A 55,792-nucleotide genomic window follows, 5' to 3' on the forward strand; every position below is an offset into this window, starting at 1 on the left:
CAACGACCTGTTCATTCAGGGCGACGCCGCACGGGTGCTCAACGCGCTTGCGGACCGTCTGCAAGGGCGTCTCTCAGTCGATCCGGCGTTCCACGCCGATCTCGCGGCGGCGCGCGACGCGGCAGTCAAGCAGGTCTCGGAAGGCCTCGGCCCGTACCGTCAACTCGTCGCGGCGCTGCAAGGCGCGCTGGGTCGCGACTTCAACTGGGTGCGCGACGTCACGATCTCGAACAGCACATGGGGTAACCGGCTGCTGAAGGTCTTCTCGCCGCGCGCGGGCGTGCATGCGTTGGGCGGCGGTATCGGTCAGGGAATGCAAATGGGGATTGGCGCGGCGCTCGCGGGCAACGCCAGGAAGACCGTGGCCCTGTGCGGCGACGGCGGCCTGATGGTCAACGTGGGCGAGCTCGCCACCGCCGTGCAGGAGAAGGCGCCCGTCATCATCCTGTTGATGAACGATCAGTGCTACGGCGTGATCCGCAATATCCAGGATGCACAGTACGGCGGCCGACGTCACTACGTGCAGCTCCACCAGCCGGATTTCGCCGCGTTCTGCGCGAGTCTGCAGCTCAGGCACGAGCGCATCACGGCCATCGATCAGGCGGAAGGGGCGATCGCCCGCGCCGTCGCGCACGACGGTCCGGTGCTGCTCGAAGTCGACATGCTGTCGGTCGGCAATTTTGCGTCGCATTTTGCCGGTCCGCCGGTACGGGAGCCTGCGAATGCATGAGTTGAACCACCGTCCCGTGGATGTCGCGCTGATCGGCTTTGGCGCGATCGGCTCGAAGGTCTACGACGCGTGCGCTGGCGACCCGTATCTGCGCGTGGGCCATGTGATCGTGCCGGAAGACGCTGCCGCCCGCGTTCGGGAGAGCGTGCGTGCAGACACCGAAGTGGTGTCGTCGGCGCAGGCGCTCTCCAGCCGTCCCGACTTCGTGCTCGAGTGCGCGGGTCACAGCGCGCTATCGGGCCACGTCGTGCCGTTGCTCAAGTCGGGCGTGGATTGTGCGGTCGCGTCGATTGGTGCGCTGTCCGACACCGATCTGCTCGCCGCACTGGAACAAGCCGCCAAGGACGGCGCATCGACCGTCACGCTGCTCTCCGGCGCCATTGGCGGGATCGATGCGATCGCGGCAGCGCGCGAGGGCGGTCTGGACGAAGTGGTGTACACCGGCCGCAAGCCGCCGATGGGCTGGCAGGGCACACCCGCCGAGCAGGTCTGCGATCTGGCGTCGCTCACCGTGGCGACCGTGATATTCGAAGGCAGCGCCCGCGATGCGGCGCGGCTGTATCCGAAGAACGCGAACGTGGCGGCGACGGTTGCCATCGCGGGTCTCGGGCTCGATGCGACGCGCGTGCGTCTGATTGCCGACCCCGCGACCACGCGCAACGTGCATTACGTCGTGGTGCGCGGGGCGTTCGGTGAGATGTCGCTGGAGATGTGCGGCAAGCCACTGCCGGACAACCCGAAGACATCGGCGCTGACCGCGTATTCGGCCATTCGCGCGCTACGCAATCGCGTTGCGAACTGTGTGATCTAGCAGGAAGAGCATCATGAGCCATCAAGATTTGCTGCAAGGGTTTTCGAGCGACATTCTGGTCGGCGGCGAATGGCGCGCCGGCACCGGCAAGCGCTATCAGAGCCTGTATCCGGCCGACGAGAGCGTGAACGCCGAGATCGCGGCGGCGGGGGCCGAAGACGCCGTCGAAGCCGTCGAGGCGGCCGACGCGGCCTGGCGCCGTGCCGACTGGGCGGGGCTGAAGCCGCATCAACGGGCAGCCGTGCTGCATCGTGTGGCCGACGGCATCACGCAGCGCGCCGAGGCGCTCGCACATTTGCAGCGGCGCGACAACGGCAAACCGATCAGCGAGACGCGCGCGCTCGTGGCGAGTGCCGCGAGCACGTTTCGATACTTCGCTTCGTGCCTCGAGACGCTCGAAGACACGCTCACGCCTTCGCGTGGCGATTATTTGACGATGAGCGTGCACGAGCCGCTCGGTGTCGTGGCGGCCATCACGCCGTGGAATTCGCCGATTGCATCGGACGCGCAGAAGCTCGCCCCGGCGCTCGCTGCGGGGAACGCTGTCGTGCTCAAGCCGGCGGAGGTCACGCCGCTCGCCTCGCTCGAACTTGGCCGCATCTGCGAAGCCGCCGGGGTGCCGCGCGGCGTGCTGTCGGTCTTGCCGGGCAAGGGGTCGGTCATTGGCGACATCCTTGTGCGCCACCCCAAGGTCAAGAAGGTTGCCTTCACCGGCGGCACCGAAGTCGGACGGGGCATTGCGCGGCTGGCGGCAGAAAAACTCATGCCGGTCTCGCTGGAGCTGGGCGGCAAGTCGCCGACCATCGTATTCGAAGACGCCGATATCGATCACGCTGTGGCGGGGGTGCTGTACGGCATCTTCAGTTCATCGGGTGAATCGTGCATCGCGGGATCGCGTCTTTTCGTGCACAAGGCGATTTTCGACACGTTCGTCGAGCGGCTTGTGGCCGGCGCCAAGCAACTGCACGTGGGCGATCCGCTGCGGGAAGACACGCAGATGGGACCGCTCGTGACGGCGTCGCACCGCGAGTCCATCGAGCGCTATGTCGCCATCGGGCTGGAAGAGGGCGGCCGCCTGTTGTGTGGCGGCGAGCGTCCGGCGGGCGACGGCCGCGAGAAGGGTTATTTTTACCTGCCGACCATCATCGCAGGCCTGACCAACCAGGCGCGCATGGTGCAGGAGGAGATCTTCGGGCCGGTGCTGGCGGTATTGCCGTTCGAGAACGAGGCCGATCTGCTGGCCGAGGCCAACGACAGCGTCTATGGCCTGGCCGCCGGTATCTGGACGCGCGACTACAAGCGCGCGTGGCGCGTCGCACGCGCACTCGAGACGGGCACCGTCTGGATCAACACCTATAAGCAGTTCTCGATCTCGACGCCGTTCGGCGGATGGAAGGAGAGCGGCACGGGACGTGAGAAAGGACGTCTTGGCCTGCTGGAGTACACAAACCAGAAGAGTCTCTACTGGGGCATGAACGATAACCCGCTCGGATGGGCGGGCAAGGTTTGAGCGACACGAAGTGGCAGCACAAGCCGCGATGCACAGGGCATTGCGGTAACCCGATACTTGAGCGAGGCAGAGATATGTTGTCGATTTTCCGTGGATCGTTGGTGCGCCGCGCGCGTCGCGTGGCTGGCCTGTGCGCCGTGGCTGGACTGACGAGCCTGGCGGCGCCGGTGATGGCGCAGCCTGCACTCCAGCAGATGACCTATCTGCTCCCGGCCCCGGCCAACCTGCCGGCCTTCGCGCCGCTGATGCTGGCCGAGAAGAAGGGGTACTACGCGGCCGAGGGGTTGTCGGTGCGCTGGCTGACGGTACAAGGCGGCGCCGACGTCGGCAAGCAACTTGCCTCGGGGAATGGCGATCTGGGCGGCGGTCTGGGCGACACGCCGATCGTGCTGCGCCCGAACGGCATCCCCATCAAGGGCGTGGCGCTGCTGGGCGGGCGCACGCTGCATCAACTGGTCGTGCGCGACGACGCGAACATCAAATCGCCCGCCGACCTGAAGGGCAAGACGATCACCGTGTTGGCGTATCAGGACACCGGTTTCTACGCTACGCTGGGTGTGCTTGCTTCCGCCGGACTCACACGTAACGACGTGCGAATTCAGGGCGCAGGCCCGGCCGGCGTGTGGCAGCAGGTGGCCACGGGCAAGGCTGAAGCGATGGTGGGCACGCCCGAGTGGGCGCAGAACATCGAAGACGCCGGCGTGAAGGTCACCATGACTTCGACCGACAAGTATTTCCCGGGCATGGCACAGGCGATTCTCGCATCGGACAAGACCATTGCCGAGAAGCCGGAGATGATTCGCAAGTTCGTTCGCGCCACAATCAAGTCGGTGGCCGAGATCATGCGCGACCCGGCGGGTGCCGCCAAGGAATACTGCGCGACCGTGCCGGGGTACAAGGGCAAAGAGGCCGAGATCGAGAAGATCCTGACGTATTACGCCCGCAACGTGTATCCGGGCCAACAGCGTCTCGGTGCGTTCGATCCGGCGCGTGTGGCGAAGCTGCAGGACTTCTATGCGCAGGAAAAGGTCATTCGCGAGAAGTCGAACCCGGCCGACCTGTTCACCAACCAGTTCGTGCAATGACGCGAGACGACACATGAACGAACACGCCCCGGGTGCCGCACCCGCCGCCCAGCCCGAAACGATGTTGCTGACGGTGTTTCTGCGTCACGATCAGTCGAACTGTCTCGACGATTTCCAGGAACGCCTGAAGGCAGCCGAATGGTGGGAGCGTTTTCCGCCGGCCGGTGTGAGGGTGGTGTCCTGGACGGTGGCGATGGGCTTCGGCCAGATCGTCACGCTCGAACTGCCGCCGCATCTGCTGCCGGCGGTCAACGTCGAGCTGGAGCGCTCGGCCTGGGGGGTGTTTCGCACCGAATGCTATCCGACTTACGACTTCGTACCCGTGCACGCGCGCATTCGCGAGCGGGTTCGCAATGGAGGGAAATGATGGACCGTTATCTCGAACCGCATCAAGCGCGTCGTCATGAGCCGACGCAATACGAAAGCCTGCTGGGCGACGCCATCGAACGCGCCTACGCGGCGGGCACGCACGATCTGGCGGGGCTGGTGGCCTACCTGAATCGCACCGGCCCCGGCCCGCAGGACGGTGACGTGTGGACCGAAGCGATCTACATCGCGCAGATGGCCCGAATGGCCGAAGAGTAACAACATCACAGAGTGCGATCGTGGCCCGCTGGCAAGCGAGTGACGACCGCGATGGAGACGTCCCCCATGACTACGCAACAGCCTATCCTTACCGCCGACGCCATTCTCGAACGCGGCCTGAAGAATCTCTGGTATCCGATTTGCCCGTCGCACATGATCGGCCGCGAGCCGGTGTCGCTGCGCCGCCTGGGCAAGAAGCTGGTGTTCTGGCGCGATCAGGACAACCGGGTGCATGCCCTTGACGACCATTGCCCGCACCGTGGCGCACCGCTCTCCAAAGGCATCGTGATGGGCGATCGCATTGCCTGTGGATATCACGGCGTGCAGGTGCGATGCGACGGCACCGTGATGCGCGTGCCGGGCAGTCCGGGCTGCAAGCTCGAAGGCTCGCGTCCGACGCAGGCGTATCACATCGTTGAGCGTAACGACGCGATCTGGCTGTACAACGCCGCCGAGAACATCGACACGCCGCCGCCGCTGGTGTTGCCCGAAGAGCTCGATGCCGATGGCGAATTCTCGTCGTTCCTGTGCTACACGGAATGGAAGGGCGACTACCGGTACGTGCTCGACAACGTGATGGACCCGATGCACGGCACGTATCTGCACAAGCAGTCGCATTCGATGGCCGAAGGCGATAACACGGCTGCCTTTCGCATCCGCGACACCGACCGGGGCTTCGTCTTCGAGAAGGAAGGCCAGCGCGACGTGAATTTCGACTGGACCGAGTGGGCCGATACCGGCACCCATTGGATGCGTCTGGAAATTCCGTATCCGAAGACGGGGGGGCCCGGCGGCAACTTCGTCATCGTGGGCAGCTACACGCCGGTCTCGCCGACGCTCGCCGCCGTGTTCCACTGGCGTTGCCGCAAGCTCGACGGCTGGCAGCGCGATACGTGGCGCTTCCTGTATCGCAACCGACTCGAGGCACGTCATTGGGCGGTGCTGGAGCAGGATCGCGTGATGCTCGAGGACATGGAACCCGATGCCAACCAGAACGAGCATCTGTATCAACACGACATGGGGATCGTGCGACTGCGCCGTCATCTGAAGAATCTGGCGAAGGCCGAACTCGAACGCTTGCAGCAGGGCAAGGCGTAAGCCACGCGAGACACGTCATGCAGATCGAACCACGCTTCAAGGCCGAACGTATCCGCGCACCGGCTGTGCCCGATGTGGGCACGGCGACCTGGAGCAACGGCATTCGCGTCGGCAACGAGATCCTGCTCTCGGGCATGACCGCTCACCCGGTCACGCGCGACGCGCACGGGCCGCTCACGACCTACGAGCAGACGCGGGTGGTATTGGGCAAGATCCGCGCGCTGGTCGAAGCGGGGGGCGGTACCGTCGCGAACATCTACAAGCTGGTGGTGTACGTGACCGACATTGCCGACAAAGACGATGTCGGACGTGCGCGCGGCGAGTTCTTTGCGGATGTGGTTGCCAACGGCGGCGCCTATCCATGCTCGACGCTGGTGCAAGTGAGCGGTCTGGTATTTCCGGAACTGCGTGTGGAGATCGAGGCGTTCGCGCGACTCGACATCGATTTGTCCGCAGCGGGCCGCGCCGACGGACGTCAAGAGAATCAGCAACATCAGAGAGCAGCGTTATGAGCAAGTCAAACCTGTCGGCGATGGTGCGCACGCTTCGTTACGAAGCGGCAGGCATCATGAGCATCGAACTCGTGCCTGCGGCGGGCAGCGGCACCCGGTTCCCCGGTTTTACGCCGGGTGCGCACATCGATCTGCATCTGCCGAGCGGGCTGGTGCGCAGCTATTCGCTCGTGAATGCGCCGGGCGAGGAGAACCGCTACGTGCTCGGCATTCTGGCCGACCCGAAAAGTCGCGGCGGCTCGCGCTTCATTCACGACAATTTTCGTGTGGGGATGACGCTGGACATTTCCGCGCCGCGCAATCACTTCGAACTCGATGAAGCCGCCGAGCACACGGTACTCGTGGCGGGCGGCATCGGCGTGACGCCGATTCTCTGCATGTATCGACGCCTGCGCGCCCTTGGTCGGAGCGTCAGGCTGATGTACTGTGCACGCACCGCGCCGCAAGCCGCTTTCGTCGAAGAACTGAACGCGCTGGGCGGCGACATTACCTATCACTTCGACGACCAGCACGACGGCCGGCCCGCCTCGCTCGCGACGTTCCTGTCCGGGCAGCCGGCGGGCACGCATGCTTACTGCTGTGGCCCTGGCGTAATGCTCGACGCCTTCGAGGCAGCGTGTGCCGACGCGGGCATTGCCAACGTGCATATCGAGCGCTTTGCCGCCGCGCCGGATGCGCCGCCGCCTGCTACGTCCGAGGGCTATGTCGTGACGCTAGCGAAGTCCGGCAAGGAACTCGCCGTTCCGGCCGGCGCGACGCTGCTCGACACGTTGCTCGCCGCCGGTATCGACGCTGAGCATAGCTGCATGGAAGGTGTGTGCGGCGCCTGCGAGACGCGCGTGCTCGAAGGCTGCCCCGATCACCGCGACTCGGTGCTGAGCGCGTCGGAGCGTGCCGGAAACAAGGTCATGATGATTTGCGTGTCCGGTTGCAAGGGCGAGCGCCTGACGCTCGATCTGTGACTGCGCCGCCCCCGAAACTCCTACCTGAGACTGCCATGACGATTTTGGGCATCGAACAAATTACCTATGGGGTCGTCGACCTCGACACCTGCCGCCGCTTTCTCGGCGACTGGGGACTGACCGAGGTCGCCGCCGACGCGAACGGCGCGCGCTTCGAAACACTGAACGGTTGCCGTGTGCTGGCGGTGCGTCACGACGATGCATCGCTGCCGCCGGCGATGGAAGAGGGGCCGACATTGCGCGAGGTGACGTGGGGCGTGACGACGGCCGATGAAGTGCGTGCCATCGCCGAGCGCCTGGCGGACCAGCCCGGCTATTACTTCAGGGACGGCGCGACGGGCTGTGTCGATCCGAACGGCTTGGCGGTGCGGGTGGAAGTGACGGCCAAGCGTAGTGTGGACGTACAGGGCTCACCGACCAACCCGTGGGGTATCCCGGCGCAGCGTGTGAACACCCCGAGTCCGGTCTATGAGCGTGCGCAGCCGATCGAAGTGGGACACGTGGTGTTTTTCACCCATGCGCTCGCGGCCACGCAGAAGTTCTATGAAGACAAACTCGGCTTTGAGCTGTCGGATCGCTATCCCGAGCGTGGTGCGTTCATGCGTTGTGCGCCGCACGGGGGGCATCACGATCTGTTTCTGTTGGCGTTGCCCAATGGCAAGCGGGGCCTGAACCACGTTGCGTTCACCGTGCGCGATATCCATGAAGTGTTCGGCGGTGGCATGCACATCGACCGTTGCGGATGGGAAACGCAGTTGGGACCGGGCCGTCACCCGATTTCATCGGCATATTTCTGGTACTTCAAGAATCCATGCGGCGCACTCATCGAGTACTACGCCGACGAGGACATCCTCACGCCGGAGTGGCAGCCGCGCGACTTCGAGCCGGGGCCGACCGTCTTCGCGGAATGGGCCGTCGACGGGGGGCTCGACGGCAACACGCGTCGTCAAAAGAAGGGCAGTGAAGCGCCCACCGGCAAGTTCATGACCGACACGGCCAAACGCTGAGTCGGTGTGTCGCGGACGCGTCAAACCGGGGGGGGCGACGCGTCCGGATCGCGAGTTGTCGCGAGAAGCGGGAACCGGCGCGCGATGTTGCGTCATGAGGCTTGGAACTGACTTGCCCAGACGTGAGCAAGGTCCGAGGGCGCACATGGCGCGCCGGCAACCGTCTTGCGTAGACGCTTGCGGCACGAGGGGGCATGCACTGCGCAGCCCCCTTTTGCATTGGGCGGTTACTTCGCCAGCTTATGTCGCCCGCTTATGTCGCCCGCTTATGTCGCCCGATTACTTCGCCAGATTACTTCGCCAGATTACTTCGCCCGATTACTTCGCCAGTTCAGCGTCGATGGCGGCGAGCAGACGCGCATCGTCGGCCTTGACGTCCGGCGAGAAGCGGGCCACGACCTGCCCGTTGCGGCCGATCAGAAACTTCTCGAAATTCCACAGCACGTCGGCCGGGTTCTCGCGTACCACGCCGAAGCCTTTGAGACGCTCGCGGAACGGGCCTTCACCGGTTGCTTCCGGCGCGGCGTCGACCAACGCGGTGTAGAGCGGATGCCGGTCGTCGCCGAGCACGGAGATCTTGGAAAACAGCGGGAAGGTCACGTTGTATTGCGTGGTGCAGAACTCGCGAATCTCTTCGTCGGTGCCCGGCTCCTGAGCCTTGAAGTTGTTCGCGGGGAAGGCTAGCACTTCGAGACCGGCGTCGCGCTTTGCTTCGTACAGGCGCTCGAGGCCCTCGTATTGCGGAGTGAGGCCGCACTTCGACGCAACGTTGACGATCAGGCGCACTTTGCCCGCGTAATCGCCCAGGGTTGCGGCGCCGCCGTCGTTGCGCGTGACGGCGATGGTTTCGATGAGGGTGCTCATGCGTATTTCCTTTCTTTGTAAGGTCCGCCGAGTGTAGCGCAAGCCTGTGAGGCCTGCCGAGCGGCGAAGCAAATGCCGATTGACAGTCGGTTAATGGTATGGAAGGATTCGCGGAACAAAAAAATCGCGGGCGCGCTCAAGCGCTTCGTATGGGTGAACCATCACGGGGTAGTTCGAATGTTTCGTGCCGTTTCTCGCAGAATCGGTGATCCTGCCTCAGACGCAGGCCATGCCCTTGCCTTGAATCGGGTCGCGCTCATGCCATAGCCAGCGCATGTCGCCGCGCTCGTGCGTCCAAATTCCATCAGACCCTACCGCCGGAATTCCGTGCCTTTACGGAGGTCGTGCGCCTATGTGTCGGTCGTTGCGCGTGCGCCCGTTCCGAATTCACCAGTCAACGCGTCGCAATAAGAAAGCCGTATTCCGGGAAATCGAATGAATCGCATCTATCGTGTGGTGTGGAGCGCCAGTCTGGGCATGTATCAGGTCGCGTCCGAGGTGGCCTGCGGTCACGGCGGGACGTCGCGCTCGGCGGACCATCGCCGTGGACGCAGCGCGGCGGCGGCCGCCGCCGTTGCAGTGGCTTCGCTGACCTCGGGAGCGGTGTGGGCAACGCCGTTGCCCGCCGCCTACATGGGTGGCGCCACGGCGCTCTATGCCGGTCGTGCCAACACCGTCTCGTCGACGAATTGGGGCTACGACGGTACGACTCTGTCGATCACTGGTGCGACCTTCGCCCTAATCGCGAACACGTTCGGCACAATTTCGAACGCCGGCACGCTGGCCGGTATTTACGCGTTGTCCATTCAATCGCTCGGCAATGTTGCGCTTCTCGAGAACAACGGATTGATTTTTTCCTCGCGCGGCGCGGGCATCTACAACAGCGGCACACTGACGTCGGCATTCAATTCCGGTTCGATCGCTGCCACCATTACGAATGGTGTGCAGAACATGTCGTATCTCGGCGCGCTGACCAACACGGGGAATATCTCGGGCGTTTCGGGCGTGGCCTCGCTCAAGTCCATTGCGTTGATCCCGCGATTGGGCACGTTGACGAACAGTGGCACCATTACGGGCTCGCAAGTCGGGGTGATGAACCGTGGCGCTAGCCTCACGACGATCGACAACCAGGCCCATGGCTTGATTGATGGCACCAGTGCGCCCGGCACGGGCATCGACAATCGCGGTACTGTGCTCGGTGGCACGACCTATCACGGCATCATTGGCACGATCAACAACGCCGGAACGATTTCGGGCGGGAACTACGGGATTTACAACGAAGACGCGATCGGTACGATCGACAACCTCGCGGGCGGGCTCATCGCCAGCGCAGGCACGGCAATCGCGAATGCCTCTGCGGCTGCCACGATCGGACAGATCAACAACGCCGGCACGATTGCGGGCGACATTGCCCATTCCGGCACGCAGGCCCTGTCGATCGCGGGCGCGTCGGGCGCGGCGCTGGGCACCCTGACGGGCTTCGGCAGTGCCCTGCCGGGGACCCTTTCCAGCTCACTCGCCGATGTGCACTTCAACGGCGGCAATCTCCTGCTTAACGACAACCTGAACCTCGCTGGCACGCGAACGGCGTTCAACGACGCTTCGGTATTGCAAGTCAACAATGTCATTCAGGTCTCCGGCGATTACGCGCAGGCGGCGGGTGCCGCGCTCCAGATCGGTGTTGCAGGCAATGCCGTCACGACCGGCGACATGACGACCGACAGCGGCTACGGACGCCTGGTCGTGAGCGGCAATACGACACTTGCAGCGGGGTCGAGCATCGCCTTGCAGTCGCTCGGCTATTCGTTCGCGGCCGGTCAGCGTTATGTTGTAATCGACACGGCGGGCACGGCCACATACAACGAAGGTTCGCTGGTTTATCGCGTCAACGGTTCGTCGACGCTCGGCGCGACCGGCGCCACGGTCGCTAACGGCAGTCGGCAGGATCTGGTCGTGACCGTGGTCTCGGATACGAATGCCGGTTCGGGCAATGGTGGTGGCAGTACCGCTACGACACCGCCCTTCGACCCGCGTACCAATGCCCTGATTGCCTCGGCACCCAACGCGCAATCGTCGCTGCGGGGCTTGCTGGGCTACACCGGCGTGAGCGACGCCCAACTCCTCAACCTGTACAACGCGGCAATCGGGTCGCTGAGCGGCGGCTCGACGGACTCGGCCAATCGGGTCGGCAAGCAGCTTGCGCCGGCGCAAAATACGCGTGCCGCAGGTGCGGCCACATTCGACTCGCTGGGCGTGGTCAGTGCGCACGTCAACAGCCTGCGCGTGGCGCAGGCCGGGGGCACCGGGGTTGCGACGGGGGACAGCGTTGTCAACTGGGGCGTCTGGGGACAGGCCTTCGGCGGTCACGCCAGCCAGTCGGCGCGTGACGATGTCGACGGCTACAGCGCCAACTACGGCGGTCTGGTCGTCGGTGCAGATCGCGCGTTCGGCGATCGCTGGCGTGCGGGGGGCGCGTTCCAGTTCTCGCGCACGGCGATCGACAATGACGGCAGCACGTCGGGCAACTCGACAGGGGTGAACGGGTACGGTCTCATCGGGTACGCGGCTTACACTGGCGAGCCGTGGTACGTGAACCTGTCAGGCTCGGTGGTGATGCAACGCTACGATACGCAGCGGTCTGTATCGATGCCGGGCTTCAACGGCGTGGCCAATGGCAACTTCAACGGTCAACAATACGTGGTCGGTGCCGAATTCGGCTGGCCGCTGGCGCTGGGGCGCGCCGTCGTCACGCCGCTGGCGAGCGTCACGTACGGTTACCTGCGCCAGAACGGCTATACGGAAACCGGCGGCAATGGCTCGGCGCTCACGGTCGGCAGCGTCGGCGCAAGCTCGGTGCGCAGTGCGCTGGGGGCGAAGTTCGCCGTGCCGTTCGAAACGTCGACGGGGGTGTGGGTGCCCGAGGTGAGCGTGCAGTGGATGCATGAGTACAACCGCACGCGCCAGACGACGGGCGCCAGCTTCGCGGCGGACCCCACCGGTCAGACGGGCTTTACGACCGTGGGCGCCACGCCGGTGTCGAACCTGGCCGACGTCGGTGTGGGCGTCACGCTCATGCGGGCGAGTAACCTGAGCGCGTCGGTTCGCTACGATCTGCAAGCAGGGTCGGGCTTCGTGTCGCACACCGGCATTGTGCGCGTGCAACAGCGTTTCTGAACGCCTGACTCGCTCAGACAGGAACGGCGGTCGCTGACGTTGACACGGTAGCGACCGTCGTGGAAGTATCGCCCAATCCTTATCGCTTCCCGGCGCCACGCAGATGTCCTCCGCCTCCTCGACTTCCGGAACGCTGACGTTCGCGCAGGCGATTGCGCTTGCGCATTCCCACTGGCAAGCGGGGCAAGCGCCGCAGGCGGAAGTCCTTTGCCGGCGCGTGCTGGAAGCGGCCCCCGAGCATCCCGACGCTCACTATCTGCTTGGCCTGATGGCGCATGCCTATGGCAAACGCGACGTGGCGATCGAGCATCTGCGGGCGACGTGCCGGGCATCGAATGCACCGGCGTCCTGCTGGTCGGATCTGGCCGAAATGTGTCGTCAGGCGGGACATCTGGCCGATGCACTGGCCGCCGCCCGGCGTGCTGTCGAGGTCGATGCGGCGTTCGCTGCCGGATGGAACAATCTCGGGATCGTATTGCAGGAGACCGGGCAGCTTGAAGAGAGCCTGACGTGCCTCACACGCGTGAGCGAACTCATGCCCGCGTCGGCCGACGCTCAGAACAATCTCGGGAATACGGCGCGTCTGCTTGGGCACCTGGACGCCGCCGAAGCGCATTATCGCCGAGCACTCGAACTCGACCCGCAGCGCGCCGATGCGCATAGCAATCTGGCGTCATTGTTGAGTGTGCAACGGCGCTTTGCCGAGGCGCTGACGCTCGCGCGCCGCGCCATCGAACTGGCTCCGCAGTTTGTCGACGCTTACCGGAACCTCGCCGACGTGGAGCTCTCACGCGGCAACGTGGCGGCGGCATTGGAGATGGTCGAGGTGATGTCGGCGTTCGCTTCTCAGCATCCTTCGACGCTCGTGGCGCGCGCCGGCGTTCTGCGTGTCGTGGGGCGACTGGACGAAGCGCTGGCCTGTGCCCGCGAAGCGGTTGCGCGCCAGCCCGAGCGTGCCGATGCGCAGGCCGTGCTGCGGGAGGTCGAGGTGGATGTGGCGGCGCGCGTGGCGACCGACGCGAACGCGGTGTCGACGGACGTTGCGCAACAGCACGCTGGGCCGGCGCCGGTGTCGCCCATGCCGCACGATCTGGTGGCGAATCACGAAACGATTGTGGCACGTATGCTTGCCCACGACTATGAAGGCGCGGAGGCGATGCTGCGCGAGGTCGTGTCGGCCGGTGTGGCCCCGATGCCGATGTGGCGACTGCTCGCTGTGGCGTTGCGTGCACAGGGCAAGGCGCAGGAGGGACGAGACGTGCTCGACATGCTCGCGCGTCAGGTGCCGGGCGATCTATCGAACCGCTTCGATCTTGCCGAAACGCTGCTCTTGTTGGGCGACTTCGAGCGTGGCTGGCGCGAGTATCGCTACCGCTACAGCCTCGAACATACCCAGTCGATCGAGCGCAAAGTGCAGCGTCCGCGTTGGGAGGGTCAGCCGATTCCCGGGCAAACGCTCCTCATTCATGACGAGCAAGGCTACGGTGACACGTTCCAGTTCATGCGCATGGCGCGATGGGCGCGCGAGCGCAGTCAGGCGCGCGTGATTTTCGAGGTCAATCAGGAGACGTTGTCTATCGCAAAGCGCATGTGGGGCGATGACAATATCGTCGCACGCGGCACGTTGCCGGTGACGTTCGATCAGCATTGCGAACTGATGAGCCTCCCCATGGCGATGGGGCTGACGCTGTCCGATCTGCCCGGCGAGGTGTCATACCTGAGTGCGGATGCCGAGCGCGTCGCGCAATGGCGCGCAAGACTCGCAGACGTACCGAGGCCATGGGTGGCCGTGGTGTGGGCTGGACGTCCAGAGCACGTCAACGACCGCAATCGCTCCATGTCGCTCGATCAACTCGCGCCCTTGGGGCGCTGTGGCGCGACGTTCCTGTCGATTCAGAAGGGGCCTGCATCGTTGCAGGGGAAAACGCCGCCCGAGGGGATGTCGATGGTGTCGTTGAGCGACGAGATTCGCGATTTCGAGGACACTGCCGCGATTCTGCATCTCGCGGATCTGTTGATCTCGGTCGATTCGTCGCCCGTGCATCTGGCGGGGGCGATGGGGCGTCCGGTGTGGGTGCTGTTGCCGTTCGTTCCCGATTGGCGCTGGATGCTCGACCGTGATGACTCGCCATGGTATCCCGGCATGCGCTTGTTCCGCCAGCCGGCGCGTGGGCAATGGCAGCCTGTAGTCGAGCGCGTGTCGCAGGCGTTGCAGCAGTTCGTTGCGCGGGGGGAGTGATGGCGATGCTTGATCGAACGGGCAGCGTCTGCCGAGCGGGTGCTGACGCATGCGGATTGCTACGCGCGCTGCTTTGTGCGGCGGCGATTGGCCTCGTGTCGCTTGCCTCCGGTTGTGCCAGTCTGGATCGCGACGCGCATGCGGAATCGCTGGCGGGGCCTGCGGGCCTCCAACGGGAAACATTGTCGGCGGGTGATTTTCGTCTTACCGCGTTCTCGCGCATTACGCGCGCCGATAAACCGCTGCGTATTTATATCGAAGGTGACGGTCTGGCCTGGATCTCGCGCACCGAACCGTCGCTCGACCCGACACCGGTTGCCGCGACCGGGCTGGCGCTTGCCGCCGCCGACGGTTCTGCCAATGTCGTGTATCTGGCTCGCCCCTGCCAGTTCACACCAATGCGGGAAAATCCACGCTGTCACGTCGCTTACTGGACCGGCAAACGCTTTGCTCCGGAAGTGGTCGACGCGATGAACGCGGCGGTCGGACAGTTGGCGGCGCGGGTACCCGGGCAGCCCATCGAGCTTGTCGGCTATTCAGGCGGTGGTGCGATTGCCGTGTTGATCGCCGCACGCCGACGCGACGTGGCAACGCTGCGCACGGTCGCCGGGAATCTCGACGTCGAATACGTCAATCGATTGCATCACGTCTCTGCGATGCCCGCTTCGCGCAATCCCATCGATGTGGCGGCGCAGGTCGCCGGGATTGCGCAGATCCATTTCAGCAGCGCGCAGGACACGGTGGTGCCGCCGGAAGTGGCGCGGCGTTTCGCAGCGGCGGCGGGCGGGCGATGCGTGAAGACGGTCGTGGTGAGCGGGATCGCTCACGATGGCGATTGGGCGCAACGTTGGCACGCGTTACTTGCTCAACCGCCAGTGTGCGGCGGGCGTTCGTGAGTGCCTGACCCGGCGGCGATGCGTCAGGTCTCGCGTACCAGAGCGGCGATCGCCTCGAAGAGCGTGACGTCGCCACGCAGGGTGTGTTGGCCGTCGTTGCGAAAACGGAAGCCATCGGTGTTGAAGCCATCGAGCATCTGGATGCGAGGCAGCGGGTTGCGCATGCCCTGCGCCCGAAAGAGCGGGTCCCAACCGGCACGGGGCACAGCTTCTGCGCGTACGTCACGAACCAGCGCACGGGCCAGTGCGGCGGCGATGTCGTCGGGCGAGTAGCGCTCGGGGCCCTCGATTTCCCAGATTCGCTCATCGATCGAATGTGCCTGCATGGCGCGGGCCGCGAAATGGCCGACGTCGGTGGCCGAGACCATCGGAATGGCTCGATCCACCGGTTGGAGATACGTCGGCAGTTCGCCGCGCTCGCGTGCGGGCGCGATATCCCATGCGAAGTTCTCCATCAGCCAGGCGGGGCGCAGGACGACCATCGGCAACGATACCGACAGCATGGCGGCCTCAAACATGCGCATTGCTGTAAGCAGGCTGGGCGCCTCGCAATCTGCGCCGATGCTCGACAGGCAAACCACCCGCTTCGGACGCGCGGCGGCCAGCGCTTGGCGAATGGCATCGATCAAGTGCCGCGCATGTGAGAAGTCCGGCTCGGGATCGGCGTTCGGCGGGAGCATGACGAACACGGCGTCGCTGTCGCGAAAGGCGTGGGTGAGGGCGTCGGCATCGCCATTTTCCGCGACGGCGACGTCACTGCCCAGCGTGGCCCATCGACCGGATTTGACGGTGTCCTGAACGACGGCCCGCAACGGCAGGCCTGCCGCCAGCAGATCGTGCCCGACCACGCTGCCGACTCGGCCCGAGATGCCCATTACGGTGTACATAGTCACTCCTCGCGCGCAGTAACGTTGCCGTAAACGTAACACGGGAGCGAGGGAGGGGCTTACAAATGGATGGCGTAGGTGTCGGTGTCGGTGAACTACGGGGTGACGTGGCGCAGCGTGCTCGTGCACGCGCCCGATGTGCGTGCGATGAAGCGGTGACGGATCGCAACGAGCGCGAGGCGACTACTACGCAGAGCCGCTCTGGGGCCGAGGCGGGATAGAGTGAATCGCATGCAGTGTTGCGAACGAAAGGCGCTCGGCCGAATGCCCTGGAAGAATGCTGCTGAATTCGTGCGAATCCGTCCATGCTGGACGACGTCTTATCCACGCATCGACGCCTGCGAATCGTGGGCGGAGATGCGGCAGAAGGTACCGATCGAGATGGGAACACTCCGAAAAATTGACTCGCGCGTGGCGCGTTCGAAAGCCAGTTGCACAGAGAGCAAATACAAGCACGACGAGATGAGGCTGCCCGCACGGGTGACAGCGCTCGAATCCGTGCTGTCCACGCTTGCGACAAAGGAGGATTGGGCGCGAGAAGTGGGGGCGTTGCGGTCCGAGATGCATCAAGGATTCGGGAATCTGCGAAGCGAGATGCATCAGGAACATGGAAATGTGCGTAAGGAGATGCACCAGGAATTTGGAAATGTGCGTAAGGAGATGCACCAGGAGTTTGGAAATGTGCGTAACGAGATGCACGAGGAGTTCGGAAACGTGCGTAATGAAATGCACCAGGAATTTGGAAAAATGCGCAATGAAATTCATCAGGAATTCGGAAAGGTGCGCATTGAGGTGGCACATGAAATTGTGGACGTCCGCCGGGACATGGCGACCGAATTCGTGAGTGTTCGAAAGGAGATCGGTGCGGTGCGTGCTGATCTGCAGGGGCTGGGCGCTCAGATGCACGGGGAGATGCATAGGCTCACGTGGCGTCTGATCGGCACGATCGTTACCGTCGGGACGGCATTGGTTGCCGCAACGCATTTTCTTTCCGGCACACGCTAGCCGTACGAGACGAGGCTGAACGACGAGCGGAATCGCCGTGTGCGCGGGGCTGATCGAGCGGAGCGGGGAACGGCCCGTCACCGGTGGCGGGCCGTTGAATCGTGCTAGCCCATTAGCTTGGGGCGTTTGCCGGGCCCGCGTGAAAGAAGCACTCGGCATGGGCTGATGAATTTGTCGCTGGCGACGGCGGCTTGCGCGAACGTTTCGAAGTAGATCGCGTGATCGGCGTCTGCGACGTGGGCTCGTTCAATCTCCTCGGCAGACTCGTTCCATGCAAATCCCAGGTATTCGCCATGGTCGTGAAACCACACGACATATCCCTTTCTTGACAGTGATTTCGGCACGTCCGGCGCGTCGCTCGCCTCGAATCGCTTCTTCGTGCTCGCAGCCGGAGACTTCACGTTGTCATCTTTCGGATCACTCATAGGTCGCTCCTAGAAGTTACCCCCCATTGAGGCGGGGGACGTTTCCATCATCCTCGCAGTGAAGTCACTTGAGTTTCAGCAACGTCCGAATAACATGCGCTAAACGTCGCCAGTCGAAAGCGTCGGCGTGTTTCCTGAATCAATAAGGGGGAACGCGGGGCCTTTAGGCGGGTGGGGTAAGCGCTGTGCGCGAAGCGCGAGAGGGTTGGCAGAGCGTCGCCCGGCGCCCTGAAAATGCTCTGGTGCCATAGCCGATCCGAGAATCGGATGTCTCCCACAAAATGATGAGGATTGTTTCTGGGATTCGCACGCAGGCGTGTGATTTTCACCGAGGTTCCCTCGTTCTTTTCTCGTTCTCACCGTCCTGAGTGATGCCACCGTGTCCTTGGCGTGCCGAGATGAGATTCAGGCCTGAGGAGGCGGGGCCGGGCGAAGCAATGTCGGGCGACGAATGGCGACGACTGCAGTGTTAAAGCACTTATGTCGGGAAAGGGGTTCATCTATTGAGTCTCGCCAAGTGGCAGGAAGTTTTCGGAAGTCACTGAAACGCAGGTATCGGACACGCTGCCACAATGCGTACGGCCCCCTGCGAAGCACTTTTCACCTTGGAGGAACCCATGGATCATTCAAAGGAAACGGGTGTCGCGTCGCAGAGTCGCCGGGCGACCGGATCGGCAGGTGGCCGTGGCGACGACGGAACGCCGCCGAACATGCCGTCTTCGTTGCCGAGGAAGGGGCATGTCGTGTGGATCCACTTACACAGCGAGTACCTCGGCTATGCCTGCGACGAGACGGAGGGGGAAATAAAGCGTGCGCACGTAACTGACCCAGAGCACACGATTTACTTTGAGACGTTCGCGCAGGCGATGGTGGCGACCGATCGATTGATGAGTCCTTACGTCATTCTTCACTCGCCGGAACGGAGCGAGACGCCACGACTGGTTCGGTAGCGTGATTTGCGGCCCATGCATTCGGGTGGGCCACGCCGTCGCGAGCCGAGTTGTGGATCTCAGGGCTTCGCTCGGGACGGTGTACGACGCCGAAACTGTTTGGGATCGTAGTAGGTCTTGGGGCGATCGAAGTGGTTTAGCGTCCTTTGTCGTCTGCGTTTCCGGTGAACGAACAATCGAAGCAGGCGGCCGAGTATGGATCGTCTTCGGAATGGGATAACAGACATAGGTCTTCAGGCGAGCGAAAGGCGGGGGCCCTGTCGATTATGTCTCTGATGGGTTGGATTTGTGCGTGCGGCGTATGAAGGCTTTTCCGATTCTGTTGCCCCACCACCGGTCAAACGCCATCGTCGGCACGCGTCGTACGACTCACCGGCCAGCCCGTAATTCGCTGCGCGAATGCGTCGATCACGAACACAACGTACAGCCGCAACGCTGGCACGTCGAGATCCCGACCTTGCTCGCCGCGTACAACTGCCAATTGGCATGCCATCCGCTTTCGGTATCGGGCCATGAGCGCATATTCACGTCGCGCGCGATGGCGGCGCGGTTTTTTCACCGTCGGCAGACTTTCAGCCCGTATTCATTTTGCCTGCTATACGTCGCGAACGTTTTCGCAGTGCGTCGAAACTTTTTGAGTGTCGACGCATAGGCTGGGATATTCGGAAGTTGCTGAAACGCAAGGCTCGGCACTCCTGCGATGATGAATTGAGTCGTTAGTGTGGCTAAATTAATCTGCATCTCAGGAGGCTTTGATGAGTGATTCAAACCAGAACGAGGGGAAGGACGGACGAAACGGCGGGCGAGGTGATGGCGGGCTTGACCTTCCTACGTCGTTGACGCGTGAAGGGCATGTTGTCTGGTTCCACGAATACAAGAAGTACCTCGGTTATGCGTGGGACGAGTCCGCAGGAGAAATCAGGCGAGCGCATGTGTCCGACCCTGAGCGCGCGATTTACTTTGAGACGTTCGCGGAAGCGATGGTGGCGACGGACATGCTGATGGGGCCCCACGTCATTCTTCACGCGGCGAAGCAAGGCGAGAAGCCGCGATTAGTCCGGTAACTGCTGTTGCGGCCCGTCCGATGTGGTGGGCCGTTATCCGCTACCTCTGGCCCCACCCGGCATTTCGTCAAGCCGCTACGGGCTGATATTTTTTATGTTCGCTTTCGGCAGTTGCTTGCACTTCAAATTCGGATGGACAGCGATTGGCGTCAAAGCGGATCAGACGCGCGCCGTTGGCCTGCATTACCACATGCTTCCCGTCGCGCAATGCTTGCTCGGACATAGCTGGCGCTGGCGTCGGCTATCATAGAAAAGTTCAACTCTGCTATCAAGGGCTTTACGCGCCTTCGCAACGCGTATTCTTTGCCTCAGAGGAGGCCCCCCGGTTACCTACAGCAAGGAGGGCACAACGTGGCAAAATTCTTAAATACCAGCGCGACGAATTACTTTCTCGAAGAGTTGATCAAAGGAGCGGTTGACCGCCTCATTTTGATAAGTCCATTCTTGAAGCTGAATGACCGTATCAAGGAGCTTCTATCGGACAAGAATCGTCTGAAAATTGACGTCAGGCTGATATACGGGAAGAGTGAGTTGCAACCGCAGGAAATTGAATGGCTTCGAGGTCTGACCTACGTTCGTACCAGCTACTGCAAGAACTTGCACGCCAAGTGTTATATGAGCGAGGAGTTGTGCGTGGTTACAAGCCTGAATCTTTATGAGTTTAGTCAGGTTAATAACAACGAGATGGGGATGCTCGTCCGAAGATCCGAGGATGCGGAGTTGTATCGAGATGTCTACGAAGAAGCCCAACGCATTATTCGTATCAGCGAAGAAGTCCGCATTTCGTTGGCATGTCCCGTCGGAAGTTGTACGGATGTAGTGGTGATGGAGGATCACGCTGTTAGCGTGACAATTGAAAAGCTCACGTCTTCAAAGCTTGGCAGACGCCTTGGCTTGCGCACGAATGAACTTCTGGAACGCGCTGTCGCTGCCGGGTATCTCGGGTTGCAACACGGCGAGCATGTCCTCTCACCTCAGGGGGCAAGTGCGGGGATTGAGTTTATCGCGAAGTCCCGGCATGGCGCTTATTATCTGTGGCCTGAGAACATCTCACTCTGACAACCTGACAGCACATGACGACGAGGTTTTACCTGTCTGGCAGAGATATCTGGCGCAAACACATTCAAACGCCGAGCGGCTACGCCGAAATTACGCCAAACAACCGGGAAAGCCTTACGGGATCTAGATCTTGTGGTGCCCAGGGCCGGAATCGAACCGGCACGCCTTGCGGCGGGGGATTTTGAGTCCCCTGCGTCTACCAATTTCACCACCTGGGCGGGTGCGCGGCCACCGAACGGTGTCGCAGCGTGACTCGTTCGATCAACCCGCAGGCTCACCGGACGAAGGCGAAAGTATGCCCGAAATTTATCCCGACCACAAGCCCGCCCCGTTCACATTCAATGTACCTGCTGCTGGCTCTCAAGTACGCGCAGTAGCGACGACGTGTCGTCGTGGCCCCAGCCATGCGCCATCAACGCCGACAACTGGCCCTTCACCAGCGACAGCGCAGGCAGGGCAAGCCCCGCGTCGGCCACGGCGTCCAGGATCATCGCGAAATCCTTGTCGTGCAGGCGCGCTTCGATTCCCGCCGAAAAGTCACGATGCGCCATCTTGGGCCCCATCATGTCGAGCATTCGACTGCCCGCCAACCCCTTCGAAATCGCCTCGATGACCTTGTCCTGATCCACGCCATTGCGCGCCGCAAACAACATCGCCTCCGCAATGCCCTGAATATTGATCACCTGCACGATCTGGTTGCACGCCTTCGCCACCTGACCCGCGCCAACATCGCCCACATGCGTGATCGTCGTGCCCAAGACCGACAACAGCGGTTTGACCTTTTCGAAAACGTCGCGCGACCCCCCCACCATGATCGACAGCGAAGCGTCCGCCGCGCGGGACGGCCCGCCCGACACCGGCGCATCCACCAGCTGAATCCCCTGAGCCGCCAGACGCGCCGCCATGCGCCGCGTTGCCTCCGCCGAAATCGTGCTGTGATCCACGCAGATCGTGCCGGGACGTGCCCCATGCACCACCCCGTCCGGGCCGAGCAGCACCGCATCCACATCCTGTGTGGTCGTGACGTTGGTGACGACGAAGTCGGCGTCCGCTGCCGCCAGCGCGGGCGTCGCAAACGCCTTCGCCCCGCGCTCGACGAACGGTGCCGCCACCTCCGGCCGCCGCGCATACACATGCAATCGATGCCCCGCCGCCATCAAATGACGCACCATCTGGCCACCCATGGCGCCCAGCCCGATAAACGCTACGGTGTAGGTCGTCATGCCGCGATCAATCCGAAACGTAGACGAACTTGCCGTTCTTGATCTGACCCATCACCCCGGCGCGCTGATCCAGCCCGACGTGATCCTTCGCACTCAGATTCATGATCCCATTCGGGATCGCAAGATTGTGCGTGGACTCAAGCGCATCGCGCAGCGCCGACCGGAATGCCGGTGTGCCCGGCGCAGCCACCTTCACGGCGCGCGGCACCGCATCGTTGAGCAGATCCCACACGCCATAGGCGTCAGCAGCGAATTGCGTGACCGTGTCGGGACCATACCGGGCCTCGTACTTCTTCGTAAACGCCAAGGCCGCCGCGCGCGCCGGATGCCCCGCCGGCAACGTCTTGGCAACGACGCCAGGCTGCGTCGGGAACAGTGTCCCCTCCACATCCTTGCCGCCCACGCGAACGAAATCATACGTGGCAATGCCATGCGTCTGGTAAATCTTCCCGGCGTAACCACGCTCTTGCAATGTTCGCTGCGGCAACGCGGCAGGCGTGCCCGATCCGGCAACCAGAATGGCGTCCGGCTTGGCCGCCATCAGCTTCAGAACCTGACCCGTGACGCTCGTGTCCGTACGATTGAAACGCTCCTGCGCCACGACCTTCAGCTTGCGCAGCTCGGCAAACTTCGTGAATTCCTTCCACCAGCTCTCGCCGTACGCGTCGGCAAAGCCAATAAAGCCCACCGTCTTGATGCCATGGTTGGCCATGTAGCGCGTCATCACGTCGGCCATCGCCGAATCGTTCGCCGCCATCTTGAACGCCCAGCGGCGCTTGGCATCCTGAGGCTCCACCGCGACCGCCGATCCGATCAACGTGATCATCGGTGTTTCGGCCTCCGAAATCGGATCGAGCATCGCCAAGGCGCTCGGCGTGATGTTCGGGCCGACGATGACATCGACCTTGTTCTCGCTGATGAGCTTGTGCGCGTTCTTCACGGCCGTGCCCGGGTCGGAGCCGTCGTCGAGGAAGATGTAGTGCGCCTTCTGCCCGCCAATCCGGTCGGGCCAAAGCTGCATGGCGTTCTTGCTGGCAATACCAATGGCCGCTGCCGGACCGGTCGACGACAGATCGACACCGACGGTGATGTCGGCGCGTGCCGCCGTCGCAACGCCTGTCAGGGTCATGGCAAGCAGCACGCCCGATAGACGGATGCCGTGAAGAGGTGAGCGCATGGGGTCTCCTTTTGATCGAATCGCGTAAGCATACCGCACCGCCTGCGTTCGGCCAGCGAAGAAAAATAGTCCCGGTGCGCACCGTCTACATTCAGATCGACGAGTCGCTCAGCCGCCGGGGTGATTTCCCGATTCGCATCGGCCGGTGAGTGATCGGGAACGCGCCTGCACAGGTCCTGTCATTGCCTGCGCGCTGTCGGAAAGTCGCTGCTGTCTGGGAACAATCTTCCCGATGGGCCTCGCGATAGCGCATCCCCCCTGGTAATTCGATGGAGATGTTGACGTATGATGTTTTTTTCCCGAGTCCCTGTATCGTCCCAACTCGTCAGGCTGAGTGAATCCGTCGCAACGCGCTGCAGTCCGAGCGCGCGAAACGAGAAAGGCCACGTCACGATGGACTCGTTTCGCCAGATGTTCAAAGCGATCAAGAATCTGAACCTGCGCTCGTTCTCGGCTTCCGATAACACGGTGGATACGCAGTTTCGATACGCCTACGTGAGCGCGACGCTTCACGACCTCAGAACGACGCACCTTCATCATCCGCAAAAGCTGGCCAAGGTCGAAAAGGTTCAGCAGGCATTTAACGAGGCCATGCGCGGGAATCCGGGCAAACGCCCGGCCGATCGTGCGGGCGCCCCCGTGACGCATTATTTGCGCCGCCTCAGCGAGGACGCACGCGTCAATTTCGCGGCGGAATTCGAGGGAATCCACCGCGCCGAAAGGACTCGCAAGTATGAGCAGCCCTTTTCGGCACGCTAAGGCGTCACAGCTCGTAACTCTCGTGCTCGCCGCGCAACGCCTGCTCGACGAGCTTGCGAGTCAGAATCGGCGATAGGAGTTCGACCATCGTGAACACGTAACCGCGCAGATAGGCCCCCTGTTTGAGCGCGACGCGAGTCACGTTCGTGCCGAAAAGATGGCCCACCTGAATGGCCCGGAGATTGCGATCGCGCTCCGGGTCGAACGCCACGCCCGCGAGAATCCCCACACCCAGTCCCAGCTCCACGTACGTCTTGATGACGTCGGCATCGATCGCTTCGAGCACGATGTCCGGTTGCATATGACGCAACGCGAACGCCTGATCGATCTTGGCGCGTCCGGCGAACTGCGGGTCATAAGTAATCAGCGGATACTTCGCCAGATCGTCAATACCGACCGACGTTAGCTGCAGCAGCGGATGATCCGGCGGCACCACGGCGACGTGATGCCACTGATAGCAAGGCAGCGACACCAGATCCTTGTAGCCGGCAATCGCCTCGGTCGCGATGGCCAGGTCGGCCTGGTCGTGCAACACCATTTCAGCAATCTGGGTCGGGCTACCCTGCAGAATCGAAAGCCGCACCTTCGGGAAACGCTTCTTGAATTCGGCCACCGCGTGCGGCAGCGAATAGCGCGCTTGCGTGTGCGTTGTCGCAATCGTCAAGCTGCCCTGATCCTGCGCCGCATAGTCCTTGCCGATCCGCTTGAGGCTTTCAACCTCCAGCAGAATGCGCTCGACCGACTCGAAGATGATGCGCCCAGGCTCCGTGAGATTACGGATGCGCTTGCCATGCCGGGCAAAGATATCGACGCCAAGCTCTTCTTCCAGCTCGATGATGGCCTTCGAAACCCCCGGCTGAGAGGTGAACAGTGCCTTGGCGGCTTCCGTCAGGTTGAAATTCTGACGAACGGCCTCGCGCACGAAACGGAACTGATGCAAGTTCATTTGTATAACTTTCGAAAATATACAAACAATTTTTAATTCGTTTGAAGTATATAGCGTTTTCATTACAGTGGGTGCCACTGCTTCGATAACGCTATTCCCGCCAGGCATTGGCCCCAACAGGAACCTCTCACATGGCGCTGTGGCTCGAACCCCTCTCCGGATTTGGCGTCGGCCTTCTGGTCGGTCTGACCGGTGTAGGCGGGGGCTCGCTGATGACGCCCCTGCTCACGCTGCTGCTGGGCTATGCAGCGCCGGTCGCGGTCGGAACGGATCTGGCGTTTGCCGCCGTGACCAAGAGCTTCGGCACGATCGCGCATCGCTCGCACGGCCATGTGAAGTGGCACATCGTGCGCCGGCTCACGCTCGGCGCCCTGCCGGCGGCGCTGGTGACGATCATTTTCCTGAAGCGCCTGGGGGGGATCGACAACTCGGCACTGCACGTCATCAAACTGACCATTGCGGCGTCGGTATTGCTGACGGTGCTTTCCCTGCTGTTTCGCGCGAAGCTGCTTGCGGCGTTGCGCACACACCCGAACTGGCAGTTGACGGGCCGCGCGCAGGCCGTCGCCACGGTGGTGGTGGGCGCGGTGATCGGCGCGCTCGTGACGATTTCCTCGATTGGTGCCGGCGCCGTTGGCGCGACGCTGATCTTGATGTTGTACCCGCAGTTGAAGCCGGCCGAGGTTGCCGGTACCGATATCGCCTATGCGGTGCCGCTGACGGCGATGGCTGCGCTGGGTCATATCTGGCTTGAGACGGTGCACTGGGCCCTGCTCGGCAGCTTGTTGATCGGCTCTTTGCCCGGTATCTGGCTGGGCGCGAAGCTCACCCGTCACCTGCCCGAGCGCATTGTGCGCGGCGCGCTGGCGGCAACGCTCACGCTCGCGGCCGTGAAGTTGGTCGGCTGACCCCCCACAAACAACAAGGAGTTCGCGTAATGCGAAACGAATCCCGCTGGGAACCCACCCCGCCCGCCGTGCCCTCGAGCGCGACCGCCGCCGAGCACCAGGATGGGGCGTTGCTCGACGAAATGGAAGCCGTGCTGGCCGAGCGTCTCGCGCGCATCGCGAATTTGCATCGCAATGTGAAGTTTGCCAGCAGCCTGGCTGCCGAAGACATGCTCATCACGCATGTGATTCTGCGCCGGCAACTGCCGATCACCGTGTTCACGCTGAACACCGGGCGCCTGCATGCGCAGACGCTGGGCATGATCGACGGCATCAAGGCGCGCTATGACTACGACGTCGCGCAGTACGCACCGCAGGCCGATGCCGTCGAGAAGTACGTCGCGGAGCATGGCGCGAATGCGTTTTACGAAAGCGTCGATCTGCGCAAAGCGTGCTGCCAGATTCGCAAGGTCGAGCCGCTCGGACGAGCGCTTGCCGACGCAGGCGCCTGGCTCACCGGCCAGCGACGCGAGCAGTCGGTCACGCGCGGGGAACTGGCGTTCGCCGAGCACGACGATGCCCGCGGAATCGCCAAGTACAACCCGCTCTTCGACTGGACCGAAGCGCAGGTGTGGGCCTACCTGACGGCGCGCGACGTACCGGTCAACCCGCTGCACGCGCGCGGCTACCCGAGCATCGGCTGCGAGCCGTGCACGCGTGCCATCCGCCCGGGGGAAGACAGTCGCGCGGGTCGCTGGTGGTGGGAGTCGCGCGACAGTAAGGAATGCGGGCTGCACGCGGGCAACCTGAGCAAGATCGCGGTGTCGGTGCAGTCGAATTGAGGCATTGGGCACAACGCCTGCCGGTCCGGCAGGCCGGGCCGACAAGACGGACGTATGACGATGTGTGATCCCCGAGCGGTGGCACATCGTGACAAATCGAATCTCGGAAATCTCGGAATCGTCAAGGAAGGGAACACTATGGGTGCGATGCACGAAGTCGCGCAAGCCAATGGCTCGCGAATGGATCATCTGGACTGGCTCGAAGCCGAGTCGATGTACATCCTGCGTGAGGTCGTGGCGGAGTGCCGCAAGCCCGCGCTGCTGTTCTCGGGGGGCAAGGACTCCGTCGTGGTGCTGCATCTGGCGCTCAAGGCCTTCGGCCTGGGCCCGAATCGCAAAACGGTGTTGCCATTCCCGCTCGTGCATATCGACACGGGTCATAACTATCCGGAAGTGATCGAATTCCGCGACCGCCATGCCAAGGCGCTTGGCGCCGAATTGATCGTGGGGCACGTGGAGGACTCGATCGAGCGCGGCACGGTGCGTCTGCGTCGCGAGAACGATTCACGCAACGCGGCCCAGGCGGTGACGCTGCTCGAGACCATTGCCGAGCATGGCTTCGACGCCATGATCGGCGGTGCACGCCGTGACGAGGAAAAGGCGCGCGCGAAGGAGCGTATCTTCTCGTTCCGCGACGAGTTCGGTCAGTGGGACCCGAAGGCTCAGCGCCCGGAATTGTGGCATCTGTTCAATGCGCGTCTGCATCGGGGCGAGCACCTGCGCGTGTTCCCGATCTCGAACTGGACCGAGCTGGACGTGTGGCAATACATTGCGCGCGAGAACCTCGATCTGCCGTCGATCTATTACGCCCATGAGCGCGAAATCGTGCGCCGCAACGGTTTGCTCGTACCGGTCACACCGCTCACGCCGAAGCAGGACGGCGATTCGAGCGAGTTCGCGTCGGTGCGCTTCCGTACCGTTGGGGACATCAGTTGCACATGCCCGGTGGCAAGCGTTGCGGCGAGTCCGGTGGAGATCATTGCCGAGACGGCGGTGAGCGACATCACGGAGCGCGGCGCCACCCGCATGGACGATCAGGCGTCTGAGGCGGCCATGGAGCAACGCAAGAAGCAGGGCTACTTCTGAGGGGCCGAGCGCCCGTCACCCGCCCTAAGTTCAGAGACTTCGGCCCGCCAGGCGCGCAGATTCACCGTGCCAGGGGCCACGCAATCGAGTTGAATAGATCATGAGCCTCACCCCGCATCAGGAAGACCTCGGCGTGCTGCGTTTCATCACGGCCGGCAGCGTCGACGACGGCAAGAGCACGCTGATCGGCCGTCTGCTTTACGACAGCAAGTCGGTGCTGACCGATCAGCTTTCGGCCATCGCCCGCGCCAAACACAAGCGTACCGCCGGCGAAGACATCGACTTCTCGCTGCTCACCGATGGCCTCGAAGCCGAGCGCGAGCAGGGCATTACCATCGACGTCGCCTATCGCTACTTCACGACCGCGCGCCGCAAGTTCATCATTGCGGACACGCCGGGCCACGAGCAGTACACACGCAACATGGTCACGGGAGCATCGACCGCGCACGCCGCGATCATTCTGGTCGATGCCACGCGGGTGAGCGAAGTCGACGGCCACACCGAGTTGCTCGCCCAGACCAAGCGTCACAGCGCTATCGTCAAGCTGCTCGGCCTTCAGCACGTCATCGTCGCCATCAACAAGATGGATCTGGTCGACTACAGCGAGACGACGTTCGATGCCATTCGCTCCGCCTACCTGGCGCTGGGGCAACGTCTAGGGCTTGAAAACGTACGCTTCGTGCCGGTCTCGGCGCTCAAGGGCGACAACATTGTGTATGCGAGCGATCGCATGCCCTGGTATCAGGACGAACCACTGCTCGACATGCTCGAATCGCTACCGGTTGCGCAATCGGGCGGCGAACTGCGCTTCCCGGTGCAATGGGTGGCGCGTCAGGACGGCGCTAATGCCGACGACTTCCGCGGCTATATGGGACGTGTGGAATCGGGTTCCGTGCGCGTCGGCCAGACGCTGCGCGTATTGCCGACGGGACGCACGGCGAGCGTCGCCGAGATCGTCGGGCCGAGCGGCTTGCTGGAGGAAGCGTTCGCCGGTCAGTGCGTGACGATTCGTCTGACCGAAGACGTGGATGTGTCGCGCGGCGACATGCTGGTTGCGCAAGCGTCGGCGCTGGCACCGTCGCGCAAATTGACGGCGGACGTCTGCTGGTTCGACGAGGACGACCTTGCGCCGCAGCGCAAGTACCTGCTCAAGCAGGCGACCAACACGGTGTACGTGAAGGTCGGCAGCGTGGACACGGTGCTCGACGTCAGCACGCTCTTGCAGGGCACGGACAAGGCGACGCTCGCCATGAACGACATCGGCCGCGTGCAGTTGAGTCTGCAGAAGCCGCTGGCCGCCGACACGTATGACGCGAACCCCGCCACCGGCGCATTCGTGCTGATTGACGAAGCCACGCACCACACGGTTGCGGCAGGCATGATTCGCAGCCTCGCGGCGTAAGTCGTCCGACGGACAAGCGTTTGCTTGCACATCCCCCTATTGCATGACGCACGGCGCACGGCGGCCTGAACGGTGCCGACGCCGGGCCCCACGAACCACGGCGACATCATGACGGTGACATCATCGCAATCCGGTACGGTGCCGGGCAAGGTCTATCTCGTCGGGGCGGGCCCCGGCGCAGCCGATTTGATCACGGTGCGCGGCGCACGACTGCTGGCGGCGGCGGACGTGGTGCTGCACGATGCGCTCGTCGAGCCGGAAATGCTCGCACTGTGCCCGCAGGCCAGGCAAATTGCCGTCGGCAAGCGGTGCGGCAAGCGCTCGAGTGCCCAGCACTTCATCAATAAGCAGTTGGTCGATCATGCGCGCACCAACGCGTTGGTCGTGCGCCTGAAGGGCGGCGATCCGATGCTGTTCGGCCGTGCGGACGAGGAGCTGCGGGCGCTCGAGGCCGCCGGAATCGCGGTGGAAGTCGTGCCCGGCATCACGGCGGCGCTGGCCAGTGCGGCGGCCCTCGGGCGTTCGCTGACGTTGCGCGGTGTGTCACGCAGTGTGGCCTTTGCCACGCAAAGCCGCGCGCCCGAGTCGGCGGAAATTGCCGCGCAAGCGTGCGCCGATTCGCTCGTCTATTACATGGGACGCGACAGCGCCCAGCGTATTGCGGCGGAACTGATGGCGGCGGGCAAGCCGGCGGCGACGCCTGTGGCCATCGTGGAGGCGGCCACGACGCCGCGCGAGCGACGTGTGCGTCTCACGCTGGACGACGTCAGGCAAGGGCGGGCGGCAGCGTGGTTCGACGCATCGCAGCCGAGCGTCCTGCTCATCGGCGACGCGTTCGCCGGCGCCGACGCCGCGTCGTTGCACGAGTGGGCGTCGCAGGCCGCGATCGCTGCCTGAAACCGACCGCGCAGATACAGATACGCCTGCACCCACTGGCACTGGCGCTTGAGCGCGCCACCGTGCTTCGTCATGCAAGCACCCATGGAAAAGCGCTGGATCGACGTCCAACGCTTGGGGGGCAGTTCAGCCTGACACCATCCATTTGGCATGTCGACGCGACGTATCGCTGGCGACGATGCCGTCAGTCGCCGTCCATCATCCTTGCGCAATAGTTGGCCAGTGCGTCGAGCACTTGCTCGTCTTCCCCGATCGCCGCGCTCACGTTCAGGAGCAAGGTGGGGTGTGCGGCGCGGCAAGCTTGCACGAGCGCTGGCAGATCACGCCTGACATGGCCCCCCTGACCCAGAAAGACCGGCACCACGGTAATGGCGGACATCCCTTGAGACGTCATCGCCGTCACCGCGCCGCCCAGGTCAGGCGCCATTAGCTCCAGAAACGCGAGCTGGACGTCGGCGTCGGGACGCTGCGCGCTCAGCTTGTCGCGCAGACGCTCGAACGGCTCGGCCCAGCGCGGGTCGCGCGATCCGTGGGCGAACAGGATGACGCCGTGCTTGGCGGACATGATGGGCGCCTCAGTGTTTGTCCACCCAGCGCAACGCCGCGACGGCGAGCACGAGATAGAGCAGTGAAGGCAACGCCGCGGTGAACCACGCCGGCCAAGTGTTGAGCAGGCCCAGATGCGAGAACAGGTTGTTGAGCAACTGGAAGCTCATGCCGAGCATGATCCCGCCGAACACCTTCAGGCCGATGGCGCCGGCGCGCGCGTGCAGGTAGGCGAACGGCAGTGCCAGCGCCATCATCACGAACACCGCAAACGGATACAGCAACTTCTGCCAGAGCGCGAGGCGATAGCGATCCGTGTTCTGCTGATTTTCCTTCAGGTGGCCGATATAGCCGTACAGACTGCCGATGGCCATGTTGTCGGGCGAAACCATCAGCACGGACAGGATCTGCGGCGTCAACTCCGAGCGCATCTGCACCGTGTCGATGTGCACTTGTTTGCTTCGCACGAGTGCGCGCAGCGGGTCGGTGCCGCCGGTGGCGTCGTCGGTCGCGCTGAAGACGGTCTCGGACACATCCGTCAGCTTCCAGTAGTTCGGTGCGTCGAACTGCCCCAGCTTGGCCAGGCGCACACTGTCGAGCCGCAACTGGTCGTCGAACTCGTAGATGCGCACGTTGGCAATGGTGTTGTCGGGGTTCAGCGTGCCGACGTTGATGAAGCGGGTCACACGCGTGCCGTTCTGATCGACGGTGTCCTTGACCCACACACCGGAGCGAAAACCTGCCGAGACCGAACTGCCCAGCGCTTCGAGGCGGATCTTTTGCGCAAGTTGCTCGGCATTTGGCGCGACATACTCTCCGATGACGAAGGTGATCAGCACGATCGGGAAGCCGATTTTCAGCAGCGAACGCAGCGCCTGACCCGTCGAGAGTCCCGAGACGCGGAAGATTGTGAACTCCGAGTTACCCGCCAATTGCGCGCAGACATAGATCGCGGCAATGAGCGAGGCGACCGGGATGATTTCGTACATGCGCTGCGGCGCGAACAGCAGCACGTAGGCGAGCGCATGCTGGAAGCGGTACCCCCCCCGGCCGACGTCGCCGAGTTCGCTCACGAGGTCGAAGAAGACGAACAGACCGACGAACGCGAGCAGAACGAACACGAACGCCAGGTAGATCTGGCGCGCAAGGTATTTCTCGTAGATGCGCATCAGCGAGTCCCTCCCGACGCACGCATCCCGCCGGACCCGTGATTGCGGCGGCGGCCGACGAGCCCGCGGAAACGCACGCGGCGCACGTACAGCAACACAATGACGATCATGGCCAGCACGTGCAGCAACCAGATGCCGATGGCGAGCGGCATGCGTTCCTGCGCGACCCACGCCTGAGACAGGCTCAGCAGGTTGGTGTACGCGAGATAGATGAGTACGGCCATGACCAGGTTGACCGTGCGGCCGTGGCGCGGGTTCTGATAGGCGAGCGGCACGGCGAGCAACACGAGCGCGAGCGCGAGCAGCGGCAGGCCGATGCGCCAGACGATCTCGCCGCGGAAGATCGGGTTCTGGATCTCACGGAACAGGCGTACGGTCGGCACCCCCTTGGTCGGGGTGTTGTCGGGTTGTGCGGCGCTAGGGTTGTCGATTTTCACACCGTAGCGCTTGAATTCCATCACGCGGTAATCGGGCTGGCCGGGCACACCGTCGTAGCGACGGCCGTTCTCCAGCACGATGTAGCGATTGCCGTCCTTGGCCGTCTCGATATGGCCTTCTTTCGACACGATCACGTTGACCTTGCCGTTCTCGGTGCCGGAGACGAAGACGTTGTGCACGCGGGTTGCATCCGGCGAGACCGACTCGACGAAGAACACGCGGTGACTCGCGGCGCTCTCGCGGAACTGGCCCGGCGAGATCATCGAGACGTCGTCACGCTGGGCGAAGCGCGCTTCTAGCGCGGAGATCTGCTGGTTCGCCCACGGCCAGGCCACGAGCGCGCAGAACGCGATCACGGCCAGATAGGGCGTGGCAAAGCGCAGCACCGGCTTGACGAAGTCGGTGATCGACAGGCCCGAGGCGAACCACACGACCATCTCTGAGTCGCGGTACCAGCGGGTGAGCACGAACAGGATCGAGACGAACAGCGTCACGATCAGAATGACGGCGAGATAGCCGATCACGGCCAGGCCGATCAGCACAAGGACGTCGCGCGGGTCGGCTTTCCCGGACGCGGCGAAGCCCAGGATGCGGATCATCATGGTGGTGAGCATGACGGTGATCAGCACCATGAAGACGGCCCCGGCGGTGTAGTTCAGCTCGCGCTGCAGGGAACGCTGAAAAATCATGTGAAGACGATTGGGGTGCTCTCGCGTTTGGGCGAGCGGGGAAAAAAGCGGATAATTGCGGCTCGTACGAATTTTACCCGAGGAAAGCGCGATGGACTTTAGCACAAAAGCCTTCGATTCGACCAAGGCAGGCCAGGCCGGCCTTGCCAACGCAAAGACCGAGTGCCTGGTGGTCGGCGTCTTCGAGCAGCAACCGCTCGTGGGGCTCGCCAAGGCGCTCGACGTCGCGAGCAAGGGATTGCTTGCGCGCATGGTCAAGCGCGGCGAACTCGACGGCAAGCTCGGCAGCACGCTGATGCTGCACGAAGTCGCCGGTTGGAGCCCGGCCCGTGTGCTGTTCGTCGGCCTGGGCCGCGAAGACCAGATGTCGCCAAAGGGTTTCAACGAAGCCACGCGCGCTGCTGTGCGTGCCGTGCTCGCGACGCGTGCGTCCGACGCCATCTGGACGCTGCCGCAAACCACGGTGGCCAAGCGGGATACCGCCTGGGCCGTATGCGCCTCGGTACTCGCACTGCGTGAGGCGACCTACCGTTTCACACAAATGAAGAGCAAGGCCGAGCCGGCCAACACGGCCTTGCGCAAGGTCGAGTTCGCGGTGGCCCCCGACGATGTGAAGGCCGCCAGGCTCGCGGCCAGGCGCGGCGAGGCGATCGCCAACGGCATGGCGCTCACCAAGGACCTCGGCAACCTGCCGGGTAACGTGTGCACGCCGACGTATCTGGCCGACACGGCGCGCAAGCTGGCTCGGGAATTCAAGCTCAAGGCCGAGATTCTGGGGCCGAAGCAGATCGAGGCGCTCAAGATGGGTTCGTTCCTGTCCGTCTCCCAGGGGTCGGTGCAGCCGCCGCGATTCATCGTGCTCAAGTACGAGGGCGGTGGCGCCAAACAGGCGCCGATCGTGCTGGTCGGCAAGGGCGTGACGTTCGACTCGGGAGGCATTTCGCTCAAGCCGGGCGAGGGCATGGACGAGATGAAGTACGACATGTGCGGCGCGGGTTCCGTGCTTGGAACGATGCGCGCCGTTGCCGAGATGCGTCTCAAGCTCAACGTCATCGCCATCGTTCCGGCGACGGAGAATATGCCGAGCGGTCACGCGACGAAGCCGGGCGACGTGGTCACCAGCATGTCCGGGCAGACCATCGAGGTGCTCAACACCGACGCGGAAGGCCGTCTCATCCTGTGCGACGCGCTGACCTACGCGGAGCGCTTCAAACCGGCCGCCGTGATCGACGTCGCCACGCTGACCGGCGCCTGCATCATCGCGCTCGGTCACGTGAACACGGGCCTCTTCTCGAAGAGCGACGCGCTTGCCGAAGAACTGCTCGCCGCAGGTCGAACGGCGTGCGACACGGCATGGCGACTGCCGGTTGAGGAGGAGTATCAGGAGCAGCTCAAGTCGAACTTTGCCGACATGGCGAACATCGGCGGGCGTCCGGCGGGCAGCGTGACCGCGGCCTGTTTCCTGTCGCGCTTCACCGAGAAGTACGAATGGGCCCACCTCGACATCGCCGGTACGGCATGGAAGAGTGGCGCGGCCAAGGGCGCGACGGGCCGTCCGGTGCCGTTGCTCGCGCAGTTTCTGATCGATCGCGAGGCCCGGTGACGCGCGTCGACTTTCATACGCATGTGGCGGATCGGCTCGATTATGCGTGCCGGTTCGCGCGCAAGGTCTACGGGGCTGGTCAGACGCTCGTGGTCGTTGGCGAGTCCGACGTGCTGCGCGCGTTCGACCAGGCCTTGTGGACGTTTTCGCCGCTCGAGTTCGTGCCGCATTGCTTTGCGCGCGATCCGCTCGCTCCCCAAACGCCCGTAGTGCTGGCCGCCCCCGACGAGGAGGCGCAGCATCATCAGGTTCTCCTCAATCTGGCAGGCATTGTGCCGACCCACTTCGCGCGTTTCGAGCGGGTCGTCGAGATCGTGGGCGCCGCCCCGGACGAATTGTCCGGCGCCCGCGAGCGCTATCGTTTCTACCGCGATCGCGGCTACACCCTGAACAACTACGACCAGAGAGGCTGATCGTGACGAACGAGCCCGAGCGCACCGATCCCGGTATTCCGACGCTGACCGAAGTGCTCGCGCCCGGCGAGGCCGCGCCGCCGCCCGAGGATGACCGAGCCGCTGCGGCGGCCGAGCAGGGCGTGCCGGCGGATGTCGCCGTCTTTGCCGAGCGCGTGAGCGCCCGGCTCACGCTGCAACTGGCCGATGAAATCACGACGATGGTGGAGCGTCGCTGTCACGACGCGCTGATCGACCAGACGTCCTGGCTGGTGCAACTGATCGGCAAACAGGTCGCCGACGCCTTGCAAGCGCAATTGCCGGACCGCATTCGACAGGCCGTCATCGAAGAGGTCGCGAAGCAGGTCCGCTCGTAAGGGGGCGCTAAAGGCGGCAAAAGGGAGCGTGAGGGAGCGTAAGGGGGAGTAGGGGAGCGTAAGGGAGAACGAAAGGGAGAACGAAAGGGGGCGGGGTGGTTGGCGCGCCGCAGCGCACCGTGTGCGCGCGATCGCTGACGCGCTAATGACGGGCCAGTCCGAGGATCCAGTGCGCCAGGCGGTTCGCTTCGCCCGGGGCGAGTTGAGGACTGGCCGGCATCGGAATACTGCCCCACTTGCCACGGCTGCCGTCCGCCATGGAGCGGGCAAGCTCGGTGGCGGCGCCAGGGCGACCCGCATAGCGCTTGGCGATGTCCCGGTACGAGGGGGCGAGCAGGGTTCGGTCGGTGGCATGACACGTCATGCAGTTCCGCTCGCGGGCGAGCTTCTCCATCGACTGGGCATCTTGCGCGTCGGTGGTTGGCGGCACGCTGGTCTGTGCGATTGCAGCGCTCGCCGCGACCATCAGCCACGCCCCGATCACGGCTTTCGCGGGCTTGCCGGCAAATTCCTTCATTCGATACTCGTATTCGGAGAGAGTTGGCGACGTCGAGGGAGCGCATGACAGCACCGCGCGTGAGCGGCCGCTCGGCGCGCCTGTCGATGCGGGTCGAGCAGGTTCTGGCGGAAATATAGCACTTGTCCACCGGCGGCCCCGATGTCAGCCGTTTCATGGGCCGAATCATATCGCGGCAAGCGCGCTAGTCGATTGCACCGGTGGCCAGCGCCAGCGACGCCGCCGCCGATAGCGCATTGCTATAACTTTCGACATAAGCGTTCTTTGCAGCCAGCAATTGATTTTGGGCAAGCAGGGCATCGGTGACGGAGCCGACACCATGTTTATAGGCATCGAATGCTGCGTCGTAGGTTGTCTGCGCCGCGCTCAGCAATTCCTTTGCGGCCTCGTGTGCCGTCAGACTGGTCTGGAGGACGTTCTGCGCACCGACGATCTGCCGCACCGCCTCTTCGCGGCTGCGCTCAAGGCGGGTGGTCGCGCTGTCCGCGTCGTTTCTCGCCTGCGCGAGCGCTGCTGAGCGCAGGCCACCATCGTAGAGGGGAATCGAGACGCCGATGATTACGCTGCCCCCGTAGCGACCACCGCTCAGATTGACGGTGGGTAGCTGCTGACCGATGGCGGGCACGGCCGACAGTGAGGAATCGCTGGTGTTATAGGCGCCGGACGCCGAGAGGAAAACCTTGGGCTTGAATTCCGACTCGGCCGCCTGGATCTTCGCGACGTTCGCGCGCTCCGCTGCATAGGCGCTCAGGACATCCGGACGCCTTGCGATGGCAGACGAAACGATCTGCTCGATCGATTGACGCAGCGTGGGCCGCAGCGCGCGCACCGGCATGTCGGCAATCTTCAGCTTCGACAGCGGCGAGATACCCATCGCGGAGATCAGTGTCAGGTAGGCATTGCTTTGCGCGCCCTCGGCCTGAACCAGCGCAAGCTTCGCCTGGGCATCGTTCTGATTCGATTGCGCCACTTCGATCACGGTGCCAACCCCGCGCCGGTATCGCGCCTTGGCCGCATCCGCCACGGCCCCAGCATTCTCAAGTCCCTGCTTGGCGCTCACGACCCGCGCCCGCATTGCCTGATACAGGTAAAAGGCGACACTGACGTCGTGCACGACCTGCTGATGCGCGGCGGTAAATCCGATATTCGCAATCACCGATGCCTGGGATGCCGCCTCCACGCGAGCGGCGCGTCCGCCGAAGTCGAATAGCAGCCATTGCAGGGCCACCACGGACGTCAGCCCATGCGTGGAGCCGCTGGCCGACGAATCGCCCAGCACACTGGATGACGAATTGTGGGCAGCCGCATATCGGCCCATCGCGCTCAGTGACAGTTGGGGCAGGTAGGCGCTCTTCGCAACGCCTGCGGCAAGCGCCGCGTTGCGTGCGTTGTTCCAGGCGATCCGTGTGGATGGGTTGGTCGCCTCCGCAAGGTCAATGAGTTCGGCTAGCGTGTAAGCATGATCCTGCGCCAGCGGTGGTGGTGGCGACACGGCAGCAAGCGCAGGATTGGCCGGTAGCCGGTACGTACTGCCGTAGGCGCTGGCCGTCACTGGCGCGCCGGGAACGATGGCGCCGGCCGCGTCCGTACGGGGTTGCCATGGACGATCCGGACGCTCAGGCGCCATGTCGAGCGACGATGTTGCACACCCCGCCAAAGCGGCCAACATCAACAATGCCATCACGGCATACGGATCAAGCCGGCGCATGGGGAGCACGCTCCTTCGCCACGTCACGGTCGCGCGAGGCAGGTTGAAGTTGTATGAGACGTGAGTCGCCAAGCATCAGCAACGACAAGCGCTCCCGATCGGCTGGCGACGCGCTTGATGCGTCGGCGGCGGGCGGGTGCCGGGGGCGTGCCGCGCCATCGGTGCGCTCGTCGGCGTCGAGTCGCTTCAGCCAAGCGCCGATGCCCGCGTCACCCGGTTGTCGCTCAGCCAGCAGGAACATCGGTCCTTCGAGCGCGTGAAGTTCTGCCAGCGCTTGTCGGCGTGCCGCCACCCAATCCGGCGAGGGGCGCACCCATGAGGGTTCGAAACGCGTCAGCGCAATGTCGTTCTCCAGTGCACCGCGACGAGCCATCGCCGCTGCCGCCTGGGCGCGTCGCAGGCGCGTACCGGCGAGCGCGGACAATGCTTCCCACCGTTGTCGCAAGTCGACAAGTGCGGCATCGACGCGCCCTGCGACACTGACGGGCCACACCCGGGTGAAGATCAAATAGACGACTACATTGCCCAGCAGGATGCCGAAGGTGCGATCACGTGCGATCGTCAGGTCGAACGCAGGCGCGGGACCCTGAATGACGCAAAGAAAGAAGGCGAACGCGATCTGGAAGCCGGCGTAGGCGATACGGGGCGAGCCGAATGCGACCCAGGCCGACAGCCACGCGCCGATGGCGACGACGCTCAGCAAGCCGGCCATCGTGGTCAGCGAGGGCATCACGAATACGATCATGGCAGTGCCGGCCAACGCGCCGACGACGCACCCTGCGATGCGCAACGCCAGCTTCTCGACGGTTTCGGCGGTCGTGCCGAGCGACACGATATAAACCGTGATGAAGCACGTATGGATGCCGGGCCAATCCAGCAGCGAGTAAAGCAGGTAGCAAATCATGGCCGCTACCGTGGTTTTGAGCGCGTACCGGACGTGGTCCGGATTGGAGAGTGCGTCGCCAAGGAAAAAGCCGCGGTGCGTCTTTGGCCTCGTCTCTGAGGCTGCTTCCGGCGTGATCGCCGCGAATCCCGTGATGGCGTCGCGCAGGTGTCTGACAGCCAGGCGTGCCAGTGGCGTCATCGACTCGGAGGCGGGCAGCGACAATTCGATATCGACCGGATAGCCGCCGGCGTCCAGCATTTCCGCCATGCGCTCAAGCGTGGTCGCCAGCGGCTCGGAGAACGATGCTGGCAGACGCGCGGTGCGCTCGCGGGCGACCAGATCGGCGGCAACCAGAATGGCAAACGTTGCCGACCTGGCCTGTCGTAAAGCGGCGGCGTCGGTATGCGCCGAGGACCCTTCGAGGAGCGACAGTTCGAGCCACTTGCCAACGTCTTCGTCGCCTGCACGCAAGCACGCGTCGAGCGCGTCGCGCGGTGCATCGGGATCGCGCAGCACCCGGGCCGCGAGCCGCAAGCGTTTCGCCAACTCGTCACCGGCGAGCTTGCGTGCCGATGGCCCGAGCGCGAGCTGCACGCTTATGGTCACGCCGATCGGAATCGCGACCATAAGCCACGCATACAGCAATGCGCGCGTGGCGAGTTCCCCGAGTGGCACGCTGCCGAGCTTGTCGAGCGCAAATCCGACGATCATCGCGATGATCGCACCGACGGGGCGAAGCTTACTGGCCGACGTGACGAACAGCAGCACCGCCGATAACCCGGCGATGGACGCGACCCGCGACATCGGATTGTCCAGCACGAGCAGTGCGACGAACAGAACGAAGCCGATGATAATGCTTACCAGCACGAGCATCGCAACGCTGGTGACGATGCTCGCGACGCGGTCGGGCCGTATCAGGAAGAAAACCACGTAAGCCGAAAGCGCTGCCTCGGGCGTGCCGTAGGCGGTCGTGACAAGTGTCGTCAATGCACAAATGAGCGCGACGCGCGTCGCTGCAGCGGCTCGCCCCGGAAACGGCGCGAGCAACGTCATCAGATCGACGAGTCGGGGCCGCTGCAGATCATCGGCAGGCGGTGCCATGTCGGATCTCCACGACTGCGCTGGCGCCTACGCGGACCAGCCGCTCGGCGGGCTCTTCAAGTTGAACGCGCACCGGGAAGCGCTGCGCCACGCGTACCCAATTCACCGATGGTTGAACGATCGGCAGTGTGCGTGGCAAGCCGATGTGTCCAGCGTCGGAGACCCCGGCGCCGATCCCGACGACCTTGCCCGCGATCGCCTGACGTCGATCGATCATCGAGTAGACCGTCGCGCAATCGCCGATCCCGATATGAGAGAGCGCGCCTTCGCGGAAGTTTGCGAGCGCAAACCACTCGTCTGCGTGGATTAGCGTAAAAAGGGATTGGTTCGGGGCGACGGTTTCTCCGGAGAGCACCGATAGACCGGTCACGTAGCCGTTTTGCGGTGCGCGCACGACGGTATCGTCGAGGTTGTGCTGCGCAAGCACGACAGCGGCCTCGCGCGCACGTACCACCGCGAGGGCCCCCGCCTCATCGCCGACGCTCTGCGCGCTGGCCGTCTTCTGCGCGCTCGCCTGCCGCATCGACAGTTCGGCATCGCGCTGAGCGACGCGTGCCTGATCGAGTTGCTGTTGCGAGACGTAGCCCTTGGCGGCGAGTGGCGTGAGGCGGTCGACATTGCGCGTCGCCAGCGCATAGTTCTGCGCCGACTTGTTGGACTGGTCATCCGCAATCGATGCGTTGGCGCGTTCGTTGTGGATCGTTTTCTGTCGTGTGTCGAGCGAGGCGCGCGCCAGCGCGAGATCGGCTTGCGCCTGGGCGAGTATGAGGCGATAGGGAACGGGATCGATTTCATACAGCACGTCGCCCTTCGCGACACGCTGGTTCTCTTGCACTGCAAGCTTGACGATTCGTCCTCCGACGGGGGTCGCAATGTGAACGACGTCGGCATCGATCGCCGCGTCGTCGGTCGAGGGGAATTGCGACGAACGGTAGTAGCCGTAGCACGCGACGATCACGCCGACCAGAACGATCGTCATCGCAATCAGGCGCCCCTTGAGCGGGGCTTTGCTTTTGCCGGCCATTTTCATGGCAATTGTCCTGTTCCCACGAGCCAGACGAGTACCGCTACGGTGACGCCGATCGACAAACAGACAGGGAGCTGGAGCGGCACGATTTGAGTGCATCGCATCGACACGCTGATCCGATGCACGAGCAGCGCGGCGAACAGGCCGATCACGCCGCCGAGAAGCCAAAGGGGAAAGTACGCGCCGAAGATCTCGCGAGAAGGGGCGCCACGCAAGGCGCAGCCCTGCAACGGCAGGCCCAGTGCGAACGCCGCACAACATGTCGCACGGGATTTCCACCGGCCTGGGCAGGCCGATGGGGTGGGTGTATGCGCCATATGAACACTTCACGTCAGTGAAAATGCGTAAGGGCGCTGTCCCATGACGAGACTGGCGCCAAGCGTAACCACTCGCCTCGATGCGCGGATTGTAGCGCGTTCCGTGGCCGTGAGCCATTCGTGCAAAAACGGCGCGCCTGCCATGCGAGCAAGACGCGCCGTCGTGTGTGTCGTGCGTGTCGTGTGTGTCGTGCGGCCAGGATCAGCCCGTCACACCGCCCTTGTTGGCTGGCTGGGCCAGGGCTGCGTACTTTGCCAGGACACCTCGCGTGTATCGCGGGGCGGGCGCTTTCCACGCCGCGCGACGCCGTGCCAGTTCGTCGTCCGGCACGTTCAATTGGAGCAGCAGCTTGTGGGCATCGATCGTGATCGAGTCGCCTTCGTGCACGAGTGCAATGGTGCCCCCAACGAACGCTTCCGGCGCAACGTGCCCGACCACCATGCCCCACGTGCCCCCCGAGAACCGGCCGTCGGTGATGAAGCCGACCGACTCGCCGAGGCCCTTGCCGATGATCGCCGAAGTCGGCGCGAGCATTTCCGGCATCCCCGGTCCGCCCTTCGGACCGAGATAGCGAAGCACGAGCACGTCGCCCGCCTTGATCTTGTCGGCGAGGATGGCATCCATCGCACTCTGCTCATCGTCGAACACGCGTGCCGGGCCGGTAATGACGGGGTGCTTCAGGCCGGTGATCTTCGCCACGGCACCGTCTTGTGCCAGATTGCCCTTGAGGATGGCGAGATGGCCCGCCTTGTAGAGCGCCTTGTCGATGGGGAAGATCACATGCTGATCGGCGCGCGGTACCGACGGCACATCCTTGAGCGCCTCGGCGAGCGTGTGCCCGGTAATGGTCATGCAGTCGCCATGCAGCAGACCTGCATCGAGCAGGATTTTGAGGACTTGCGGAATGCCGCCAGCCTTGTGCAGGTCCGTCGCCACGTACTTGCCCGATGGCTTCAGATCGCAGATGACCGGCACGCGCGCACGAATGCGTTCGAAGTCGTCGATGCTCCAGTCGATCTCGGCGGCATGCGCGATGGCGAGATAGTGCAGCACCGCATTGGTGGAGCCGCCGGTCGCCATGATGAGCGCCACGGCGTTCTCGATGGACTTGCGCGTGATGATGTCGCGCGGCTTGAGGTCTCGCTTGACCGCTTCGATCAACACACGCGCCGATTCGGCGGCAGAGTCGACCTTTTCCTGATCGGGATTGGCCATCGTCGACGAATACAGCAACGACATGCCCAGCGCTTCGAACGACGAACTCATCGTGTTGGCCGTGTACATGCCCCCGCAGGAGCCGGTCGACGGACACGCGTTCTTCTCGATGCCCTTGAAATCGGCCTCGGTCATGCGACCGGCCGTGAATTCGCCCACGGCCTCGAACGACGAGACGATCGTGAGATCCTTCCCCTTCCAGTTGCCGGGCTTGATCGTGCCGCCGTAGACATAGATGCCCGGCACATTGATGCGCGCCAGCGCGATCATCCCACCAGGCATGTTCTTGTCGCAGCCGCCAATGACGACCACGCCGTCCATCCACTGCCCCTGAACGGCCGTCTCGATGCAGTCGGCAATGACTTCGCGCGAGACGAGCGAGTACTTCATGCCCTCCGTCCCCATCGACATGCCGTCGGAGATGGTGGGGGTGCCGAAGGTCTGCGGATTGGCCTGATGGGTCTTGATGGCGTCGACGGCGGCGTCTGCGAGTCGCTGCAGCCCGGCGTTGCACGGGGTGATCGTCGAATGGCCGTTGGCCACGCCGATCATCGGATTGTCGAAATCTTCTTCCTTGTAGCCCAGCGCGTAATACATCGAGCGGTTGGGCGAGCGCGCCACGCCTTGCGTGACGTTTCGCGAGCGACGATTGAATGCCATGACGGTCTCCTGTGGGAATGCACCACGCCACCGGCTACCGCAGCGTCGCGCATAGGCGTTGTTGTATCACGCTGTCATGCCGGCGGCACGCCCGAAATCCGGGCGTGCCGCCTCAAAGTCATTGCGACTTCGTTACACCGTCACTTCACTGCCGATCGTGCGCGCGCGCGGCGGCGCGTTCCCGCATGCACACGGCCGCGCCCGCTCACGCTTGCGCCGATACGCGCGTGAGCCAGCTCAGCCGCGCTTGCGCAGCTTCAACTGCGACAGGTCGCGCACGGCGCCGCGATCGGCCGAGGTGGCCAACGCGGCGTAGGCTTGCAGTGCTTGCGAGACCACGCGCTCACGATTCACCGGCTGCCATGCCTTGTCGCCACGGGCTTCCATGGCGGCGCGGCGGCGGGCCAGTTCCTCATCGGACACGGCCAGATGCATCTTGCGTTGGGTGATGTCGATCTCGATCACGTCGCCGTCTTCCACCAGTCCGATGACGCCGCCTTCCGCTGCTTCCGGCGAGGCGTGGCCGATCACGAGACCCGACGAGCCGCCCGAGAAGCGGCCGTCCGTGAACAGCGCACAGGTCTTGCCCAGGCCCTTCGACTTCAGGTACGACGTCGGATACAACATCTCCTGCATACCCGGACCGCCCTTCGGACCTTCGTAACGGATCACGACCACGTCGCCCGGCTGGACCTGGTCGCCCAGAATGCCCTCGACCGCGTCGTCCTGGCTCTCGAACACGCGCGCACGGCCCGTGAAGACCCACTGCGATTCGTCCACGCCGGCGGTCTTCACAATGCAGCCCTTCTCGGCAAGATTGCCATACAGCACCGCCAGCCCGCCGTCCTTCGTGTAGGCGTGCGCCTGGTCGCGGATACAACCGGTTTCACGGTTCAGATCGAGCGACGCATAGGTCGACGATTGGCTGAACGCGACAGTGGTGGGTACCCCGCCCGGTGCGGCGCTGTAGAACGTGTGCGCCTTGTCCCCCGCATCGCCCGCCACGTCCCATTGGGCGATGGCGTTGCCGAGCGTGCCGCTATGCACGTTGCCGCACGACGTGTCGAGCAGCCCGCCGCGCGCGAGTTCCCCCAGAATGCCGATGATGCCACCCGCGCGGTGCACGTCTTCGATGTGGTACTTGTCGGTCGCAGGCGCCGCCTTGCACAGGCACGGCACCTTGCGCGAAATGCGATCGATGTCGGCCATCGCGAAGTCGACGCCGGCTTCCTGCGCGGCCGCGAGCAGGTGCAGCACGGTATTGGTGGAGCCGCCCATGGCGACGTCGAGCGCCATGGCGTTTTCGAAGGCGGCCTTGGTGGCGATGTTGCGCGGCAGGACCGAGGCGTCGTCTTCCAGATAGTAGCGGCGGCACAGATCGACCACGAGACGGCCGGCCTGCTCGAACAGGCCGCGACGCCACGCGTGCGTCGCCACGATGGTGCCGTTACCCGGCAGCGCGAGACCGATCGCTTCGGTCAGGCAGTTCATCGAATTGGCCGTGAACATGCCCGAGCACGAGCCGCACGTGGGGCAGGCGCTGCGCTCGATTTCTGCGACTTCGGCGTCGCTCACCTTCGGGTCGGCCGCCTTGATCATGGCGTCGATCAGGTCGATCTTGGCGATGACCTGTCCGTCGCCCGACTTGACCTTGCCTGCCTCCATCGGGCCGCCCGAGACGAACACGACCGGAATGTTCAGGCGCATCGCGGCCATTAGCATGCCCGGGGTGATCTTGTCGCAGTTGGAGATGCAGACCATGGCGTCGGCGCAGTGCGCGTTGACCATATATTCCACGGAGTCGGCGATCAGTTCGCGCGAGGGCAGCGAGTACAGCATGCCGCCGTGGCCCATGGCGATGCCGTCGTCCACGGCAATAGTGTTGAATTCCTTGGCCACGCCGCCCGCCGCCTCGATCTCCTTGGCCACGACGGCGCCCAGATCGCGAAGGTGCACGTGACCCGGCACGAACTGCGTGAAGGAGTTCACCACGGCAATGATCGGCTTGCCGAAGTCGTCGTCTTTCATGCCGGTGGCACGCCACAGGGCGCGGGCGCCGGCCATGTTGCGGCCGTGGGTCGAGGTGCGGGAACGGTATTGAGGCATGGTCGTGTCTGGAACGCTGTGCTTGTGGAATGAACGAAATCGGCGCCGTCGGGTTTTAGTCGAACCGGAATCGGACGATGGCGGGTGACGCGGCGCATCGTGCCGGTCGCGGTCGTCGCAGCCGGACGTCAAGATTCGTCTTTCCTTGAATGCTTGTCAAATATATTATTTGACTTGGATTGAGTCGAAAAACATATCATGGATCTACGTCAACTCAGGTACTTCGTCGCCGTAGCCGAAGAGCGGCATTTCGGACGCGCCGCCCAGCGGCTGTCGATGACGCAGCCCCCGCTCTCGCAACAGATTCGGGCGCTCGAGGCGTCGCTGGGGGCGCCGCTTTTCGTGCGGACGAACCGTTCCGTGGAACTGACCGCCGTCGGCCGGCAATTGCTGCCGGAGGTGCGGCGCATTCTGGCCGACGCCGAGGCGCTGCCCGCACTCGCACTGGGGCTGGCGCATGGTGAGGTGGGAACACTCTCGTTGGGGTTCGTCTCGACGGCGGACTATGGCATTTTGCCGCCGCTGTTGCGTGAGTTCGGCAAGCGATACCCGCGCGTGCGCCTGCAACTGCTCGAAGCGACGAGCGATGTACAGGTCGAGGCGCTCATGGAGGGACGCATCGACGCCGGCCTGTTTATTCCGCCGGTGCCCGCGCGGTACGCCAACGAGCTGTCATACCTGCCGATCGTGCGCGAGCCGCTGATGCTGGCGCTGCCAACGGGACCGAGCATGTCCGCCGCTGAAGGCAACGTCGCCGCCGGGCAGCCGGGCGACCCGGTGAGTCTGGCCGACTTCGCCGACGAACCGCTCGTCATCTTTCCGCGTCGCGTGGCGCCGGCGTTCTACGACATCATCATGGGTTGCTATGCGGCGCAGGGACTCACGCCGCGCGTGGGGCAGGAGGCGATTCAGATGCAGACCATCGTGAGTCTGGTGTCGGCGGGCATGGGGGTGGCGCTCGTACCGCAGTCGTTGTGTCACCTGCGACGCACCGGCGTGACGTACCGCGCGCTGCGTGAGACAAGCGCGCTTATCGAAACAGGCTTGCTCTGGCGCACGGCCGAAGTCACGCCGGTGCTCGAAGGCTTTCTCGAAACTGCGCGTGGCGTGGCGCTCGCGCCGCCGGGTGCGATGCTGTCCGACTGAACGTCCGATGCGCGCAGCCTGCCTGCGGGCCTGCCGCGATGAGAGCGCTCGTGGTATTGTGCTGCCCATCCCAATGCACGCGGGGCCGGTTTGCGAGGCGTGCAATGGCTGGCTTGTCACACGATGGCCGCAACGTTTTGCCTGGCAGTCCATCCGCCCTCTGACGGAACTTTTGTTCACGAATCGATTCTTCTGATCCATGCTGATTCATCCTCAATTCGACCCGGTCGCGATTCACCTCGGCCCGCTCGCTATCCGCTGGTATGGCCTGATGTATCTGGTCGGCTTCATCCTGTTTCTGCTCGTGGGGCGGCTGCGCGTGCGTCAGCCCTCCATTGCTGCGCAAGGCTGGAAAGCGCCGGATCTCGACGACATGCTGTTCTATGGCGTGCTCGGTGTGATTCTTGGCGGGCGTCTGGGTTATGTGATCTTCTACAAACCGTCGTTCTACCTGGCGAACCCGCTCGACATCTTCAAGGTATGGGAAGGCGGTATGTCTTTCCATGGCGGCTTCCTCGGTGTGCTCTTCGCCATGTGGCTGTTCACGCGCCGCCGCGGACATTCGCTGCTCGAGGGCACTGACCTGATCGCGCCGATGATCCCGCTGGGCCTTGCTGCGGGTCGCCTGGGCAACTTTATCAACGGTGAGTTGTGGGGACGCGTGACCTCGCCCGATTCGCGCTTCGCGATGCTGTTCCCGCAAGCGGCGGGCGAAGACGCCCAATGGATGATGGCGCATCCGCAGGCGATGGCCGACCACGCGATGGCTGCCGTGTTCGCACAATTCCATGGGCTGCCGCGCTACCCATCGCAATTGTTCGAGTTCGCGTTGGAGGGCGTGGCGCTCTTCGTGCTGCTGTGGAGCTTCGCGCGGCGTGCGCGTCCGGTGGGGGCGGTGTCCGGCATGTTCCTCGTGGGCTATGGCACGTTCCGCTTCCTCGCAGAATTCACGCGCGAACCCGATGCGTTTCTCGGCTTGCTTTCGTTCGGGCTGTCGATGGGCCAATGGCTGTCGATGCCGATGATCGTCGCGGGCATCGTCATGCTCGTGTGGTCGTATCGCCGCCGGCCGGTGGCGTCTCGCGCCTAAGGCGTCGGCAAGCACCGCACCGCAGTCGGCAATGTCACGGGCCGCCGGGAGGTTCTCCGGCGGCCCGTTCGTTTGGTGCGACGCTCAGCTCGCCTTGCGTTCCAGCGCTCGCAACGAGGCCATCAGGTCGGCGAAGCGTTCGCCTTGCACGGTGACGTGCCCGCGAAGGTGCTCCGATGCGGCGTTGGCATCGCCTGCCTCGATCGCGCGAAACACGGCGTCATGCTCCGCGAACGACTGGAGCGGCCGGTCGCGCACACGAAGCTGCAACCGGCGGTAGACGCGCAGCCGCCGGTGCAGTTGCAACGCCGTTTCCTGCAGATACGCATTGTGACTGGCCTGGTAAATCAACGCATGGAAATGCGCGTTGACTTCGTAGTAGGTGTCGATGTCTCGCGCCTCGGCCGCTGCCCGGCTGGCTTCGTGCGTCTCGCGTAACGCCGCCAGTTCGTCGTCGGTGATGCGGCGCGCGGCGAGCCGACCGCACATCGATTCCAGTTCGGCCATCACCTCGAACATCTCGCACAGCCGTTGTGCATCGATTTGCGCGACTACCGCGCCGCGGCGCGGCCGTATCTCGATCACCCCCGACGACGCCAATTGAATCAACGCCTCGCGCAGGGGGGTGCGCGACACGCCGAACGCGTTGGCCAGCTCGACCTCGTCAAGCCGCATGCCGGGCGGATACTCGCCCACGGCAATCTTCTCTTCGATCACCTGTCGCAGCGCTTCCGATCGCTTCGGTTTTACGGTCATGACGCTCTCGCTCGGTCGTGTTTCGATCCCGTCACACGGGGCTGAAATGGGTTCATGGTTACCACGGTAGCGTGTCGATCTCTCGTTGAAGATCGGGGTAAACACCAGAAATGTATTTTTTAACTTGCCAATTTGTATACACGATGATCGATTAACTATACGATTTCATCCCGAGAGCGGCAACTCGCGCACTCGAAATACCCAAAATCAAAGCAGTCATCCGTACATGCAGTGCCGGCGAACCGGTGGTGCAGCCGGGGGCGGGTCTTGTACTCGCACCGGCCGATGTCAGGCACCGGGCTTCGCTGGTTCACCACTGACAGAAGTGACAGGAGACGCCATGGAGACAACCTATTCCCCGCTGCGGCGGCAACTCATGCTCGGTGCCGCATCGGCACTCGTTACCGGCGGTCTGGTCAGCCCGTGGGGCAGTGCATTCGCGCAATCGGGCCCGCTCAAGATTTCGCATCAGTTCCCGGGCGGCACGCTCACCGAAGGGGATTTTCGTGACCGGCTGTGCCGAAAATTCGCACAGGAAGTCGAGAAGCGGACCAACGGTGCGCTGAAATTTCAGGTCTATCCGGGCAGCTCGCTCATGAAGACCAATGCGCAGTTCTCGGCGCTGCGTCGCGGGGCACTCGATCTTTCGCTCTACCCGCTGCCTTATGCCGGTGGTGAAGTGCGCGAACTCAATATCGGGTTGATGCCGGGGCTCGTCACGTCCTACGCGCAGGGCGCCGCCTGGCGCAATGGCGAAGTCGGCAAGGTGCTCACCGACGTGCTCGCCGAGAAGAACATCGTGATCGTGAGTTGGGTCTGGCAGGCGGGCGGCGTCGCGAGCCGTGCCAGGCCGCTCGTCGGTCCCGAAGACGCCAAGGGGCTCAAGGTGCGCGGCGGCAGCCGCGAGATGGACATGATGCTCAAGGAGGCCGGTGCGGCGGTGATTTCGCTGCCGTCGAACGAACTCTACGCGGGCATGCAGACAGGCGCGATGGATGCGGCGATGACCTCGTCGACGAGCCTGATGTCGTTCCGTCTCGAAGAGGTGTCGAAGCATCTGACCACGGGACGCAATAAATCGTATTGGTTCATGCTCGAACCGCTGCTCATGTCGAAGCAAATCTTCGACAAATTGCCAAAGGATCAGCAGCAGGTGATCTTGCAGGTCGGCGCGGAACTCGAATCGTTCGGCATGGGGGCGGCCAAGGCCGATGACGCACAGATCGCCAGCGTCTACACCAAGGCCGGCGCGAAGGTCTACGACCTCGACGAGGCAACGGTGATGAAGTGGCGCGACATCGCTCGGCGTACGGCGTGGAAGGACTACGCGGGCAGGTCGGACACGTGCGCCAAACTGCTCGCGCTCGCCGAGAAGGTGCCTGCATGAGTGGGGTCATCATGCGTGCAGAACCGGCGGTGGCACGCGCTCGCGTGCTGCGACGGCTCGACGCCCTGCTGCAGGGCGTGAGCCGTCTGCTCAAGGGGGTGTGCATGTTGGCGCTGGTCGGTGCGGCGCTCGTGCTGAGTTACAGCGTGTTCGCGCGGCACGTGCTCAAGCTTGCCACCGATTGGCAGGACGAAGCTGCCGTGTTCCTGCTGGTAGGCGCGACCTTCGTTTGCGCCGCGCATGTGCAGCATTTGCGCGGGCATATCGGCATCGAAGCCGTCACGACGTTGCTCTCGCCGCGCGTGAACCGTGTGCGGCGGTGGCTCGTGGACATCGTCTCGTTCGCGTTCTGCGCCTTCTTTGCGTGGAAATCGTGGACGTTGTTCTGGGAAGCCTACGTCGACGGCCAGACGAGCAGTTCGACGTGGGGGCCGCCGTTGTCGATTCCCTACGGTCTGATGGCGTTCGGCATGACGTTGCTGACGGTGCAATTATTGCTGCAAGCGGCGATTGGGGCTTGCGAGATGGGACGACCGGCGGGCCATGACGCGCCGCTCACGTCGGATCGCACGGGAGGCCACGCATGAGCGAGCTCGGTATCGGATTGCTCTATGGCGGGGCGACGCTCGTCGCCATGTTCTCGGGCATGCCCATTGCGTTTGCCCTCGGCGCCGTGGCGGTGGCGTTCATGTTCGGATTCATGCCGGCGTCGTCGCTGGACACGGTCACGCAGAACGTCTACGAGGAGATGGCGAGCATTACGCTGCTGTCGATTCCGCTGTTCATTCTGAAGGGCGCGGCCATTGGCAAGTCGCGTGCGGGGCAGGACCTCTATCTGGCGTTGCACGCATGGATGCGCCGGATTCCGGGGGGGCTGGGCATTGCCAACGTCTTCGCATGCGCGCTGTTCGCCGCGATGGCCGGTTCCAGCCCGGCAACGTGCTCCGCCATCGGTAGTGCAGGAATTCCGGAGATGCGCCAACGCGGCTATTCACCGGGATTCGCTGCCGGGCTGATCGCGGCCGGCGGCACGCTGGGCATTTTGCTTCCGCCGTCGATCACGATGATTCTCTACGCGGTGGCTGCAGAGCAATCGTTGGGGCGTCTGTTCCTTGCGGGGATCATGCCTGCGCTGCTGCTCGTGGGGCTGTTCTCGTGCTATGCGGCGTGGCGCTATCGGCTGGAGTATGGGCGTGCACAACGGGCGCTCGTCCGTGACGGCACGCCATCGCCGTTTCCGAACGAGCCGCCGGCCACCCTGCGCGAGAAACTGGCGTTGCTGCCGCGGGTGCTGCCGTTCGTGACGCTGCTCATCGGCGTGATGGCGGCGCTCTATGGCGGGTACGCCACGCCGTCGGAGACGGCCGGACTCGGCGGACTGTTGGCGCTCGCCCTCATCGCCGTGATTTACCGGATGTGGAACCCGCGCCAGCTCGCGCCGATTCTTAGCGGCACGCTGCGCGAGTCGACCATGCTCATGTTCATCATCGGCATGTCGCTGCTCTATTCGTACGTGATGAGCTATCTGCACATCAGCCAGTCGGCGGCGCAGTGGATCGTGGGGCTGCATCTGTCGCGCTGGGTGCTGCTCACGGCCATCCTGCTCATGGTTGTCGTGCTCGGCTTCTTCCTGCCGCCGGTGAGCATCATTCTGATGACGGCACCGATCATCCTGCCGCCGTTGCGCGCCGCCGGCTTCGATCTGGTGTGGTTCGGCGTGGTCATGACGATTGTGATGGAGCTGGGGTTGATTCATCCGCCCGTGGGACTCAATATCTTCGTCATCAAGAACACGGCGCCGGATATCGCATTGCGTGACATCGTCTGGGGGGTGATGCCATTCGTGGCGCTGATGGTGCTGGCGGTCGTGCTCATCTGTGCGCTGCCGGGCCTGTCGCTGTGGCTGCCGAATCAACTGATGGGATGAGAACGCCTGGGTCGAGCGCGGGCACCGATCGCAGGACGATGTGTCGTAGTTGTCGTGTACATGTTTTTGCTCGCCGGAGCGCAATGAGAGGAAGCCATGAAGGATGCGCCGATGATGTCTGCCTTACCCATTCCTGCATCGTTGAGCCCGACGGCGTCAGCGATGGCCGCGTCGTCGTCGTCAGCGTCAGCGTCGCCGGGTCGCACCGCGCCCGAGAGCGTGGCCGACGTCAGCGCGCCGGTGCCGTCGCCGAAGCCATCGCTTGGGGTGCGTCTGGGCCAGTGGTTCGGACGCGGTGCGGGCAAATCGGGCGGGCCGGGCGGCGGGCCAAAGGATGGCAAGGACGGCAAAGATGTGAAGGGGCATGCGAAGATCGCGGCGGCAACATTGTCGCCTCGCGCAGCGAGCGCGCTGCGCCGGCAGTTGACGCAATGCCTGTCGGCGCGCCTGACCGACTCTGCCGCCAACGAGGCCGCGCGTGAGTTCATGACGCGTTACGCGGCGGCGTCGCCGGAAATGCAACTGGCGCTACTCACGGTGGTGGCCGATGTCTGTGCGAGCGACGGCAATCCGGGCGCCGATGCAGGCAAGGACAGCGATGGCGCCAGTGCCAAACGCGCGGCCGGCGGGCTGGCCGGTGCGTTGGGCAGTGAGCGTGTGCGGTTTCTCAAACGCTTCAACGCGCTTCCCGACGGGCTGCCATTCCTCGTGCGCTGGCGCTCGGACATGCTCCATCACCGTGCCGCACTGCCGGGTCTCGCGGCGCTCGAAGAGGATCTCGGCAGCCTCTTTTCCACCTGGTTCGACGTCGGCTTGCTGGAGTTGCATCCGATCACCTGGGATTCGCCCGCGTCGCTGCTCGAAAAGCTCATGCGCTACGAAGCGGTGCACGAAATTTCGTCGTGGGCGGATTTACGCAACCGGCTCGATTCCGACCGTCGTTGCTACGCGTTCTTCCATCCGCGCATGCCTCGGGAGCCGCTGATTTTCGTCGAAGTGGCCTTCGTACCCGACATGGCGGCCGACGTGCATTCGCTGCTCGACGAAAAGGCCCCGCTCGAAGACCTGCGCCGCGTGCGCTGGGCGATCTTCTACTCGATCTCGAACACGCAGCCGGGATTGCGAGGCGTGAGCTTCGGCAACTTCCTGCTCAAGCGCGTGATCGACGAATTGCAGGTCGATTTCCCGAAGCTGCGCAATTTTGCGACGCTCTCTCCCATTCCCGGGTTCAACGATTGGCTCAAGTCGCTGTCGGCGCAGGCGCTTGCGCAAACGCTCGGCCAGAAGCGAGTGACGTTGCTGGTGCAGGAGGCGTCGCTGGCGCCGGACGCGTCGGGCGCGCAGATGGTGGCGTGGCTGCAAAGTTCGCCCGAACGCAAGGGGGGGCAGGCGTTGCAGCGCAGTCTTGGCGAGGCGCTGGCCGCGCATTACCTTGCACGCGAAACCGTGCGCTCACAGCCACGCGATCCGGTCGCACGATTTCATCTGGGCAACGGCGCCCGCGTGGAGCGCATCAACTGGCATGCCGATCTCTCGAAGAAGGGCGCGAAGCAGTCGTGCGGCATGATGGTCAACTATCTCTACGAGCCCGACGAACTCGATGCCAATCTGCAACGCTTGATCGACGGCGAGCCGGCGCTGGGTCGCGCAGTGGCACGGTTGCTCTGATCGCGATGACCGCGTTGATCGCGATGCGTGCGTTGAACGCAAACGCGCATTGGCGCCCATCAACCTCATGGAGGCATGTGTGAGTGAAGTTTTGCGCGACGACAGCACGATTGACGAAGGATGGGTCACGCTGACGCTTTCGAGTCCCGGCAAGCTCAACGCCATTTCGGTCGCGATGTGGCATGCGTTACGCGCGCACTTGCAGGCGCTCGATGGCGATGCGCGCGTGCGCGCGATCGTCATTCGTGGCGCACAAGGCCATTTCGCTGCCGGGGCCGACATCGAGGAGTTTCCGCTCGAGCGTGGCAGCTACGATGCACTGCGTCGCTATCATGGCGAGGTCATCGGGCCCACGCTCGACGCCCTGGCGCGTTGCAGGCATCCGAGCATCGCGCTGATCGAGGGCGTATGCGTGGGGGGCGGCCTGGAGATCGCGGCGCATTGCGACTTGCGCATCGCAGGGGAGAGCGCGCGATTTGGCGTACCGATCAACAAGCTTGGCTTCCCGATGGCGCCAGGTGAACTGCGCGGTGTGCTCGCCCTGGCGGGACGCGCGGCAACGCTCGAAATCCTGCTTGAAGGACGTGTCTTCGGTGCGGCGGAAGCGCGTGAAAAGGGGCTGCTCACGCGCGTGGTCGCTGACGACGCGTTGGAAGCGGCGGGTGACGCGTGCGCAAGACGTCTTGCCGCAGGCGCGCCGCTCGCCGCGCAATTGAACAAATGGCTGATCGACCGGCTGGCGCCGACGGCGCCGCCGTTATCGGAGGCCGAATGGCAGAAAGCCTTCTCATACTGGGACTCGCACGATCACCGCGAAGGGGTGGCCGCCTTCATCGAGAAGCGGCCCCCCGATTTCCAGGGGCGCTGAGTTCCGACGCGCACCTGCATTGACGGATTTCTCTTTTTTACCCGACGCATCCACTGTTTCGAATCCAGTTCTGCTTATGACGCAAGACACTAACCTCTATCGATGCTTTGCCGAGCGCTTTCCTGCCGACAAATCGGCGTGTGCCATCGAGACGCCCGAAGGGCTTTACTACAGTTGGGACGACATCGAGCACGCGAGCGCGCGCATGGCCAACCTGCTCGCCAGCCTCGACCTGACGCCCGGCGCACGCGTTGCCGTTCAGGTCGAGAAGTCGCCCGAGGCGCTACTGCTTTATCTCGCAACATTGCGCGCGGGGTTCGTTTATCTGCCGCTCAACACGGCGTATCGCGAAGCCGAGATCGCATACTTCGTCGAAAACGCGCAGCCCGATGTGGTTGTGTGCAGCCCGGAGAACTTCGGCTGGGTCTCGAAGATTGCGTTCACGAGCGGTGCGAAGCACGTCTACACGTTGGGCGATGATCGGACGGGCTCGCTGCTTGAACGCGCGGCGTGGTTCGGCGATACCTTCGAGACCGTGCCGCGGTCCCCGGACGATCTTGCCGCCATTCTTTACACTTCGGGCACGACCGGGCGTAGCAAGGGGGCCATGCTCTCGCACGGCAACCTTGCGAGCAACACGCGTGTGCTGCACAAGTTCTGGGGCTGGGGAGAGCGCAAGGGGGGCGACGTGCTGCTTCACGCGCTGCCGATCTTCCACGTGCACGGCCTGTTCGTGGCGAGCCATGCGGCGCTGTATTCGGGCAGCAAGATGATCTGGCTGGCCCGGTTCGACGCGCGCGAAGTGCTGCATCAACTCCCGCGTGCCACTGTGTTCATGGGGGTGCCGACGTATTACGTCCGGCTTCTGGCGGAGCCGGGGCTCGATCGCGAGGTGTGTCGCAACATGCGTTTGTTCATCTCGGGCTCGGCGCCGCTGCTGAGCGAGACGTTCGACGCCTTTCGCGAGCGTACCGGACACACGATTCTGGAACGCTACGGCATGTCGGAGACGGTGATGCTCATCTCGAACCCGTATCACGGCGACGCTGCGCGCGTGCGCCGGGCGGGCACCGTCGGCGTGCCGCTGCCGGAAGTGACGGTCCGCGTGGTGGGCGACGACGTGCAGCCATGCGGGCCAGGCGAAATCGGCCACCTTCAGGTCAAGGGCCCCAATGTCTTCGCCGGCTACTGGCGCATGCCCGAGAAAACGGCCGAAGAGTTCACCGATGACGGCTTCTTCAAGACAGGCGACGTCGGCAAGTTCGACGCGCACGGTTATGTGCATATCGTCGGGCGTTCGAAGGACCTGATCATCTCCGGCGGATACAACGTCTATCCGAAGGAGATCGAAGGTTTCATCGACGAGATGGACGGCGTGGCCGAGTCGGCTGTGATCGGGGTGCCACATCCGGACTTCGGTGAGGCGGTCGTGGCGGTCGTCGTGCCGCGCCATGGCGCACAGGCGCCCGACGAGCGAGCGGTCATCGACGCGCTCAAGCAACGTATCGCCAATTTCAAGGTGCCCAAGCGGGTGCATATCGTCGCCGAGTTGCCGCGCAACGCCATGGGAAAAGTGCAGAAGAACGTGCTGCGCGATCGCTTCAAGTAAGCGCCTGACGAAGGGGGCGCCCCCCCCACGGGACGATGCACCGCATTGCGCTCGTGGAGGCAGCCGGCGCGTTGCCATCGAACATGAAAAATGCCGCCCTCGATCGGGCGGCATTGTCGTGACTGCGATCGCAGCGGCGGGACGACGTAGCGACGCTCCGACGTTCCGACGTGTCCGCCGGCGCGCCTTACTTCATCTGGACCGTGCCCGAGACCGTCACGGTGACTTGCGTCTTGCCGCCCTCGAACTGCATCGGCGGAGCGGCGTCGGCGCTCGGGCTCATGGCCATCGCCTTCATCGCGTAGGGACGTGGCATCATCGGCGCATTCGCGCCGACCTGCACCTGACGGATCGCGTAACCACTGTAGCCGAAGGCACGCGCGTTGCTCTGTGCCTGATCGCGGAACGCCTGGATGGCCTGGTTGGTCAACTCGGCCTGGGTCTTCTCCTGCGCCTCACGCGAGAGCGAGAACGACACTCCGTCCATCTGCATCTGGTTCGAGATCT

The 55,792-nt window shown here is 63.7% G+C and carries 53 protein-coding genes, 1 tRNA gene and 1 pseudogene (2 of these 55 running past the window's edge); 34 read left to right on the plus strand and 21 right to left on the minus strand.

Features of this window, described 5'->3' with window-relative positions:
* The 10 genes from ACE3UG_RS12250 to ACE3UG_RS12295 all read left to right on the plus strand — a co-directional run.
* Positions 1–730, plus strand: the final stretch of a protein-coding gene (locus tag ACE3UG_RS12250) for a thiamine pyrophosphate-binding protein (protein WP_374624235.1). The gene continues 923 nt to the left of window position 1, outside the view; 730 of the gene's 1,653 nt are visible here — the last part of the coding sequence; the start codon falls outside the window, past its left edge; it ends in the stop codon at positions 728–730.
* On the plus strand, positions 723–1,541 hold the full coding sequence (locus ACE3UG_RS12255) for an aspartate dehydrogenase (protein WP_374624237.1): 819 nt from the start codon (positions 723–725) through the stop codon (positions 1,539–1,541). The genes ACE3UG_RS12250 and ACE3UG_RS12255 overlap by 8 nt, the downstream gene beginning before the upstream one ends.
* A 13-nt stretch (positions 1,542–1,554) precedes the next feature.
* Positions 1,555–3,051, plus strand: coding sequence for an aldehyde dehydrogenase (locus ACE3UG_RS12260; protein ID WP_374624239.1), 1,497 nt, complete (start codon positions 1,555–1,557; stop codon positions 3,049–3,051).
* Between the two features lie 74 nt (positions 3,052–3,125).
* Positions 3,126–4,136, plus strand: a complete 1,011-nt coding sequence (locus tag ACE3UG_RS12265) for an ABC transporter substrate-binding protein (protein ID WP_374624241.1) — start codon at positions 3,126–3,128, stop codon at positions 4,134–4,136.
* A gap of 13 nt (positions 4,137–4,149) precedes the next feature.
* Positions 4,150–4,503 (plus strand): hypothetical protein, encoded by a 354-nt coding sequence (locus ACE3UG_RS12270; protein WP_374624243.1) that lies wholly within the window; start codon positions 4,150–4,152, stop codon positions 4,501–4,503.
* A complete protein-coding gene (locus ACE3UG_RS12275; RefSeq protein ID WP_374624399.1) occupies positions 4,503–4,721 on the plus strand; it encodes a recombinase-like helix-turn-helix domain-containing protein in 219 nt (72 codons plus the stop codon). Before ACE3UG_RS12270 ends, ACE3UG_RS12275 begins: the two co-directional genes overlap by 1 nt.
* Positions 4,722–4,787: 66 nt before the next feature.
* Positions 4,788–5,819: a Rieske 2Fe-2S domain-containing protein gene (locus ACE3UG_RS12280; RefSeq protein WP_374624245.1), complete on the plus strand. Its 1,032-nt coding sequence runs from the start codon at positions 4,788–4,790 to the stop codon at positions 5,817–5,819.
* Between the two features lie 17 nt (positions 5,820–5,836).
* Positions 5,837–6,331, plus strand: coding sequence for a RidA family protein (locus ACE3UG_RS12285; RefSeq protein ID WP_374624247.1), 495 nt, complete (start codon positions 5,837–5,839; stop codon positions 6,329–6,331).
* Positions 6,328–7,293 (plus strand): 2Fe-2S iron-sulfur cluster-binding protein, encoded by a 966-nt coding sequence (locus ACE3UG_RS12290; RefSeq protein ID WP_374624249.1) that lies wholly within the window; start codon positions 6,328–6,330, stop codon positions 7,291–7,293. The genes ACE3UG_RS12285 and ACE3UG_RS12290 overlap by 4 nt, the downstream gene beginning before the upstream one ends.
* A gap of 35 nt (positions 7,294–7,328) precedes the next feature.
* Entirely contained in the window at positions 7,329–8,300 is a 972-nt protein-coding gene (locus ACE3UG_RS12295) for a VOC family protein (RefSeq protein WP_374624251.1), read from the plus strand.
* 318 nt (positions 8,301–8,618) lie between these two features.
* Here ACE3UG_RS12295 and ACE3UG_RS12300 read toward each other — a convergent pair whose 3' ends face one another.
* Positions 8,619–9,164 carry a glutathione peroxidase gene (locus ACE3UG_RS12300; RefSeq protein WP_374624253.1) on the minus strand — a complete coding sequence of 182 codons (546 nt, stop codon included), beginning with the start codon at positions 9,162–9,164 and terminating at the stop codon, positions 8,619–8,621.
* A gap of 435 nt (positions 9,165–9,599) precedes the next feature.
* Between ACE3UG_RS12300 and ACE3UG_RS12305 the strand changes: the two genes are divergently transcribed.
* The 4 genes and pseudogenes from ACE3UG_RS12305 (at position 9,600) to ACE3UG_RS12320 (ending at position 15,473) form a co-directional block, all read left to right on the plus strand.
* A complete protein-coding gene (locus tag ACE3UG_RS12305) occupies positions 9,600–12,338 on the plus strand; it encodes an autotransporter domain-containing protein (RefSeq protein WP_374624255.1) in 2,739 nt (912 codons plus the stop codon).
* A gap of 103 nt (positions 12,339–12,441) precedes the next feature.
* A pseudogene (locus tag ACE3UG_RS12310) lies at positions 12,442–13,128 on the plus strand (tetratricopeptide repeat protein); the annotation flags it as partial.
* 288 nt (positions 13,129–13,416) lie between these two features.
* Entirely contained in the window at positions 13,417–14,577 is a 1,161-nt protein-coding gene (locus ACE3UG_RS12315; protein ID WP_374624401.1) for a glycosyl transferase family 8, read from the plus strand.
* A gap of 5 nt (positions 14,578–14,582) precedes the next feature.
* On the plus strand, positions 14,583–15,473 hold the full coding sequence (locus tag ACE3UG_RS12320; protein WP_374624257.1) for an alpha/beta hydrolase: 891 nt from the start codon (positions 14,583–14,585) through the stop codon (positions 15,471–15,473).
* 23 nt (positions 15,474–15,496) lie between these two features.
* Here the strand turns inward: ACE3UG_RS12320 and ACE3UG_RS12325 are convergent, their stop codons facing one another.
* The gene (locus ACE3UG_RS12325; protein WP_374624259.1) at positions 15,497–16,360 is read right to left on the minus strand and encodes an NAD(P)H-binding protein; all 864 of its coding nucleotides are present in this window, start codon (positions 16,358–16,360) and stop codon (positions 15,497–15,499) included.
* Between the two features lie 264 nt (positions 16,361–16,624).
* On the opposite strand from ACE3UG_RS12325, the gene ACE3UG_RS12330 reads away from it, so the two are divergent.
* On the plus strand, positions 16,625–17,365 hold the full coding sequence (locus ACE3UG_RS12330) for a hypothetical protein (protein WP_374624261.1): 741 nt from the start codon (positions 16,625–16,627) through the stop codon (positions 17,363–17,365).
* A 104-nt stretch (positions 17,366–17,469) separates the two neighbouring features.
* Here the strand turns inward: ACE3UG_RS12330 and ACE3UG_RS12335 are convergent, their stop codons facing one another.
* Together ACE3UG_RS12335 and ACE3UG_RS12340 are read right to left on the minus strand one after the other, a co-directional pair.
* Entirely contained in the window at positions 17,470–17,790 is a 321-nt protein-coding gene (locus ACE3UG_RS12335; protein ID WP_374624263.1) for a hypothetical protein, read from the minus strand.
* A gap of 1,287 nt (positions 17,791–19,077) precedes the next feature.
* Positions 19,078–19,221 (minus strand): hypothetical protein, encoded by a 144-nt coding sequence (locus ACE3UG_RS12340; RefSeq protein WP_374624265.1) that lies wholly within the window; start codon positions 19,219–19,221, stop codon positions 19,078–19,080.
* 274 nt (positions 19,222–19,495) lie between these two features.
* Between ACE3UG_RS12340 and ACE3UG_RS12345 the strand changes: the two genes are divergently transcribed.
* Complete coding sequence (locus ACE3UG_RS12345) at positions 19,496–19,804, plus strand: hypothetical protein (protein ID WP_374624267.1); 309 nt, start codon at positions 19,496–19,498, stop codon at positions 19,802–19,804.
* A 67-nt stretch (positions 19,805–19,871) separates the two neighbouring features.
* Here ACE3UG_RS12345 and ACE3UG_RS12350 read toward each other — a convergent pair whose 3' ends face one another.
* Complete coding sequence (locus tag ACE3UG_RS12350; RefSeq protein ID WP_374624269.1) at positions 19,872–20,027, minus strand: hypothetical protein; 156 nt, start codon at positions 20,025–20,027, stop codon at positions 19,872–19,874.
* A 128-nt stretch (positions 20,028–20,155) separates the two neighbouring features.
* On the opposite strand from ACE3UG_RS12350, the gene ACE3UG_RS12355 reads away from it, so the two are divergent.
* Entirely contained in the window at positions 20,156–20,863 is a 708-nt protein-coding gene (locus ACE3UG_RS12355) for a phospholipase D family protein (RefSeq protein WP_374624271.1), read from the plus strand.
* Between the two features lie 133 nt (positions 20,864–20,996).
* On the opposite strand, the gene ACE3UG_RS12360 is transcribed toward ACE3UG_RS12355, so the two are convergent.
* From ACE3UG_RS12360 to ACE3UG_RS12370, 3 genes are all read right to left on the minus strand, one after another.
* A tRNA-Leu gene (locus ACE3UG_RS12360) sits at positions 20,997–21,081 on the minus strand.
* Between the two features lie 120 nt (positions 21,082–21,201).
* On the minus strand, positions 21,202–22,086 hold the full coding sequence (locus tag ACE3UG_RS12365; protein ID WP_374624273.1) for an NAD(P)-dependent oxidoreductase: 885 nt from the start codon (positions 22,084–22,086) through the stop codon (positions 21,202–21,204).
* 7 nt (positions 22,087–22,093) lie between these two features.
* Positions 22,094–23,215, minus strand: a complete 1,122-nt coding sequence (locus ACE3UG_RS12370) for an ABC transporter substrate-binding protein (RefSeq protein ID WP_374624403.1) — start codon at positions 23,213–23,215, stop codon at positions 22,094–22,096.
* 543 nt (positions 23,216–23,758) lie between these two features.
* On the opposite strand from ACE3UG_RS12370, the gene ACE3UG_RS12375 reads away from it, so the two are divergent.
* The gene (locus tag ACE3UG_RS12375; protein ID WP_374624275.1) at positions 23,759–24,022 is read left to right on the plus strand and encodes a hypothetical protein; all 264 of its coding nucleotides are present in this window, start codon (positions 23,759–23,761) and stop codon (positions 24,020–24,022) included.
* Positions 24,023–24,026: 4 nt separating this feature from the next.
* Here the strand turns inward: ACE3UG_RS12375 and ACE3UG_RS12380 are convergent, their stop codons facing one another.
* Positions 24,027–24,968 (minus strand): CysB family HTH-type transcriptional regulator, encoded by a 942-nt coding sequence (locus ACE3UG_RS12380; protein WP_374624277.1) that lies wholly within the window; start codon positions 24,966–24,968, stop codon positions 24,027–24,029.
* A 131-nt stretch (positions 24,969–25,099) separates the two neighbouring features.
* Here ACE3UG_RS12380 and ACE3UG_RS12385 point away from each other — a divergent pair, with 131 nt between their 5' ends.
* From ACE3UG_RS12385 to cobA, 5 genes are all read left to right on the plus strand, one after another.
* The gene (locus ACE3UG_RS12385; protein ID WP_374624279.1) at positions 25,100–25,876 is read left to right on the plus strand and encodes a sulfite exporter TauE/SafE family protein; all 777 of its coding nucleotides are present in this window, start codon (positions 25,100–25,102) and stop codon (positions 25,874–25,876) included.
* A gap of 29 nt (positions 25,877–25,905) precedes the next feature.
* The gene (locus ACE3UG_RS12390; RefSeq protein ID WP_374624281.1) at positions 25,906–26,697 is read left to right on the plus strand and encodes a phosphoadenylyl-sulfate reductase; all 792 of its coding nucleotides are present in this window, start codon (positions 25,906–25,908) and stop codon (positions 26,695–26,697) included.
* Positions 26,698–26,835: 138 nt separating this feature from the next.
* Positions 26,836–27,783 carry a sulfate adenylyltransferase subunit CysD gene (gene cysD / locus ACE3UG_RS12395; RefSeq protein WP_374624283.1) on the plus strand — a complete coding sequence of 316 codons (948 nt, stop codon included), beginning with the start codon at positions 26,836–26,838 and terminating at the stop codon, positions 27,781–27,783.
* Positions 27,784–27,883: 100 nt separating this feature from the next.
* Positions 27,884–29,185, plus strand: a complete 1,302-nt coding sequence (locus tag ACE3UG_RS12400) for a sulfate adenylyltransferase subunit 1 (protein WP_374624285.1) — start codon at positions 27,884–27,886, stop codon at positions 29,183–29,185.
* Between the two features lie 108 nt (positions 29,186–29,293).
* A complete protein-coding gene (gene cobA, locus ACE3UG_RS12405) occupies positions 29,294–30,082 on the plus strand; it encodes a uroporphyrinogen-III C-methyltransferase (RefSeq protein ID WP_374624287.1) in 789 nt (262 codons plus the stop codon).
* Between the two features lie 184 nt (positions 30,083–30,266).
* Here the strand turns inward: cobA and ACE3UG_RS12410 are convergent, their stop codons facing one another.
* Genes ACE3UG_RS12410 through lptF form a run of 3 tightly spaced genes read right to left on the minus strand, consistent with a single transcriptional unit; the run spans position 30,267 to position 32,924 of the window.
* Positions 30,267–30,647 carry a sirohydrochlorin chelatase gene (locus tag ACE3UG_RS12410; RefSeq protein ID WP_374624289.1) on the minus strand — a complete coding sequence of 127 codons (381 nt, stop codon included), beginning with the start codon at positions 30,645–30,647 and terminating at the stop codon, positions 30,267–30,269.
* 10 nt (positions 30,648–30,657) lie between these two features.
* Complete coding sequence (gene lptG / locus ACE3UG_RS12415; protein ID WP_374624291.1) at positions 30,658–31,797, minus strand: LPS export ABC transporter permease LptG; 1,140 nt, start codon at positions 31,795–31,797, stop codon at positions 30,658–30,660.
* Positions 31,797–32,924, minus strand: coding sequence for an LPS export ABC transporter permease LptF (gene lptF / locus ACE3UG_RS12420; protein WP_374624293.1), 1,128 nt, complete (start codon positions 32,922–32,924; stop codon positions 31,797–31,799). The genes lptG and lptF overlap by 1 nt, the downstream gene beginning before the upstream one ends.
* A gap of 91 nt (positions 32,925–33,015) precedes the next feature.
* On the opposite strand from lptF, the gene ACE3UG_RS12425 reads away from it, so the two are divergent.
* Genes ACE3UG_RS12425 through ACE3UG_RS12435 form a run of 3 tightly spaced genes read left to right on the plus strand, consistent with a single transcriptional unit; the run spans position 33,016 to position 35,296 of the window.
* Positions 33,016–34,527, plus strand: a complete 1,512-nt coding sequence (locus ACE3UG_RS12425; RefSeq protein ID WP_374624295.1) for a leucyl aminopeptidase — start codon at positions 33,016–33,018, stop codon at positions 34,525–34,527.
* On the plus strand, positions 34,524–34,940 hold the full coding sequence (locus ACE3UG_RS12430) for a DNA polymerase III subunit chi (protein ID WP_374624297.1): 417 nt from the start codon (positions 34,524–34,526) through the stop codon (positions 34,938–34,940). Before ACE3UG_RS12425 ends, ACE3UG_RS12430 begins: the two co-directional genes overlap by 4 nt.
* 2 nt (positions 34,941–34,942) lie before the next feature.
* Positions 34,943–35,296, plus strand: a complete 354-nt coding sequence (locus tag ACE3UG_RS12435) for a DUF2486 family protein (protein WP_374624299.1) — start codon at positions 34,943–34,945, stop codon at positions 35,294–35,296.
* A 142-nt stretch (positions 35,297–35,438) separates the two neighbouring features.
* Here the strand turns inward: ACE3UG_RS12435 and ACE3UG_RS12440 are convergent, their stop codons facing one another.
* The 7 genes from ACE3UG_RS12440 to ilvD (ACE3UG_RS12470) form a co-directional block, all read right to left on the minus strand.
* The gene (locus ACE3UG_RS12440) at positions 35,439–35,813 is read right to left on the minus strand and encodes a c-type cytochrome (RefSeq protein ID WP_374624301.1); all 375 of its coding nucleotides are present in this window, start codon (positions 35,811–35,813) and stop codon (positions 35,439–35,441) included.
* A gap of 184 nt (positions 35,814–35,997) precedes the next feature.
* Positions 35,998–37,521 (minus strand): TolC family protein, encoded by a 1,524-nt coding sequence (locus tag ACE3UG_RS12445; RefSeq protein ID WP_374624303.1) that lies wholly within the window; start codon positions 37,519–37,521, stop codon positions 35,998–36,000.
* Positions 37,508–39,508, minus strand: coding sequence for an FUSC family protein (locus ACE3UG_RS12450; RefSeq protein WP_374624305.1), 2,001 nt, complete (start codon positions 39,506–39,508; stop codon positions 37,508–37,510). Before ACE3UG_RS12450 ends, ACE3UG_RS12445 begins: the two co-directional genes overlap by 14 nt.
* Positions 39,489–40,538, minus strand: a complete 1,050-nt coding sequence (mdtN, locus tag ACE3UG_RS12455; RefSeq protein WP_374624307.1) for a multidrug transporter subunit MdtN — start codon at positions 40,536–40,538, stop codon at positions 39,489–39,491. Before mdtN ends, ACE3UG_RS12450 begins: the two co-directional genes overlap by 20 nt.
* A complete protein-coding gene (locus ACE3UG_RS12460) occupies positions 40,535–40,852 on the minus strand; it encodes a hypothetical protein (RefSeq protein WP_374624309.1) in 318 nt (105 codons plus the stop codon). Before ACE3UG_RS12460 ends, mdtN begins: the two co-directional genes overlap by 4 nt.
* Positions 40,853–41,054: 202 nt before the next feature.
* Complete coding sequence (gene ilvD / locus ACE3UG_RS12465) at positions 41,055–42,728, minus strand: dihydroxy-acid dehydratase (protein ID WP_374624311.1); 1,674 nt, start codon at positions 42,726–42,728, stop codon at positions 41,055–41,057.
* Positions 42,729–42,965: 237 nt separating this feature from the next.
* The gene (ilvD, locus tag ACE3UG_RS12470; RefSeq protein ID WP_374624313.1) at positions 42,966–44,834 is read right to left on the minus strand and encodes a dihydroxy-acid dehydratase; all 1,869 of its coding nucleotides are present in this window, start codon (positions 44,832–44,834) and stop codon (positions 42,966–42,968) included.
* 198 nt (positions 44,835–45,032) lie between these two features.
* Between ilvD (ACE3UG_RS12470) and ACE3UG_RS12475 the strand changes: the two genes are divergently transcribed.
* Entirely contained in the window at positions 45,033–45,980 is a 948-nt protein-coding gene (locus ACE3UG_RS12475; RefSeq protein ID WP_374624315.1) for a LysR family transcriptional regulator, read from the plus strand.
* A gap of 199 nt (positions 45,981–46,179) precedes the next feature.
* Positions 46,180–47,070: a prolipoprotein diacylglyceryl transferase gene (gene lgt / locus ACE3UG_RS12480; RefSeq protein WP_374624317.1), complete on the plus strand. Its 891-nt coding sequence runs from the start codon at positions 46,180–46,182 to the stop codon at positions 47,068–47,070.
* Positions 47,071–47,154: 84 nt separating this feature from the next.
* Here the strand turns inward: lgt and ACE3UG_RS12485 are convergent, their stop codons facing one another.
* Positions 47,155–47,826, minus strand: coding sequence for a GntR family transcriptional regulator (locus ACE3UG_RS12485; RefSeq protein WP_374624319.1), 672 nt, complete (start codon positions 47,824–47,826; stop codon positions 47,155–47,157).
* Between the two features lie 340 nt (positions 47,827–48,166).
* On the opposite strand from ACE3UG_RS12485, the gene dctP reads away from it, so the two are divergent.
* The 6 genes from dctP to ACE3UG_RS12515 all read left to right on the plus strand — a co-directional run bounded on the left by dctP (position 48,167) and on the right by ACE3UG_RS12515 (position 55,285).
* Positions 48,167–49,213: a TRAP transporter substrate-binding protein DctP gene (gene dctP / locus ACE3UG_RS12490; RefSeq protein WP_374624321.1), complete on the plus strand. Its 1,047-nt coding sequence runs from the start codon at positions 48,167–48,169 to the stop codon at positions 49,211–49,213.
* Entirely contained in the window at positions 49,210–49,800 is a 591-nt protein-coding gene (locus ACE3UG_RS12495; protein ID WP_374624323.1) for a TRAP transporter small permease, read from the plus strand. The genes dctP and ACE3UG_RS12495 overlap by 4 nt, the downstream gene beginning before the upstream one ends.
* The gene (locus ACE3UG_RS12500; RefSeq protein WP_374624325.1) at positions 49,797–51,140 is read left to right on the plus strand and encodes a TRAP transporter large permease; all 1,344 of its coding nucleotides are present in this window, start codon (positions 49,797–49,799) and stop codon (positions 51,138–51,140) included. The genes ACE3UG_RS12495 and ACE3UG_RS12500 overlap by 4 nt, the downstream gene beginning before the upstream one ends.
* Before the next feature lie 111 nt (positions 51,141–51,251).
* The gene (locus ACE3UG_RS12505; protein ID WP_374624327.1) at positions 51,252–52,808 is read left to right on the plus strand and encodes a malonyl-CoA decarboxylase domain-containing protein; all 1,557 of its coding nucleotides are present in this window, start codon (positions 51,252–51,254) and stop codon (positions 52,806–52,808) included.
* Positions 52,809–52,875: 67 nt separating this feature from the next.
* Positions 52,876–53,676: an enoyl-CoA hydratase/isomerase family protein gene (locus ACE3UG_RS12510; protein ID WP_374624405.1), complete on the plus strand. Its 801-nt coding sequence runs from the start codon at positions 52,876–52,878 to the stop codon at positions 53,674–53,676.
* A gap of 76 nt (positions 53,677–53,752) precedes the next feature.
* Positions 53,753–55,285, plus strand: coding sequence for a malonyl-CoA synthase (locus ACE3UG_RS12515; RefSeq protein ID WP_374624329.1), 1,533 nt, complete (start codon positions 53,753–53,755; stop codon positions 55,283–55,285).
* Positions 55,286–55,472: 187 nt separating this feature from the next.
* On the opposite strand, the gene ACE3UG_RS12520 is transcribed toward ACE3UG_RS12515, so the two are convergent.
* On the minus strand, positions 55,473–55,792 hold the final stretch of the coding sequence (locus tag ACE3UG_RS12520; protein WP_374624331.1) for an SIMPL domain-containing protein. The gene runs 388 nt beyond the window's last position; 320 of the gene's 708 nt are visible here — the last part of the coding sequence; its start codon lies off the right edge, out of view — the gene reads right to left on this strand; the stop codon is at positions 55,473–55,475.

Source organism: Pandoraea sp. (genome assembly GCF_041919235.1).
GTDB lineage: Bacteria > Pseudomonadota > Gammaproteobacteria > Burkholderiales > Burkholderiaceae > Pandoraea.

What these genes read in the sequence shown, in the direction of transcription:
- ACE3UG_RS12255 (WP_374624237.1), top strand. Translation starts at nt 723, where the DNA reads ATGCATGAGTTGAACCACCGTCCCGTGGATGTCGCGCTGATCGGCTTT.
- ACE3UG_RS12260 (WP_374624239.1), top strand. Translation starts at nt 1,555, where the DNA reads ATGAGCCATCAAGATTTGCTGCAAGGGTTTTCGAGCGACATTCTGGTC.
- ACE3UG_RS12265 (WP_374624241.1), top strand. Translation starts at nt 3,126, where the DNA reads ATGTTGTCGATTTTCCGTGGATCGTTGGTGCGCCGCGCGCGTCGCGTG.
- ACE3UG_RS12270 (WP_374624243.1), top strand. Translation starts at nt 4,150, where the DNA reads ATGAACGAACACGCCCCGGGTGCCGCACCCGCCGCCCAGCCCGAAACG.
- ACE3UG_RS12275 (WP_374624399.1), top strand. Translation starts at nt 4,503, where the DNA reads ATGGACCGTTATCTCGAACCGCATCAAGCGCGTCGTCATGAGCCGACG.
- ACE3UG_RS12280 (WP_374624245.1), top strand. Translation starts at nt 4,788, where the DNA reads ATGACTACGCAACAGCCTATCCTTACCGCCGACGCCATTCTCGAACGC.
- ACE3UG_RS12285 (WP_374624247.1), top strand. Translation starts at nt 5,837, where the DNA reads ATGCAGATCGAACCACGCTTCAAGGCCGAACGTATCCGCGCACCGGCT.
- ACE3UG_RS12290 (WP_374624249.1), top strand. Translation starts at nt 6,328, where the DNA reads ATGAGCAAGTCAAACCTGTCGGCGATGGTGCGCACGCTTCGTTACGAA.
- ACE3UG_RS12295 (WP_374624251.1), top strand. Translation starts at nt 7,329, where the DNA reads ATGACGATTTTGGGCATCGAACAAATTACCTATGGGGTCGTCGACCTC.
- ACE3UG_RS12300 (WP_374624253.1), bottom strand. Translation starts at nt 9,164, where the DNA reads ATGAGCACCCTCATCGAAACCATCGCCGTCACGCGCAACGACGGCGGC.
- ACE3UG_RS12305 (WP_374624255.1), top strand. Translation starts at nt 9,600, where the DNA reads ATGAATCGCATCTATCGTGTGGTGTGGAGCGCCAGTCTGGGCATGTAT.
- ACE3UG_RS12315 (WP_374624401.1), top strand. Translation starts at nt 13,417, where the DNA reads ATGCCGCACGATCTGGTGGCGAATCACGAAACGATTGTGGCACGTATG.
- ACE3UG_RS12320 (WP_374624257.1), top strand. Translation starts at nt 14,583, where the DNA reads ATGCTTGATCGAACGGGCAGCGTCTGCCGAGCGGGTGCTGACGCATGC.
- ACE3UG_RS12325 (WP_374624259.1), bottom strand. Translation starts at nt 16,360, where the DNA reads ATGTACACCGTAATGGGCATCTCGGGCCGAGTCGGCAGCGTGGTCGGG.
- ACE3UG_RS12330 (WP_374624261.1), top strand. Translation starts at nt 16,625, where the DNA reads ATGCCCTGGAAGAATGCTGCTGAATTCGTGCGAATCCGTCCATGCTGG.
- ACE3UG_RS12335 (WP_374624263.1), bottom strand. Translation starts at nt 17,790, where the DNA reads ATGAGTGATCCGAAAGATGACAACGTGAAGTCTCCGGCTGCGAGCACG.
- ACE3UG_RS12345 (WP_374624267.1), top strand. Translation starts at nt 19,496, where the DNA reads ATGAGTGATTCAAACCAGAACGAGGGGAAGGACGGACGAAACGGCGGG.
- ACE3UG_RS12350 (WP_374624269.1), bottom strand. Translation starts at nt 20,027, where the DNA reads ATGTCCGAGCAAGCATTGCGCGACGGGAAGCATGTGGTAATGCAGGCC.
- ACE3UG_RS12365 (WP_374624273.1), bottom strand. Translation starts at nt 22,086, where the DNA reads ATGACGACCTACACCGTAGCGTTTATCGGGCTGGGCGCCATGGGTGGC.
- ACE3UG_RS12370 (WP_374624403.1), bottom strand. Translation starts at nt 23,215, where the DNA reads ATGACCCTGACAGGCGTTGCGACGGCGGCACGCGCCGACATCACCGTC.
- ACE3UG_RS12380 (WP_374624277.1), bottom strand. Translation starts at nt 24,968, where the DNA reads ATGAACTTGCATCAGTTCCGTTTCGTGCGCGAGGCCGTTCGTCAGAAT.
- ACE3UG_RS12385 (WP_374624279.1), top strand. Translation starts at nt 25,100, where the DNA reads ATGGCGCTGTGGCTCGAACCCCTCTCCGGATTTGGCGTCGGCCTTCTG.
- ACE3UG_RS12390 (WP_374624281.1), top strand. Translation starts at nt 25,906, where the DNA reads ATGCGAAACGAATCCCGCTGGGAACCCACCCCGCCCGCCGTGCCCTCG.
- cysD (WP_374624283.1), top strand. Translation starts at nt 26,836, where the DNA reads ATGGGTGCGATGCACGAAGTCGCGCAAGCCAATGGCTCGCGAATGGAT.
- ACE3UG_RS12400 (WP_374624285.1), top strand. Translation starts at nt 27,884, where the DNA reads ATGAGCCTCACCCCGCATCAGGAAGACCTCGGCGTGCTGCGTTTCATC.
- cobA (WP_374624287.1), top strand. Translation starts at nt 29,294, where the DNA reads ATGACGGTGACATCATCGCAATCCGGTACGGTGCCGGGCAAGGTCTAT.
- ACE3UG_RS12410 (WP_374624289.1), bottom strand. Translation starts at nt 30,647, where the DNA reads ATGTCCGCCAAGCACGGCGTCATCCTGTTCGCCCACGGATCGCGCGAC.
- lptG (WP_374624291.1), bottom strand. Translation starts at nt 31,797, where the DNA reads ATGCGCATCTACGAGAAATACCTTGCGCGCCAGATCTACCTGGCGTTC.
- lptF (WP_374624293.1), bottom strand. Translation starts at nt 32,924, where the DNA reads ATGATTTTTCAGCGTTCCCTGCAGCGCGAGCTGAACTACACCGCCGGG.
- ACE3UG_RS12425 (WP_374624295.1), top strand. Translation starts at nt 33,016, where the DNA reads ATGGACTTTAGCACAAAAGCCTTCGATTCGACCAAGGCAGGCCAGGCC.
- ACE3UG_RS12440 (WP_374624301.1), bottom strand. Translation starts at nt 35,813, where the DNA reads ATGAAGGAATTTGCCGGCAAGCCCGCGAAAGCCGTGATCGGGGCGTGG.
- ACE3UG_RS12445 (WP_374624303.1), bottom strand. Translation starts at nt 37,521, where the DNA reads ATGCGCCGGCTTGATCCGTATGCCGTGATGGCATTGTTGATGTTGGCC.
- ACE3UG_RS12450 (WP_374624305.1), bottom strand. Translation starts at nt 39,508, where the DNA reads ATGGCACCGCCTGCCGATGATCTGCAGCGGCCCCGACTCGTCGATCTG.
- mdtN (WP_374624307.1), bottom strand. Translation starts at nt 40,538, where the DNA reads ATGAAAATGGCCGGCAAAAGCAAAGCCCCGCTCAAGGGGCGCCTGATT.
- ACE3UG_RS12460 (WP_374624309.1), bottom strand. Translation starts at nt 40,852, where the DNA reads ATGGCGCATACACCCACCCCATCGGCCTGCCCAGGCCGGTGGAAATCC.
- ilvD (WP_374624311.1), bottom strand. Translation starts at nt 42,728, where the DNA reads ATGGCATTCAATCGTCGCTCGCGAAACGTCACGCAAGGCGTGGCGCGC.
- ilvD (WP_374624313.1), bottom strand. Translation starts at nt 44,834, where the DNA reads ATGCCTCAATACCGTTCCCGCACCTCGACCCACGGCCGCAACATGGCC.
- ACE3UG_RS12475 (WP_374624315.1), top strand. Translation starts at nt 45,033, where the DNA reads ATGGATCTACGTCAACTCAGGTACTTCGTCGCCGTAGCCGAAGAGCGG.
- lgt (WP_374624317.1), top strand. Translation starts at nt 46,180, where the DNA reads ATGCTGATTCATCCTCAATTCGACCCGGTCGCGATTCACCTCGGCCCG.
- ACE3UG_RS12485 (WP_374624319.1), bottom strand. Translation starts at nt 47,826, where the DNA reads ATGACCGTAAAACCGAAGCGATCGGAAGCGCTGCGACAGGTGATCGAA.
- dctP (WP_374624321.1), top strand. Translation starts at nt 48,167, where the DNA reads ATGGAGACAACCTATTCCCCGCTGCGGCGGCAACTCATGCTCGGTGCC.
- ACE3UG_RS12495 (WP_374624323.1), top strand. Translation starts at nt 49,210, where the DNA reads ATGAGTGGGGTCATCATGCGTGCAGAACCGGCGGTGGCACGCGCTCGC.
- ACE3UG_RS12500 (WP_374624325.1), top strand. Translation starts at nt 49,797, where the DNA reads ATGAGCGAGCTCGGTATCGGATTGCTCTATGGCGGGGCGACGCTCGTC.
- ACE3UG_RS12505 (WP_374624327.1), top strand. Translation starts at nt 51,252, where the DNA reads ATGATGTCTGCCTTACCCATTCCTGCATCGTTGAGCCCGACGGCGTCA.
- ACE3UG_RS12510 (WP_374624405.1), top strand. Translation starts at nt 52,876, where the DNA reads ATGGAGGCATGTGTGAGTGAAGTTTTGCGCGACGACAGCACGATTGAC.
- ACE3UG_RS12515 (WP_374624329.1), top strand. Translation starts at nt 53,753, where the DNA reads ATGACGCAAGACACTAACCTCTATCGATGCTTTGCCGAGCGCTTTCCT.